The 57,671-nt window shown below is 72.0% G+C and carries 48 protein-coding genes and 3 tRNA genes (2 of these 51 only partly in view); 37 read left to right on the forward strand and 14 right to left on the reverse strand.

The window, feature by feature from the left end:
- From AC0VX6_RS04420 to cimA, 7 genes are all read left to right on the forward strand, one after another.
- Positions 1-1,192, forward strand: the 3' portion of a protein-coding gene (locus AC0VX6_RS04420; protein ID WP_274976313.1) for an acetolactate synthase large subunit. 569 nt of this gene lie to the left of the window's left edge; the window shows 1,192 of its 1,761 coding nt (coding positions 570-1,761); the start codon falls outside the window, past its left edge; the stop codon is at positions 1,190-1,192.
- A 20-nt stretch (positions 1,193-1,212) separates the two neighbouring features.
- Positions 1,213-1,737: an acetolactate synthase small subunit gene (gene ilvN / locus AC0VX6_RS04425; protein ID WP_013151229.1), complete on the forward strand. Its 525-nt coding sequence runs from the start codon at positions 1,213-1,215 to the stop codon at positions 1,735-1,737.
- A 258-nt stretch (positions 1,738-1,995) separates the two neighbouring features.
- On the forward strand, positions 1,996-2,991 hold the full coding sequence (gene ilvC / locus AC0VX6_RS04430) for a ketol-acid reductoisomerase (protein WP_274976314.1): 996 nt from the start codon (positions 1,996-1,998) through the stop codon (positions 2,989-2,991).
- Between the two features lie 403 nt (positions 2,992-3,394).
- The gene (serA, locus tag AC0VX6_RS04435) at positions 3,395-4,984 is read left to right on the forward strand and encodes a phosphoglycerate dehydrogenase (RefSeq protein ID WP_475467432.1); all 1,590 of its coding nucleotides are present in this window, start codon (positions 3,395-3,397) and stop codon (positions 4,982-4,984) included.
- A gap of 776 nt (positions 4,985-5,760) precedes the next feature.
- Entirely contained in the window at positions 5,761-6,825 is a 1,065-nt protein-coding gene (locus AC0VX6_RS04440) for a 3-isopropylmalate dehydrogenase (RefSeq protein ID WP_150252805.1), read from the forward strand.
- 250 nt (positions 6,826-7,075) lie between these two features.
- Positions 7,076-8,191, forward strand: coding sequence for a branched-chain amino acid aminotransferase (locus AC0VX6_RS04445; RefSeq protein WP_274976316.1), 1,116 nt, complete (start codon positions 7,076-7,078; stop codon positions 8,189-8,191).
- Positions 8,192-8,595: 404 nt separating this feature from the next.
- The gene (cimA, locus tag AC0VX6_RS04450; protein ID WP_274976317.1) at positions 8,596-10,206 is read left to right on the forward strand and encodes a citramalate synthase; all 1,611 of its coding nucleotides are present in this window, start codon (positions 8,596-8,598) and stop codon (positions 10,204-10,206) included.
- Positions 10,207-10,416: 210 nt separating this feature from the next.
- Here the strand turns inward: cimA and AC0VX6_RS04455 are convergent, their stop codons facing one another.
- On the reverse strand, positions 10,417-11,238 hold the full coding sequence (locus tag AC0VX6_RS04455) for a DUF3152 domain-containing protein (RefSeq protein ID WP_274978050.1): 822 nt from the start codon (positions 11,236-11,238) through the stop codon (positions 10,417-10,419).
- 335 nt (positions 11,239-11,573) lie between these two features.
- Here AC0VX6_RS04455 and AC0VX6_RS04460 point away from each other — a divergent pair, with 335 nt between their 5' ends.
- The 8 genes from AC0VX6_RS04460 (at position 11,574) to AC0VX6_RS04495 (ending at position 17,178) form a co-directional block, all read left to right on the forward strand.
- Positions 11,574-12,374: a fumarylacetoacetate hydrolase family protein gene (locus tag AC0VX6_RS04460; protein ID WP_274976318.1), complete on the forward strand. Its 801-nt coding sequence runs from the start codon at positions 11,574-11,576 to the stop codon at positions 12,372-12,374.
- 88 nt (positions 12,375-12,462) lie between these two features.
- Complete coding sequence (locus tag AC0VX6_RS04465) at positions 12,463-13,488, forward strand: GDSL-type esterase/lipase family protein (protein WP_475467433.1); 1,026 nt, start codon at positions 12,463-12,465, stop codon at positions 13,486-13,488.
- Between the two features lie 127 nt (positions 13,489-13,615).
- On the forward strand, positions 13,616-15,061 hold the full coding sequence (gltX, locus tag AC0VX6_RS04470) for a glutamate--tRNA ligase (protein ID WP_475467434.1): 1,446 nt from the start codon (positions 13,616-13,618) through the stop codon (positions 15,059-15,061).
- A gap of 135 nt (positions 15,062-15,196) precedes the next feature.
- Positions 15,197-15,268 (forward strand) — tRNA-Gln (locus AC0VX6_RS04475).
- Between the two features lie 51 nt (positions 15,269-15,319).
- A tRNA-Glu gene (locus AC0VX6_RS04480) sits at positions 15,320-15,392 on the forward strand.
- Positions 15,393-15,501: 109 nt separating this feature from the next.
- A tRNA-Glu gene (locus AC0VX6_RS04485) sits at positions 15,502-15,577 on the forward strand.
- A gap of 229 nt (positions 15,578-15,806) precedes the next feature.
- Positions 15,807-16,070 carry a hypothetical protein gene (locus AC0VX6_RS04490; protein ID WP_212641426.1) on the forward strand — a complete coding sequence of 88 codons (264 nt, stop codon included), beginning with the start codon at positions 15,807-15,809 and terminating at the stop codon, positions 16,068-16,070.
- A 190-nt stretch (positions 16,071-16,260) separates the two neighbouring features.
- Positions 16,261-17,178 carry a helix-turn-helix transcriptional regulator gene (locus tag AC0VX6_RS04495; protein ID WP_475467435.1) on the forward strand — a complete coding sequence of 306 codons (918 nt, stop codon included), beginning with the start codon at positions 16,261-16,263 and terminating at the stop codon, positions 17,176-17,178.
- A gap of 147 nt (positions 17,179-17,325) precedes the next feature.
- On the opposite strand, the gene AC0VX6_RS04500 is transcribed toward AC0VX6_RS04495, so the two are convergent.
- Positions 17,326-18,012 carry an IclR family transcriptional regulator gene (locus AC0VX6_RS04500; protein WP_019608647.1) on the reverse strand — a complete coding sequence of 229 codons (687 nt, stop codon included), beginning with the start codon at positions 18,010-18,012 and terminating at the stop codon, positions 17,326-17,328.
- 153 nt (positions 18,013-18,165) lie between these two features.
- On the opposite strand from AC0VX6_RS04500, the gene leuC reads away from it, so the two are divergent.
- The 3 genes from leuC to AC0VX6_RS04515 all read left to right on the forward strand — a co-directional run bounded on the left by leuC (position 18,166) and on the right by AC0VX6_RS04515 (position 20,825).
- Positions 18,166-19,572, forward strand: a complete 1,407-nt coding sequence (gene leuC / locus AC0VX6_RS04505; RefSeq protein WP_475467436.1) for a 3-isopropylmalate dehydratase large subunit — start codon at positions 18,166-18,168, stop codon at positions 19,570-19,572.
- 25 nt (positions 19,573-19,597) lie between these two features.
- A complete protein-coding gene (gene leuD, locus AC0VX6_RS04510) occupies positions 19,598-20,194 on the forward strand; it encodes a 3-isopropylmalate dehydratase small subunit (protein ID WP_475467437.1) in 597 nt (198 codons plus the stop codon).
- Between the two features lie 349 nt (positions 20,195-20,543).
- Positions 20,544-20,825 (forward strand): HU family DNA-binding protein, encoded by a 282-nt coding sequence (locus AC0VX6_RS04515; protein ID WP_013151244.1) that lies wholly within the window; start codon positions 20,544-20,546, stop codon positions 20,823-20,825.
- Positions 20,826-21,087: 262 nt separating this feature from the next.
- Here AC0VX6_RS04515 and cofC read toward each other — a convergent pair whose 3' ends face one another.
- On the reverse strand, positions 21,088-21,780 hold the full coding sequence (gene cofC, locus AC0VX6_RS04520) for a 2-phospho-L-lactate guanylyltransferase (RefSeq protein WP_475467438.1): 693 nt from the start codon (positions 21,778-21,780) through the stop codon (positions 21,088-21,090).
- A gap of 168 nt (positions 21,781-21,948) precedes the next feature.
- On the opposite strand from cofC, the gene AC0VX6_RS04525 reads away from it, so the two are divergent.
- From AC0VX6_RS04525 to AC0VX6_RS04545, 5 genes are all read left to right on the forward strand, one after another.
- Positions 21,949-22,794 (forward strand): lysophospholipid acyltransferase family protein, encoded by an 846-nt coding sequence (locus AC0VX6_RS04525; RefSeq protein WP_274976326.1) that lies wholly within the window; start codon positions 21,949-21,951, stop codon positions 22,792-22,794.
- 8 nt (positions 22,795-22,802) lie between these two features.
- Positions 22,803-23,858: an NAD(P)H-dependent glycerol-3-phosphate dehydrogenase gene (locus AC0VX6_RS04530; protein WP_274976327.1), complete on the forward strand. Its 1,056-nt coding sequence runs from the start codon at positions 22,803-22,805 to the stop codon at positions 23,856-23,858.
- An 11-nt stretch (positions 23,859-23,869) separates the two neighbouring features.
- Complete coding sequence (locus AC0VX6_RS04535) at positions 23,870-25,099, forward strand: trans-sulfuration enzyme family protein (protein ID WP_475467439.1); 1,230 nt, start codon at positions 23,870-23,872, stop codon at positions 25,097-25,099.
- A 59-nt stretch (positions 25,100-25,158) separates the two neighbouring features.
- The gene (locus AC0VX6_RS04540; RefSeq protein ID WP_274976329.1) at positions 25,159-26,283 is read left to right on the forward strand and encodes a D-alanine--D-alanine ligase family protein; all 1,125 of its coding nucleotides are present in this window, start codon (positions 25,159-25,161) and stop codon (positions 26,281-26,283) included.
- 173 nt (positions 26,284-26,456) lie between these two features.
- A complete protein-coding gene (locus AC0VX6_RS04545) occupies positions 26,457-27,002 on the forward strand; it encodes a Uma2 family endonuclease (protein WP_274976330.1) in 546 nt (181 codons plus the stop codon).
- A gap of 233 nt (positions 27,003-27,235) precedes the next feature.
- Here the strand turns inward: AC0VX6_RS04545 and AC0VX6_RS04550 are convergent, their stop codons facing one another.
- The 7 genes from AC0VX6_RS04550 to AC0VX6_RS04580 all read right to left on the reverse strand — a co-directional run bounded on the left by AC0VX6_RS04550 (position 27,236) and on the right by AC0VX6_RS04580 (position 36,797).
- Positions 27,236-28,102 (reverse strand): EI24 domain-containing protein, encoded by an 867-nt coding sequence (locus AC0VX6_RS04550; protein WP_475467440.1) that lies wholly within the window; start codon positions 28,100-28,102, stop codon positions 27,236-27,238.
- 52 nt (positions 28,103-28,154) lie between these two features.
- Positions 28,155-28,679 (reverse strand): hypothetical protein, encoded by a 525-nt coding sequence (locus tag AC0VX6_RS04555; protein ID WP_475467441.1) that lies wholly within the window; start codon positions 28,677-28,679, stop codon positions 28,155-28,157.
- A 669-nt stretch (positions 28,680-29,348) separates the two neighbouring features.
- Entirely contained in the window at positions 29,349-31,115 is a 1,767-nt protein-coding gene (cydC, locus tag AC0VX6_RS04560; protein ID WP_475467442.1) for a thiol reductant ABC exporter subunit CydC, read from the reverse strand.
- A complete protein-coding gene (cydD, locus tag AC0VX6_RS04565; protein WP_274976334.1) occupies positions 31,112-32,899 on the reverse strand; it encodes a thiol reductant ABC exporter subunit CydD in 1,788 nt (595 codons plus the stop codon). Before cydD ends, cydC begins: the two co-directional genes overlap by 4 nt.
- Before the next feature lie 243 nt (positions 32,900-33,142).
- A complete protein-coding gene (gene cydB / locus AC0VX6_RS04570; protein ID WP_475467443.1) occupies positions 33,143-34,195 on the reverse strand; it encodes a cytochrome d ubiquinol oxidase subunit II in 1,053 nt (350 codons plus the stop codon).
- A 12-nt stretch (positions 34,196-34,207) separates the two neighbouring features.
- Positions 34,208-35,653 carry a cytochrome ubiquinol oxidase subunit I gene (locus AC0VX6_RS04575; protein ID WP_248773617.1) on the reverse strand — a complete coding sequence of 482 codons (1,446 nt, stop codon included), beginning with the start codon at positions 35,651-35,653 and terminating at the stop codon, positions 34,208-34,210.
- A 412-nt stretch (positions 35,654-36,065) separates the two neighbouring features.
- A complete protein-coding gene (locus AC0VX6_RS04580) occupies positions 36,066-36,797 on the reverse strand; it encodes a DUF305 domain-containing protein (protein ID WP_274976336.1) in 732 nt (243 codons plus the stop codon).
- Positions 36,798-36,886: 89 nt separating this feature from the next.
- On the opposite strand from AC0VX6_RS04580, the gene AC0VX6_RS04585 reads away from it, so the two are divergent.
- Positions 36,887-37,693 (forward strand): DUF3105 domain-containing protein, encoded by an 807-nt coding sequence (locus AC0VX6_RS04585; protein WP_248773619.1) that lies wholly within the window; start codon positions 36,887-36,889, stop codon positions 37,691-37,693.
- A gap of 284 nt (positions 37,694-37,977) precedes the next feature.
- On the opposite strand, the gene AC0VX6_RS04590 is transcribed toward AC0VX6_RS04585, so the two are convergent.
- Together AC0VX6_RS04590 and AC0VX6_RS04595 are read right to left on the reverse strand one after the other, a co-directional pair.
- Positions 37,978-38,445 (reverse strand): DUF3515 domain-containing protein, encoded by a 468-nt coding sequence (locus AC0VX6_RS04590; RefSeq protein WP_274976338.1) that lies wholly within the window; start codon positions 38,443-38,445, stop codon positions 37,978-37,980.
- Between the two features lie 30 nt (positions 38,446-38,475).
- Positions 38,476-38,709 (reverse strand): Lrp/AsnC family transcriptional regulator, encoded by a 234-nt coding sequence (locus AC0VX6_RS04595; protein ID WP_097636772.1) that lies wholly within the window; start codon positions 38,707-38,709, stop codon positions 38,476-38,478.
- 130 nt (positions 38,710-38,839) lie between these two features.
- On the opposite strand from AC0VX6_RS04595, the gene AC0VX6_RS04600 reads away from it, so the two are divergent.
- Complete coding sequence (locus AC0VX6_RS04600) at positions 38,840-39,832, forward strand: thiamine-phosphate kinase (RefSeq protein ID WP_444962561.1); 993 nt, start codon at positions 38,840-38,842, stop codon at positions 39,830-39,832.
- A gap of 253 nt (positions 39,833-40,085) precedes the next feature.
- Positions 40,086-40,751, forward strand: coding sequence for a cellulose binding domain-containing protein (locus AC0VX6_RS04605; protein ID WP_416025638.1), 666 nt, complete (start codon positions 40,086-40,088; stop codon positions 40,749-40,751).
- 139 nt (positions 40,752-40,890) lie between these two features.
- Here the strand turns inward: AC0VX6_RS04605 and rpmB are convergent, their stop codons facing one another.
- Complete coding sequence (rpmB, locus tag AC0VX6_RS04610; RefSeq protein WP_013151263.1) at positions 40,891-41,076, reverse strand: 50S ribosomal protein L28; 186 nt, start codon at positions 41,074-41,076, stop codon at positions 40,891-40,893.
- A 562-nt stretch (positions 41,077-41,638) separates the two neighbouring features.
- Between rpmB and recG the strand changes: the two genes are divergently transcribed.
- From recG to smc, 10 genes are all read left to right on the forward strand, one after another.
- On the forward strand, positions 41,639-43,846 hold the full coding sequence (gene recG / locus AC0VX6_RS04615; RefSeq protein ID WP_475467444.1) for an ATP-dependent DNA helicase RecG: 2,208 nt from the start codon (positions 41,639-41,641) through the stop codon (positions 43,844-43,846).
- A gap of 222 nt (positions 43,847-44,068) precedes the next feature.
- Complete coding sequence (gene rsmD, locus AC0VX6_RS04620) at positions 44,069-44,650, forward strand: 16S rRNA (guanine(966)-N(2))-methyltransferase RsmD (RefSeq protein ID WP_274976342.1); 582 nt, start codon at positions 44,069-44,071, stop codon at positions 44,648-44,650.
- A 298-nt stretch (positions 44,651-44,948) separates the two neighbouring features.
- A complete protein-coding gene (gene coaD / locus AC0VX6_RS04625) occupies positions 44,949-45,443 on the forward strand; it encodes a pantetheine-phosphate adenylyltransferase (protein ID WP_475467445.1) in 495 nt (164 codons plus the stop codon).
- A 203-nt stretch (positions 45,444-45,646) separates the two neighbouring features.
- Positions 45,647-46,228: a YceD family protein gene (locus tag AC0VX6_RS04630; RefSeq protein WP_274976344.1), complete on the forward strand. Its 582-nt coding sequence runs from the start codon at positions 45,647-45,649 to the stop codon at positions 46,226-46,228.
- A gap of 137 nt (positions 46,229-46,365) precedes the next feature.
- Entirely contained in the window at positions 46,366-46,542 is a 177-nt protein-coding gene (gene rpmF / locus AC0VX6_RS04635; protein WP_013151268.1) for a 50S ribosomal protein L32, read from the forward strand.
- A gap of 545 nt (positions 46,543-47,087) precedes the next feature.
- Positions 47,088-47,846: a ribonuclease III gene (gene rnc, locus AC0VX6_RS04640; protein ID WP_274976345.1), complete on the forward strand. Its 759-nt coding sequence runs from the start codon at positions 47,088-47,090 to the stop codon at positions 47,844-47,846.
- 7 nt (positions 47,847-47,853) lie between these two features.
- Positions 47,854-48,708 carry a bifunctional DNA-formamidopyrimidine glycosylase/DNA-(apurinic or apyrimidinic site) lyase gene (gene mutM, locus AC0VX6_RS04645; RefSeq protein WP_274976346.1) on the forward strand — a complete coding sequence of 285 codons (855 nt, stop codon included), beginning with the start codon at positions 47,854-47,856 and terminating at the stop codon, positions 48,706-48,708.
- 59 nt (positions 48,709-48,767) lie between these two features.
- On the forward strand, positions 48,768-49,055 hold the full coding sequence (locus AC0VX6_RS04650) for an acylphosphatase (RefSeq protein WP_013151271.1): 288 nt from the start codon (positions 48,768-48,770) through the stop codon (positions 49,053-49,055).
- Between the two features lie 356 nt (positions 49,056-49,411).
- The gene (locus tag AC0VX6_RS04655) at positions 49,412-49,603 is read left to right on the forward strand and encodes a hypothetical protein (RefSeq protein ID WP_019608670.1); all 192 of its coding nucleotides are present in this window, start codon (positions 49,412-49,414) and stop codon (positions 49,601-49,603) included.
- A 368-nt stretch (positions 49,604-49,971) separates the two neighbouring features.
- Positions 49,972-53,517: a chromosome segregation protein SMC gene (gene smc / locus AC0VX6_RS04660; protein ID WP_475467446.1), complete on the forward strand. Its 3,546-nt coding sequence runs from the start codon at positions 49,972-49,974 to the stop codon at positions 53,515-53,517.
- Between the two features lie 168 nt (positions 53,518-53,685).
- On the opposite strand, the gene AC0VX6_RS04665 is transcribed toward smc, so the two are convergent.
- Positions 53,686-56,340, reverse strand: coding sequence for a S8 family serine peptidase (locus tag AC0VX6_RS04665; protein WP_475467447.1), 2,655 nt, complete (start codon positions 56,338-56,340; stop codon positions 53,686-53,688).
- A gap of 639 nt (positions 56,341-56,979) precedes the next feature.
- Between AC0VX6_RS04665 and AC0VX6_RS04670 the strand changes: the two genes are divergently transcribed.
- Positions 56,980-57,671: the 5' portion of an ABC transporter substrate-binding protein gene (locus tag AC0VX6_RS04670; RefSeq protein WP_475467449.1), read on the forward strand. 310 nt of this gene lie beyond the right edge of the window; 692 of the gene's 1,002 nt are visible here — the first part of the coding sequence; the start codon lies at positions 56,980-56,982; its stop codon lies off the right edge, out of view.

A 57,671-nucleotide genomic window follows, 5' to 3' on the forward strand; every position in this document is an offset into this window, starting at 1 on the left:
GCACGGCAAGCAGGTCCGCGAGGCAGCCCGCATGATCGCCGAGGCCCGGCGCCCGGTGTTCTACGTCGGCGGCGGCGTCCTGCGCGCCGGCGCCGCCGCCGAGCTGCGCGTCCTGGCCGAGCTCACCGGCGCCCCCGTCGTCTCCACCCTGATGGCCCGCGGCGTCTTCCCCGACAGCCACCCGCAGTCGGTGGGCATGCCCGGCATGCACGGCGACGTCGCCGCCGTCGGCGCCCTCCAGAAGGCCGACCTCATCGTCGCCCTGGGCGCGCGCTTCGACGACCGCGTCACCGGACGCCTGGACAGCTTCGCCCCCGACGCCAAGATCGTCCACGCCGACATCGACCCGGCCGAGATCTCCAAGAACCGCCACGCCGACGTGCCCATCGTCGGCGACTGCCGCGAGGTCCTCGCCGACCTGGTCGTGGCCGTGCGCGCCGACCAGGAGAAGGGCCGCCAGGGCGACTACGCGGCCTGGTGGCAGCAGCTCAACCGCCTGCGCAACACCTACCCCAAGGGTTACGAGGCGCCCGAGGACGGCAGCCTGTCCCCGCAGGCCGTCATCGAACGCCTGGGCAAGATCGTCGGCCCGGAGGCCACCTACGTCGCGGGCGTGGGCCAGCACCAGATGTGGGCCGCCCAGTTCATCGACTACGAGCGCCCCGGCTCCTTCGTCAACTCCGGCGGCCTGGGCACCATGGGCTTCTCCGTCCCCGCCGCGCTCGGCGCCAAGGTCGGCGACCCCGACCGGACCGTGTGGTCGGTCGACGGCGACGGCTGCTTCCAGATGACCAACCAGGAACTGGCCACCTGCGCGATCGAGGGCATCCCGGTCAAGGTCGCCGTGGTCAACAACGGCAACCTGGGCATGGTCCGCCAGTGGCAGACCCTGTTCTACGAGGGCCGCTACTCCAACACCGACCTCCAGACCGCCCCGCGCGACGAGAAGGTCCGCATCCCCGACTTCGTCCGCCTCGCGGAGGCGTACGGTTGTGTCGGCCTGCGCTGCGAGCGAGCCGAGGACATCGACGCCACCATCGAGAAGGCCATGGCGATCGACGACGCCCCCGTCGTCGTGGACTTCACCGTCAACCACGACGCCATGGTCTGGCCGATGGTCGGCCCCGGCGTCAGCAACGACAACATCCAGTACGCGCGCGACATGGCGCCGAACTGGGAACACGAGGACTAAGAGGAACAGGCGGAACCACCATGAGCAGTCACACGCTTTCCGTTCTGGTGGAGGACACCCCGGGTATCCTCGCCCGCGCCTCCGCCCTCTTCTCCCGTCGAGGCTTCAACATCGACTCGCTCAGTGTGAGCAACACCGAGTACCCAGGACTGTCCCGGATGACAATCGTGGTCAACTGCGACCTCCACCCCTTGGAGCAGGTGACCAAACAGCTCAACAAGCTGGTCAACGTCGTCAAGATCGTGGAGATGGACACCACCGCGTCGGTCCGGCGCGAGCTTCTGCTCGTCAAGGTCAAGGCCGACGCGTCCAGCCGCACCCACGTGCTACAGACGGCCGAGCTGTTCCGCGCGCACGTCGTGGACGTCAGCCCGGACGTCGTCGTCATCGAGGCCACCGGCGACCCCGAGAAGCTCGATGCCCTGGTCAGGAACCTGGAGCCGTTCGGTATCCGGGAACTCGTCAAATCAGGGCTGGTCGCCCTGGGACGCGGACCCCGGTCGATCACCGACCGATCCCTCCGCACGGTCGAGCGCAGCGCGTAGCGGTGTTTTACGACTCGCTCCGCTCGCTGGTCCGGGCGCCTGGAGAACGGGGACCTTCGGCGTCTACGGCGTGTCGGCCCGTGGCCACCCGTCACCCGCCACCGCCCTCAACGGACGCCTGCGGCGCGGTTTTCCCGCGAAAACACGCCTCCGGCGCCTCCCGAACCCCGTAGGCGCCCGAACCCCGACCCCGGGGCCCGTGCACGGACGGACCCCACCGCGTCCCCCACGAAACTGAGAAACAAGGAGCAACCCCAAGTGGCAGCACAGATGTACTACGACGACGCCGCGGACCTCTCGCTCATCCAGGGCAGGAAGGTCGCCGTGATCGGCTACGGCAGCCAGGGCCACGCGCACGCGCTGTCGCTGCGCGACTCGGGCGTGGACGTGCGGATCGGCCTCGCCGAGGGGTCCAAGAGCCGGGCCAAGGCCGAGGAGGAGGGCCTGCGCGTCCTCACCCCCGCGGAGGCCACCCGCGAGGCCGACGTCATCATGATCCTGGTCCCCGACCACATCCACCGGGACCTGTACGCGGCCGAGATCGCGCCGAACCTGGAGGCGGGCAACGCCCTCTTCTTCGGCCACGGCTTCAGCATCCGCTACGGCCTCATCACCCCGCCCGAGGGTGTGGACGTGGCCATGGTCGCCCCCAAGGGCCCGGGCCACCTGGTCCGCCGCCAGTACGAGGCCGGGCGCGGCGTGCCCTGCCTGGTCGCGGTCGAGAAGGACGCCAGCGGGCAGGCCTGGGACCTGGCTCTGTCCTGGGCCAAGGGCATCGGCGGCACCAGGGCCGGCGTCATCAAGACCACGTTCACCGAGGAGACCGAGACCGACCTGTTCGGTGAGCAGGCCGTGCTCTGCGGCGGCACCGAGGAACTGGTCAAGGCCGGTTTCGCCACCCTGGTCGAGGCGGGCTACCAGCCGGAGATCGCCTACTTCGAGTGCCTGCACGAGCTCAAGCTCATCGTGGACCTCATGTACGAGGGCGGCATCTCCAAGATGAACTGGTCGGTCTCGGACAACGCCGAGTACGGCGGCTACACCCGCGGCCCGCGCCTGATCACCGAGCAGACCCGCCAGGAGATGCGCAAGATCCTCGGCGAGATCCAGGACGGTTCCTACGCCAAGGAGCTCATGGAGGAGTTCGACGCCGGGCAGCCGACCTTCACCAAGCGCCGCGAGGCCGAGCAGAACGAGCAGATCGAGAAGGTGGGCGCGGAGCTGCGCCCGCTGATGAGCTGGCTCAAGGCCTAGTTCCTTGGGGCCGCCGCTCCGCTTCGGCCCGCCCGCCATCGCCCGCGGGGGCGCTACGCGGCGTGGCGGGCTACCGCCCTCAACGGACGCGAAGCGCAGTACTTTCGCTGTTCGGGCGCCCTTCGATGCGGGAATCGGGTTGAAGGAGCACAGTGGTGTCTTCGGTGAGACGGCTCGTTCCCCGCAGTCTCACCTCCGCCACCTCCGGAACCCCGTGGGCGCCCGAACAACCCCTGAGCTGAGGCCCGTTCGAAGGACGTGCCACGGGGACGGGCGGCCCTTGGCCACCCGTCCCCGTCGGGCTTCCCTACCCCGCCGGTAGACTTTCGACCAGCCGTCACCCCGATCCGGGCAGCGCCCACCACCTGCGCGGTCGGGCCGCACCACCCGAAAAGGAACCGTTGTGCCCAAACCCGCCGTACTCGTAGCGGAAAAGCTCTCGCCCGCCGGAATCGCGCTGCTCGAGGAGGACTTCGAGGTACGCCACGTCGACGGCGCCGACCGGTCCCAGCTCCTGCCCGCCCTCGCCGACGTCGACGCCCTCATCGTGCGCAGCGCGACGCAGGTGGACGCCGAGGCGATCGCCGCCGCCTCCCGCCTGCAGGTGGTGGCCCGGGCCGGTGTCGGTCTGGACAACGTGGACGTGGAGGCCGCCACCAAGGCCGGCGTCCTGGTGGTCAACGCTCCCACCTCCAACATCATCAGCGCCGCCGAGCAGGCCATCAACCTGCTGCTGGCCAGCGCGCGCAACACCGCCCCGGCGCACAACGCCCTGGTCAACGGCGAGTGGAAGCGCTCCAAGTACACCGGCGTCGAGCTCTACGAGAAGACCGTCGGCATCGTCGGCCTCGGCCGCATCGGCGCCCTGGTCGCGCAGCGCCTGTCGGCCTTCGGCACCCAGGTCATCGCCTACGACCCCTTCGTGCAGCCCGCCCGCGCGGCCCAGATCGGCGTGGAGATGACCACGCTCGACGAGCTGCTGGAGCGCTCGGACTTCATCACCATCCACCTGCCCAAGAACAAGGACACGGTGGGTCTGATCGGTGACGAGGCCCTGAGCAAGGTCAAGCCCACCGTGCGCGTCATCAACGCCGCGCGCGGCGGCATCCTGGACGAGGACGCGCTCTACCGGGCCCTGAAGGACGGCCGCGTGGCGGGCGCGGGCATCGACGTGTTCGCCAAGGAGCCGTGCACCGACAGCCCCCTCTTCGAGTTCGAGAGCGTGGTCGTGGCCCCCCACCTGGGTGCCAGCACGGCCGAGGCCCAGGAGAAGGCGGGCACCCAGGTCGCCCGCTCGGTCAAGCTGGCCCTCTCCGGCGAGTTCGTCCCCGACGCCGTGAACGTGCAGGGCACCGGCGTGGCCGAGGACGTCAAGCCGGGCCTGCCGCTGACCGAGAAGCTCGGCCGCGTGTTCACCTCCCTCGCGGGCACCATCGCCAGCCGCATCGACGTCGAGGTGCGCGGCGAGATCGCCTCGCACGACGTCAAGGTGCTGGAGCTGGCCGCCCTCAAGGGCGTGTTCGCCGACGTGGTCGAGGACACCGTGACCTTCGTCAACGCCCCGCTGCTCGCCAAGGAGCGCGGCGTCGAGGTCAACCTCGTCACCAGCGACGACAACACCGACTGGCGCAACCTCATCACGGTCCGCGGCGTGCTCGCCGACGGCACCCGCGTGTCTGTCTCGGGCACCCTGACCGGTCCCCGCCAGGTCGAGAAGCTGGTGGAGATCAACAACTACACCATGGAGATCGGCCTGGCCGAGCACATGGTGTTCCTGTCCTACGAGGACCGCCCCGGCGTGGTCGGCACGGTCGGCGCCCTGCTGGGCGACGCCGGTGTCAACATCGCGGGCATGCAGGTCATCCGGGACCAGGAGGGCGGCAAGGCGCTGATCGCGCTCACCGTGGACTCCGCGGTGCCCGACGACACCCTCGCCTCGATCTCCGCCGAGATCGACGCCGAGGTCAGCCGTCAGGTCGACCTGGAGGACTAGGAGGGCCCGGGGGTTCCTCCCTGGTGGTCGCGGCGGGGGCCGCACCGCGTTCGGCGCCCACGGGCGCCGCGCACGGTGCGGCCCCTCGTGCTGTCCGGGGACCGCGCGGCGCGGTGAGTCGTGCGCCCTTCGCGGCTTTTATTCATGTCTGTGTGGTTGTGGTGCGGAACCGAGGCCCGAAGCGGCCGGGTCCTGACCAGCGGAGACATCTCGGCGTCTCGTATGGTGAGAAGCCCTGGCCATATAGTTGGACATCCGATATTCTGAGGTCCTAGGAGTCAGCGGCACCGGTTCCACAGCCGGAGGCCGCCGCCCGGCGCCGCGAGCGCCCCCACCGGGGCCCGTGCGGGCGTTCCACGGCGGTCGATCCCGCCCGGAGGGCTCCTCGTCCCCGTGGACACCGTCGCCCACGTTCCGCGCTCCGCCGCCGTTCGGCGCGATCCGCCCCGAACCCCGGTCCCGTAGTGCACCTCGTCGCAGAGCATTCCCTGGCCGCGCCGTTCCCGGCTCCGGTCACGCAACGCATCCGGAGGATCGCATGTACGACATGATCGAGTACCCGTCCGCGCCCGACTCCCAGGACGAGATCAACCGCGCCCTGCAGGACGCCCTCAACCGGCGGGCCTGAGGCCCGGCCTCGGAGGCGGCCGCGCGAACCCCCGGCCGGAGGCGTCCGCACTCCGCCGGGGCGGTAGGGTTGTCTCATTCAGTGTTCATCCTGGTCTCACCATATGAGAAGCGGCCGGTGGGGCCGTGTCGAAGCAGAGGCAGTCCGTATGGCAGCGCGCACCGTGAAACTGGCGGTCATTCCCGGCGACGGGATCGGTCCCGAGGTCATCGCCGAAGGGCTCAAGGTGCTGGAGGTCGCGGCCTCCCAGCACGACCTCGCCGTGGAGACCACCGAGTACGAGCTGGGCGCCAGGCTCTGGCACCGCACCGGTGAGACCCTGCCCGACTCGGTCGAGGCCGAGCTGGCCGGGCACGAGGCCATCTACCTCGGCGCCGTCGGCGACCCGTCGGTCCCCAGCGGCGTCCTGGAGCGCGGTCTGCTCCTGCGCCTGCGCTTCGACTTCGACCACTACGTCAACCTGCGCCCCGTCCGCCTCTACCCGGGGGTGGACAGCCCGCTCGCGGGCGTGGGCCCCGAGGACATCGACATGCTGGTGGTCCGCGAGGGTACCGAGGGCCCCTACGCGGGCGCCGGGGGCGTCCTGCGCAAGGGCACCCCGCACGAGATCGCCACCCAGGACAGCGTCAACACCCGCTTCGGGGTGGAGCGCGTCGTGCGCTACGCCTTCGACAAGGCCGCCTCCCGCCCCCGCCGCAAGCTCACCCTGGTCCACAAGGACAACGTCCTGACCTTCGCCGGTGAGCTGTGGCAGCGCGTGGTCCGGGAGGTCGGCGCCGAGTACCCGCAGGTCGCCGTGGACTACTGTCACGTCGACGCCGCGTCGATGTTCTTCGTCAACCAGCCCGCCCGCTTCGACGTGGTGGTCACCGACAACCTCTTCGGCGACATCATCACCGACATCGGCGCCGCCATCACCGGTGGCATCGGGCTGGCCGCCAGCGGCAACATCAACCCGGACAACACCTTCCCCAGCATGTTCGAGCCCGTCCACGGCTCCGCGCCCGACATCGCGGGTCAGGGCAAGGCCGACCCCACCGCCACGGTGCTCTCGGCCGCGACCATGCTGGAGCACCTCGGAGTGCCCGAGGCGGCCCGCCGGATCGAGGCCGCGGTCGCCACGGACCTCAAGACCCGCGCCCAGAACGGCGCGGTCCGCTCCACCTCCCAGATCGGCGACGACCTCGCCGCGCGAGTAGCCGAGCAGGGCTGACGCACACGCCGGAAGCCCTGCCCTCCCTCCCTGCGGCGCGGCTGACGGCACGATCCACCTCCACCGTCGACGGGCGCGCCCGGGTTCCCGAGCGCGCCCTTCGCCGTGCCCGCGCGCGGCTCCGCTCCCCGAGCGGTGCCGCCCTCGCGTGCGTCACTCCTGCTCTGGCACCGGGTGCGCTCTTCAGACAGACTAGATTCCAGGCCGGCGATGCTGCCGGCCTGATGCACCCGAGAGGACCACCGACAACATGAACAACGACACCACCACAAGCGGGTTGACGTTCGACATCCAGCTCTCCGACAGGCGGAAGACCCCGCAGGAACGAGAGGCACTGCTGGAGAGTCCCGGGTTCGGCCAGGTGTTCACCGACCACATGGTGAGCATCCACTACACCGAGGGGAAGGGGTGGCACGACGCGAAGCTGGAGCCGTACGGTCCGCTGAGTCTGGACCCGGCCACCGCCGCCCTCCACTACGCCCAGGAGATCTTCGAGGGACTCAAGGCCTACCGGCACCCCGACGGCTCGCTCGCCTCCTTCCGCCCCGAGTCCAACGCGGCCCGCTTCAACCGCAGCGCGGCGCGCATGGCGATGCCCGAGCTCCCCGAGGAGCTCTTCCTCAAGTCGATCGGACTCCTCCTGGAGCACGACGGCGACTGGGTGCCGACCAGGGAGGGCTTCAGCCTGTACCTGCGCCCGTTCATGGTCGCCACGGACGTCGGCCTGGGCGTCAACCACCCGTCCCGCTCCTACGTCTACCTGCTGATCGCCTCGCCGGTCGGCTCCTACTTCTCGGGCGGCGTCCAGCCGGTGACGGTGTGGCTGTCCAGGGACTACACGCGCGCCGCTCCGGGCGGCACGGGCGCGGCCAAGTTCGCGGGAAACTACGCGGCGAGCTTCCTCGCCCAGGCGCAGGCGGTGGAGCAGGGCTGCGACCAGGTGGTCTGGCTCGACGCCCGCGAGCACCGCTGGGTCGAGGAGATGGGCGGCATGAACCTGTGGTTCGTGTTCGGCTCCGGTGAGAACGCGCGGCTGCGCACGCCCCCGCTGACCGGGACCCTGCTGCCGGGCATCACCCGCGAGTCGCTGCTGACCCTGGCCCCCGACCTCGGCATCCCGGCCGAGGAGGCGCCCATCTCCACCGACGAGTGGCGCGAGGCGGCCGAGTCCGGCGAGCTCACCGAGGTGTTCGCCTGCGGCACCGCGGCCGTCATCACCCCCGTCGGCCGGGTCAAGGGCGACGACGGCGAGTTCACCGTCGGCGACGGCACCCCGGGCCCGGTCACCATGCGCCTGCGCGAGGAGCTGGTGGGCATCCAGACGGGTCTGCGCGCCGACGAGCACGGCTGGATCACCCGGTTCTGACGCGTCCCCGGCGGGCCGCCCTCTCCCCGGGCGGCCCGCCCCGGCCCTCCTCCCGGTGACGTCGGTCACCGTGCCGCGTCGGCCCGCTCGTCCCGGGACGGCGTGCTCCCGGGTGGTCCGCGCGGGTCGACGGTGCTCGGGGGAGCCTTCGGCGGGGTGTCGGGTATGTCCGGTGTGAGAAACCGACGTCTCGCATGGTGGGACAATCTGCCGGTGAGCACCGAGAACTCCGCCACCGTGTGGCACACTGACCTCATGCCGTCTCAGGTGCTCATTATCGTGAGGCGCGCTGGCTGACCATCGGACGCCGCCAGCGCGCTGACCTCTCGTGTCCACGAGGGGTCTTTTTTGTTGGCGGGGCCCGGTCGGCCACACCACAGCATCCACCTTCGGGAGTTCCACCCATGAGGGACGACAGTTTCCACGTCTTCGACACCACGCTGCGCGACGGGGCCCAGCGCGAGGGGATCAACCTGCGGGTCTCCGACAAGCTGGCCATCGCGAAGCTGCTGGACGACTTCGGGGTGGCGTTCATCGAGGGGGGGTGGCCGGGGGCCAACCCCAAGGACACCGAGTTCTTCCAGCGGGCTTCACGAGAGCTGACGCTGGAGCACGCGCAACTCACCGCGTTCGGCGCGACCCGCCGTGCCGGTGTGCGGGCCGCCGACGACCCACAGGTGGCCGCCCTGCGCGACAGCGGCGCACCGGTCGTCACCCTTGTCGCCAAGAGTGACGACCGGCACGTCGAGCGCGCGCTGCGCACGACCCTCGACGAGAACCTCGCGATGATCGCCGACACGGTGTCCCACCTGCGCGAACACGGCCAACGCGTGTTCGTGGACTGCGAGCACTTCTTCGACGGATACCTCCACAACCCCGACCACGCGCTCGACGTGGTCCGCGCCGCCGCCGGAGCCGGAGCCGACGTCGTCGTCCTGTGCGACACCAACGGCGGCATGCTCCCCACCGACGTCACCCGCATCGTCACCGAGGTCCGCGAGGCCACCGGCGCGCGCCTGGGCATCCACGCCCAGGACGACACCGGCTGCGCCGTCGCCAACACCCTCGCCGCCGTGGACGCGGGCGCCACCCACGTACAGTGCACCGCCAACGGCTACGGCGAGCGGGTCGGCAACGCCAACCTCTTCTCCGTGGTCGGCGCGCTCACGCTCAAGCGCGGCCAGGAGGTCCTGCCCGAGGGTTGCCTGGCCGAGATGACCCGCGTGGCCACCGCCATCGCCGAGATCGTCAACCTCACCCCCGACACGCACCAGCCCTACGTGGGGGTGTCGGCCTTCGCCCACAAGGCGGGGCTGCACGCCTCCGCGATCAAGGTCGACCCCGACCTGTACCAGCACACGGACCCCGCACTGGTCGGCAACACCATGCGCATGCTCGTCTCCGACATGGCCGGGCGCGCCTCCATCGAACTCAAGGCCAAGGAGCTGGGCCTGGACCTGTCCGGAGACCGCGCCCTGTCGGGGCGGGCGGTGGAGCGGGTCAAGGGCCTGGAGCTGTCGGGCTACAGCTTCGAGGCCGCCGACGCCTCCCTGGACCTGCTGCTGCGCGAGGAACTGGGGCAGCCGGTCCGCTACTTCGACACCGAGTCCTGGCGCGTCATCACCGAACGCCGTCCCCGGGCCGGCTCCAGCCCCCTGTCCAGCGACTACGAGAGCCTCACCGAGGCCACCGTCAAGCTGCGGGTCAAGGGCGAACGCGTGATCGCCACCGCGGAGGGCAACGGCCCCGTCAACGCTTTGGACCGGGCGCTGCGCAGCGCCATGGAGAGCGTGTACACCGCGCTGGCCGGGCTGGAGCTGACCGACTACAAGGTCCGCATCCTGGAGGGCAGCTCCGGCACCAACGCCATCACCCGCATCCTCGTCACCTTCAGCGACGGGGCGGGGGAGTGGACCACGGTGGGCGTGGGGCCCAACGTCGTCGACGCGTCCTGGGTCGCCCTCGAACAGGCCGTCACCTACGGGCTCCTCCGCCAGGGCTACCCGCAGGACTGACCGGCGGTACCCGGGAACCGGAGCCCCTCCGGAAGCCGGGGAGCGGACGAGGGGGGCGGGGCGATGATCGCCCCGCCCCCTCGCGTCGGCCGCGGCCGCCCTTCACAACGGCCCGGCCGTCGCTTTTCGTTTCCGAATAGATACAAAGAGTCACTGAGCGGGTGCGCGCGGTCGGCCCGAAAAAGCACGGACGGCCTCCGGACGGGCCCCTCAGTCCTCGGAGCCGTTGTCGGGGTGGACCCAGCCGTTGGGCTCGCACCCCTGCAGGCCCAGGGTCTGCTGCTGCATCACCGGGGCGGGCTCCCCCTCGCCGGGGCAGTCCACGTGGCCGTGGCCCAGGGTGTGGCCCACCTCGTGGTTGATCAGGTAGATCCGGTAGGTCTCCAGGTCGTCCTCGAAGTGGGGGACGCCCGACACCCAGCGGTTCTGGTTGATGATCGCCCGGTTCCCGTTCGCGCAGGACACGTACCCGTCGGTGTTCAGCGGGGCGCACAGCCGGTCCACGGTGTCCGGGGCGGCCAGGAGCACGCGGACGTCGGCGTCGTCGCCGTCCACCCGCTGCATCGCGCGCTCGCCGTCGTCGCCCCAGCTGCGCGGGTCGCCCAGGATCTCCTCCACGGCGGCCGCGAAGTCCTCGGAGTCCCCGGGCAGCCCCTTCTCGACCTCCACGGCGAAGGTGGTCACCGGGCCGTCGCCCATGACGTCGCTCCCGCCCTCCAGCACGGAGAACTCGCCTTCGGCGCTCTCGACCTCCTCCTCCACGGAGCGGAGCAGCAGCGGGGTCTGCTCCTCCTCGGTCCGCTCGGCGGGATCGGCGGAGGGCTCCGTTTCGGGCGCGGCGGCCCCGCCCGCCGAGTCCCGGCCCTCCGCGGACGTGCTCCGGTCGCCGCCCTCCTCGGGAACCCCGTCGCCGACCGGTCCGGACGCGGAGGTCTCGGCGGGGTCGCCGAGGTCGGGCCCGTATCCGGGCACGCTCACCATGAGCACGGTGGAGGCACCGGAGACCAGGCACAGACCCAGCGCCAGACCCATCGGGTACCGGCGGCGCTTGCGGTGCCGGGCGCGGGGGCGACCCCCGGGCGAAGCGGACGTGGGCACGGGAACCAGCCTCTCGACGGCGGACGACGGACCCAGCATGCCAGAGTCCGGCCCAAGGAAAGGCCAAGGCAGTGTCCGGGAAGAGCAGGTACGAGAGGCGTGAGCGGCCTGCGGTCCTTCGCGGCTTCCGTGTGCTTCTGTGCCGTCCGCGGCGCGGTCCGGATGTGTCCTTCGACTCCCCTCGGACGGGTCCCGTCCGCTCCCGTCCGCCCGCCGCGCCGATACCCTTCAACCGCAAGCGAGACAACAGGGCTGCTGGGAGGCATCAGGTGCGCATCGCGCGGTTCGCGTCCGGTGACGAGGTCGGATTCGGCCTGGTAGAGAAGGATTCCGAAACCGGGGAGGAGTTCGTCGCCCGGCTGAGCGGCCACCCCCTCATCGGCGACATCCAGCTGACCGGCGAGCGGGCCAAGCTCTCCGACGTCCGGCTGCTGTCACCGGTGCTGCCGACCAAGGTGGTCTGCATCGGCAAGAACTACGCGGACCACGTCGCGGAGATGAAGGACGTCACGGGGGAGTCCACCGACGAGCCCGTCGTCTTCCTCAAGCCCTCCACCGCCGTGACCGGGCCCCGCGACCCGATCTTCCGCCCCGCCGTCTCCGAGCGGGTGGACTACGAGGGCGAACTGGCCATCGTCATCTCCCGCCCCTGCCGCGAGGTGCCGCGCGAGCGCGCCAAGGACGTCATCTTCGGCTACACCGTCGCCAACGACGTCACCGCCCGCGACCTCCAGAAGAAGGACAAGCAGTGGACGCGGGCCAAGGGCTTCGACTCCTTCTGCCCCATCGGTCCCTGGATCACCACCGGGATGAGCGTCGAGGAGGCGCAGGACCTGGCCGTCACCACCACCGTGGACGGCCGGACCCGCCAGGACGGGCGCACGTCGCAGTTCATCCACGACATCCCGGACATCATCGCCTACGTCACCTCCTTCATGACGCTGCTCCCCGGTGACGTGGTCCTCACCGGAACCCCCGCCGGGGTGGGTCCGGTCGAGGTCGGCCAGGAGGTCTCGGTCACGGTGGAGCGGCTGGGCACCATCACCAACCGCGTGGTGGCCCGCGACTGATGACCCGGCTCCGCGCGCCGGTCCCGCGCGGCCCAAGGGGTCGGCGGCGTCCGCGCCGCCGACCCGCGCACGAGTGGAAGGCAGTCCGTTGACCGTCCCCCGACGCCGCCGCACCGGTGCCCCCGTCCTCGCCGGCGCGCTCGCCCTCGTGCTCCTGGCCGCGGGGATCGCCTACTGGGCGGTCGCGCGCACCGACGGCGGCGGGGGCGGCACCGGCACACCGACAGGGGGACCCGTGAGCGAACCGCACCGCATCATGCTGGCGGGAGACTCGATGACCCAGGGCGCCAACGGCGACCGGACCTGGCGCTACCACCTGTGGAACCACCTCTCCCCGCACGTGGAGGAGCTGGACTTCGTCGGCCCCTACAGCGACCCCGCGAGCCGCGACATGATCCTGCCGGTCCCCACCACCGAGGACGAGGCGACGCCGAGTCCGGACGGCGACCCGGCCGAGGACTACCAGGAGGACGGCGACGGCGGGCCGGTCCCCGGGGCGGTCCCCTCCGCCCCCGGCGAGCAGCTCCCCGGGGACGGCACCGTCTGGCCCGGCGCGGACGGCGACCCGGACACCGCCGAGTACCGGGACCCCGACTTCGACCAGGACCACAACGCCCTGTGGGGCCGCACCCTGCGCGACGCCTCCTCCTCCATCCGGGAGGACGTCCGCGTCCACCGCCCAGACGTGCTGTGCGTCATGCTCGGCGTGAACGACCTGCTGTGGCCGGTCACGATGGAGGAGATGGAGTACCGGCTGCGCGGCTACGTCGAGGCGGCGCGCGAGGCCAACCCGCACCTGCGCGTCGTGCTCGCCGAGACCCCGCCCATCGCCCTGGCCGAGTCCGACGAGGGCTTCGCCCTGCGCGTGTACGCCTACAACGTCCTGATCCGCGAGGTCGCCGCCGACATGTCCACGGAGCGCTCGCCGGTGATCAGCCTGGACGTGGCGGGCGGCGAGGACTGGGACGCGGCCGCCGACACCTACGACGGCACCCACCCCAACGCGCGCGGGGAGGTCAAGATCGCCGCGGCCTTCGCCGACGCCCTCGCGGAGGGCTACGGGATCGGCCGCCCCTACCCGCGCCCGCTGCCCACCGCCTCCGCGGGGGAGTGAGGCGGGGGCGCCGCCCACAGTCCCGCCCCGGCCGCGGCCCGGCCCCGGTCGGGGAAGCGGCCCCGTGCGCGCGGCGGGGACCAGCGGGTTTCCCCGGGCCCCCGTCCGGCGCGGATACCCTGGGCGCGTGACTGAGACTTCGATTCGTACCCGCTTCGCCCCGTCCCCCACGGGCATGTTCCACGTCGGCGGCGCGCGCTCCGCGCTGTTCAACTGGGCGCTGGCACAGCAGCGGCCCGAGGGCCGCATGGTGCTGCGCGTCGAGGACACCGACGCCGCCCGCAACCGCCCGGAGTGGACCGAGGGCATCATCCGCGCGCTGGCCTGGCTCGGCATCGGCGAGGACGACCCGCACTTCGAGGGCCCCTACTTCCAGTCGGAGTACGCGGACAAGCACCGCGAGACCGCGCAGGAGCTGTACAAGAACGGCCGCGCCTACTACTGCGACTGCACCCGCGAGGAGGTGCAGGAGCGGCGCGACAACCCCAACCTGGGCTACGACGGCTTCTGCCGCGACCGGAACCTGGCGCCCGGCCCGGGCCGGGCCCTGCGCTTCCGCGTGCCCGAGGGCGGCCCCACCGTCGTGGACGACCGGATCCGCGGCCGGGTGGAGTTCGAGCACTCCGCCATCGAGGACTTCGTGATCGCCCGCGCCGACGGCTCGCCGCTGTTCGTGCTGGCCAACGTCGTCGACGACGTCGAGATGCGCATCACCCACGTCGTCCGCGGCGAGGAGCACCTGTCCAACACCCCCAAGCAGCAGCTCCTGTGGGAGGCGCTGGGGCTGACCCCGCCGGTGTGGGCGCACCTTCCGGTCATCGTCAACGAGCAGCGCAAGAAGCTCTCCAAGCGCCGCGACAAGGTCGCCCTGGAGTCCTACCAGGAGGAGGGCTACCTGCCGGAGGCGATGGTCAACTACCTCATGCTGCTGGGCTGGGCGCCGGGCGACGACCGCGAGATCATGCCCTGGTCGCAGATGCAGCCGCTGTTCCGGGTGGAGGACGTCAACAGCTCCAGCGCCTTCTTCGACGAGAAGAAGCTGCGCGCCTTCAACGGCGAGTACATCCGCGAACTCTCCGCCGAGGAGTTCGCCGAGCGCTGTCAGCCGTGGCTGACCGGCGACGCGGCCCCGTGGGACCCGGCCGACTACGACCCGGCGGTCTTCGCCGCCGTCGCCCCGCTCGCGCAGAGCCGCGTGGCGGTGCTCAGCGAGATCGTGCCGAACGTGGACTTCCTCTTCCTGCGCGAGCCCGTGGAGGACGAGAAGAGCTGGGCCAAGGCCATGAAGCCGGGCGTGGGGCGGGAGATGCTCCAGGCCGCCCTGGCCCGCTTCGCCGACCCGGAGCTGCCGTGGGCCGCCGAGGACCTCAAGGCCGCCACCGAGGAGGTCGGCGCCTCGCTGGGCCTGAAGCTGGGCAAGGCGCAGGCCCCCGTGCGCGTCGCGGTCACCGGCCGCACCGTCGGCCTGCCGCTGTTCGAGTCGCTGGAACTGCTCGGCCGCGAGCGCGTCCAGGAGCGGCTGTCCGCGGCCCTGGCGAAGCTGGAAGCGCAGCAGGACCCCGCCGGGTCCTGAGGCGGACGGGGGTGGTCGGGGCCACAGCCCGGCCGCCCCGATTCCGGTTCGCGACCACTCCGAATGTCCGCTAGAGTTGTCCACGTCGCCGAGGGGGACGGGAAAGCGGAAGCGGACCGGGTCCTCCCAGAGCACTGGGGTATGGTGTAATCGGCAGCACGACTGATTCTGGTTCAGTTAGTCTAGGTTCGAGTCCTGGTACCCCAGCGCAGTTCAGCGTTGAGTCGCTGATCGCGCGGGTCGCAGACCCGAAAGCGCGCCCCCGTCGTCTAGTGGCCTAGGACGCCGCCCTCTCAAGGCGGTAACGGCGGTTCGAATCCGCTCGGGGGTACACAGAGGGAGAAGCTCTCACCACGTGGGGGCTTTCTTTCTGACCGATGCACGCCATCGGTGTCCGGTTGGGGCGGGTATCGTAGTAGAGGTCCGCCCGGACCAGTCCGGCCCCCGTCGTCTAGTGGCCTAGGACGCCGCCCTCTCAAGGCGGTAACGGCGGTTCGAATCCGCTCGGGGGTACCAGCAGGTGAGGCTCCATCCACCAGGATGGGGCCTTTCGTGTTCTCCGGCCCGCGAGCCCTCCGGAGCCGCGCGAGCCCGTCCCGGGCCGCGGAAGGCGGGTCCGCGGCGCCGCGGCGCCCCTGGGATACTGGGCGGGCGCGGTTCCCCGGCCCCAACCCCTGTCGGAGCGTATGAAGAGCCACCCTCTCCCCCCAGCCGTCCGGACCGGACCGGCGCCCCCGGGCGCACCGTGACCGGCCGTGAGCTCGGTCCGGGCGACCACCAGGACAAGGAGCTGCGCGAGGTCCTCAAGGACCTGTGCGAACAGGGGTGGGTGCTGAGGCAGGAGGGACACTGGGGGCGTCTGTACTGCGACTGCGGCTGCACCCGCATCCAGGTCCCCGGGACGCCGCGCAACTCCGGTCGGGCCGCGCGCCGCATCCGGCAGGAGGCGCGGCGCTGCCCGATGCCCCCGGACGACCCCCGGCGGGGCGCGGGCGGACCCCGCGAGTGAGGCCCGTCCGTCCGGTCGCGGGCTGTCCGGGAGAACCCCGGCCGTGGTGGGGTCCGGCCGTTCCGGGTATCCTCCTGTTGACGTTTGCCAACGGATGGGCGGCGCCCGGCGGGTTCGGGGAGCCGCGGCCGTTGACCGCGGCCGGTAGCCCGGCGCACACCGGAGGACGCTCCGGAGGAAGGCGAGGCCGATGGCCGAGTACGAGTTCGTCTTCGTCGTGGACGGGTTCGACCTGGACGACCACGACACCGTCCAGGCCCTCAGTGAGAGCTTCGACGCCCTCGTCTCCTCCTGGCACGGATCGCTCCGCCTGTCCGTGGCCGCGCTCGGCCCGGACGCGGTCGCGGCGGCCAGGTCGCTGGTGGAGCGCGTCCACGTGACCGTGCCCGGCGTGCGGATCGCCCGCCTCGACCGGGAGCTGGTCGGGATCTCCGACATCGCCGAGATCACCGGCCGGAGCAGGCAGAACGTCGACCAGTGGGTCCGCGGGCAGCGCCACGACGGCGTCCCCTTCCCCGCGCCCGAGGCGGCCGTGGGCCGCTCCCTGGTGTGGCTATGGTCCGAGGTCAACGCGTGGCTGCGCGGGATCGGCCTGGACGACGGTCAGCTGCGGCCCACGCGGACCGAGATGTCCGAGATCGACTGGCTGCTCCAGACCTCGCGCAAGGTCGAGCTCGCCCTGGTCCGCCACGCCAACAGCCCCGACGCGCGCCGGGTGGCCAAGCTGCTGGCCGCGCACGCCCGCACCACGCGCGAGTTCATCCACTACCTGGTGAAGAACCCGCGGGTGCGCGACGCCCGCGGCCGCTACACGGTGCTGGTCTGCTCGCCCCGGGACGAGGCGGTGGACGTCTTCCGCAGGCTGGAGGCGTTCGAGCACCCGGTCGTGCTCGCCACGGTGACCAACCGCATCCACGCCCTGGTCATGGTCGACGGGGAGGGCGAGCGCGGTGACGCGACCGAGCTGGTGCCCGGGATGACCGTGCGCGACTGGCTGGGGATGATCGCCCTGTCGCCCGAGAGCGAGTTCACCGTGGCGTCGGAGGGCGCGTCCACCAAGACCGCGCCCATCACCGCGCGGTCGCCGATGGACCTCGTCGGCGCCTGAGCACGGGACCGGTCCCCGGCGGCGGGCCGCAGCGGAGGGGTCCCGCGCCCGCCCCCGTTTCCGGGCGGAGGACCGTCACCGGGCGCTCCACCCCGGTGCCGCCGGCGGACCGTCCTCCCGGACGGCCCGGCAGGCGGTGCCGCCCGGCTAGTGCGCGCCCTCGTAGCTGTGCAGGGACTCGCTGATCTTCTCCGCCGCCGACAGGACCGCCTGGGAGTGGATGCGGCCGGGGGAGCGGGTCAGACGCTCTATCGGGCCCGACACCGACACTGCGGCGATCACGCGCCCGCCGGGGCCCGACACCGGCGCGGACACCGACGCCACGCCCTGTTCGCGCTCGGCCACGCTCTGGGCCCAGCGGCGGCGGCGCACCTGGGCCAGGCTGGCCGCCGTGAACCGCGCCCCCAGCAGGGAACGGCGGATCCGGTCGGAGTCCTCCCAGGCCAGCAGCACCTGGGCGGCCGAGCCGGCGTTCATGGGCAACTCGCTGCCGACCGGGACCGTGTCGCGCAGTCCGCTGCTGCGCTCGGAGGCGGCCACGCACACCCGCAGGTCGCCCTGGCGGCGGTAGAGCTGCGCGCTCTCCCCGGTCAGGTCGCGCAGCTGCACCAGGACGGGGGAGGCCACGGCCAGCAGCCGGTCCTCGCCGGTCGCTATCGACAGCTCACCCAGGCGCGGGCCCAGCACGAAGCGCCCCTGGCTGTCGCGGGTGACCATGCGGTGGCGCTCCAGCGCCACCGCCAGCCGGTGGGCCGTCGGCCGGGCCAGACCGGTGATCTGTACCAACTGGGCCAGGGACGCCGGTCCCGACTCCAGGGCGTCGAGGACGGACATGGTCTTGTCCAGGACACCGACGCCGCTGGATGAGCTAGAGTTGTCCATGGCTTGATATTGCCGTCTCGAAATATGGAATGCAAGTCAGGCCGCAGTCCGCGCAGGGCTCCACACGAGACGCGCCCGAGACGATTACGAGAGAGGCGATCGCCCATGGCACGCACGATGGCCGAGAAGGTCTGGGAGGAGCACGTCGTCCGGCGTGCCGACGGCGAGCCGGACCTGCTCTACATCGACCTCCACCTCGTCCACGAGGTGACCAGCCCGCAGGCCTTCGAGGGTCTGCGCCTGGCGGGCCGGTCCGTGCGCCGCCCGGACCTGACCATCGCCACCGAGGACCACAACGTCCCCACCCAGGACCTGCTGGCCCCCATCGCCGACCCGGTCTCCCGCAAGCAGGTCGAGACGCTGCGCAAGAACTGCTCCGACTTCGGCGTGCGGCTGCACCCGATGGGCGACATCGAGCAGGGCGTGGTGCACGTGGTCGGCCCCCAGTTGGGCCTGACCCAGCCGGGCATGACCATCGTCTGCGGCGACAGCCACACCAGCACCCACGGCGCGTTCGGCGCCCTGGCGTTCGGCATCGGCACCAGCCAGGTCGAGCACGTCCTGGCCACCCAGACCCTGCCGATGGCCCCCTTCAAGACGATGGCCGTCACCGTGAACGGCACGCTGCGTCCGGGGGTGTCCGCCAAGGACGTCATCCTCGCGGTCATCGCCAAGATCGGCACCGGCGGCGGCCAGGGCTACGTCATCGAGTACCGGGGCGAGGCCATCGAGGCCCTGTCCATGGAAGCCCGCATGACCGTGTGCAACATGTCCATCGAGGCGGGCGCCCGCGCCGGGATGATCGCCCCGGACCAGACCACGTTCGACTACATCCGCGGCCGGGCGCACGCGCCGCGGGACGAGGACTTCGACGCCGCGGTCGAGCACTGGAAGAGCCTGCGCACCGACGAGGGCGCGGTCTTCGACGCCGAGGTCGTGCTGGACGCCGACGAGCTCAGCCCGTTCGTCACCTGGGGCACCAACCCCGGCCAGGGCGTGCCGCTGGACGCCTCCGTGCCGGACCCCGCCTCGTTCGGGGACCCCTCCGCCCGCGCCGCCGCCGAGAAGGCCCTGGCCTACATGGACCTCGCGGCCGGAACGCCGATGCGCGAGGTGAGGGTGGACACCGTCTTCCTGGGCTCGTGCACCAACGGCCGCATCGAGGACCTGCGCTCCGCCGCCGAGATCATCCGCGGCCGCAGGGTGGCCGAGGGCGTGCGCATGCTCGTCGTCCCCGGCTCCATGCGGGTCAAGGAGCAGGCCAACGAGGAGGGCCTGGGCAGGGTCTTCGAGGAGGCCGGCGCCGAGTGGCGCGAGGCGGGCTGCTCGATGTGCCTGGGCATGAACCCCGACCAGCTCAAGCCCGGCGAGCGCAGCGCCTCCACCTCCAACCGCAACTTCGAGGGCCGCCAGGGCCGCGGCGGACGCACCCACCTGGTGTCGCCGCAGGTCGCCGCCGCCACCGCGGTGCGCGGCACCCTGTCCTCGCCCGCCGACCTGGCCGCCCTCTAGCGCGCCCCGTTAGGAGAGACCTCTCATGGAGAAGTTCGACGTCCACACCGGTCGGGCCGTGCCGCTGCGCGCGAGCAACGTCGACACCGACCAGATCATCCCGGCCGTCTACCTCAAGCGGGTCAGCCGGACCGGCTTCGAGGACGGCCTGTTCGCCGAGTGGCGCAAGTCCGACCCCGACTTCGTCCTCAACCGCCCCGAGTACCGGGGCGCGTCCGTGCTGGTGGCCGGTCCGGACTTCGGCACGGGCTCCTCGCGCGAGCACGCCGTGTGGGCGCTCCAGGACTACGGCTTCAAGACGGTGCTGTCCTCGCGCTTCGCCGACATCTTCCGCGGCAACTCGCTCAAGGGCGGCCTGCTGACGGTCCTGCTGGCCCAGCAGGTCATCGACCGCGTCTGGGCGGCCGTCGAGGCCGACCCCGCCACCGAGGTGACCGTGGACCTGGTCGAGCGCGAGGTGCGGGTTCCGGCTGCGGACGTGCGGGAGTCCTTCGAGCTGGACGACTACACCCGCTGGCGGCTCCTGGAGGGCCTGGACGACATCGCGCTGACCCTGCGCCACACGGACGGGATCGGGGAGTTCGAGGGCACCCGCAAGCCCTGGCTGCCGGTGACCCTCTAGACACTGATCGGCTTCTGGGCCGGGGATCCGCGGCCTGTGTGACGCAGGACACCCCCGGTCCAGAAATATTTTACCTTTACACGCTGTGAGCGCTTGCTTACGGGTCTTCCGTCCTTAAGCTCAGCGTGGCTCGTGCCCGGAATCCGGTTATACGTAGGCATTTGAGGCTCGCAGAAGGGGTCAAAAGGGACTGGAGTCGGGGACGGCTCCGGTCTGGACCGGAGCCCCCCGGAAGCTGCCGCGCAGGTGGGGATGGCCCCGACACGCCCTGCCCGTAGGCGTTTGTATTTGTGTAAGGGCCTCTGCTTCCCCTAATTTCGTGCGAGCAAGGGGGAACCGGAGGAACCTTATGAACAAGCGTGACCTGATCGACGCGATCTCCGATCGGCTCGGAGACAAGAAGACCGCGACCGAAGCGGTCAACGCTGTGCTTGACACCATTCAGGCCACCGTGGCGTCGGGCGACAAGGTCGCCATCACCGGCTTCGGCGTTTTCGAGAAGTCCGAGCGCGCGGCCCGCACGGCCCGCAACCCCGCCACCGGCGCCACCATCAACGTCCCCGCGAGCTTCGTGCCGAAGTTCCGCGCTGGCGCTGACTTCAAGGCTCTGGTCAACGGCGACAAGAAGTAACCCGCCACCGCACGGCGACGGGTCCGTCCGCCCGGGTCCCCTTCGAGGGGGCCCGGGCGGAACGCGTTCGCGGGCTCGTGAGGCTCATGGGACGCGGGGGAACCAGGAGGGTGCGCCGAGATCTCATGGGGCTCATGTGGCTCAGGAGGGGCACCAGGAGGGTGCTTGAGGGCCTTGTGGGGCTCATGGGGCGCACGCGCGGCGCACGGGCCCCTGCCAGCGCACGAGGGGCGGGAAGGCCGCACCGGGGCCTCAGGAGGGCTCAGGGCGCGCTCTGCGGGCACAGGCCGCCGCCCACGAGCTCCCACAGCCCGCGCGTCCTGGGGCCCACGCCCAGCGCCACCGCGGCGCGCAGGTCCTCGAACGTGTCCACGTCGCGCCGCACCGACGCCACGTCCGGCACCACCAGCTCCCTGGCGCCCCCGGCCAGGTGGCGGGCCCGCGAGGGCCCCTCGAAGGCCGGGGTGAACGGGTGCCCGGGCGCGGCGGTGAACAGCGTCGTGCCCACGCCGGGAGTGTCCGGCAGGAAGGAGCGGCCGTGCCGGGCCGCCGCGGCCAGGACCCGCTCCAACTCCCCGGGGCGCAGCGCGGGCAGGTCGGCGGACAGGGCGCACACCCCGAGCCCGGGCAGGCGCCGCCGCGCGACCGCGGCCCCGTGCTCCAGCGCCGGGTTCAGCCCCGTGCCGGGCTCGCCGCCCACCACCACCGCGCCCGACCGGGCCAGTTCGGCGCCCGCGCGCGCGTCCTCGGTCACCACGAACACCGCCGCCACCCCGGGGCAGGCCCGCGCCGCGGCCACCGTGTCGCAGGCGATGGCCAGCGCCAGGTCCTCGCGGCGCCCCTTCGCGGCCGGGGCCAGCCGCGTCTTGGCTCGGCCGAGCCGCTTCACCGGGACGACCAGGGACCAGCGCGCTCCGGGGCACGGCGCCCCGCCCTGTTCTCCACAGCCGGTCACGGTCCCTCCGGAACGTCGGTACGGCACGACAGTGACGAGGGTAGGCGTTCGGGGAGGAGGCGTCGGCTGCGCCGCCCGCGACGGGCCGCGTCCGCCGAACACGCCCTACACTGAATCGGTTGTGCTGTGCGGCCTCGACGGGCCCGGAGTGATGGAGTGAGGAGTCCCGTGGCCAAGCAACGAGAATCCCGGTGGGTGAAAGCGGTCGTCTCCCGGATCGTCCGGTTCGTCCTGTGGTTCGTGACCAAGCCGGACTGGAAGGGCACCGAGCACGTCCCGGACAGGGGCGGCGCGATCATCGCCCTCAACCACCTGTCCCTGGCGGACCCGCTCACGGTCGCCCACTTCCTCTACATCGGTGCCCGGCGCTGGCCGACCTTCACCATGAAGGAGGGCGTCATGCGCATCCCCGTGGTGAGCGCGGTGGCCAGGAGCACCGGCCAGATCCCGGTCAAGCGCGGCAGCACCGACGCCGTCAAGGCGCTCCACGAGGCCGAGCTGGCGCTCACCCGGGACGAGGCCTCGGTGATCTTCTACCCCGAGGGCACCTGCACCCGGGACCCGGACCTGTGGCCGATGGCCGCCAAGACCGGCGTGGCGCGCCTGGCCCTCACCACGGGCGTGCCCGTGGTCCCGGTGGCGCACTGGGGTGAACAGCACATCATGCCCTACGGCACCAAGAAGGTCAGGCTGTTCCCGCGCAAGCGCGTGGAGTTCCTGGCCGGACCGCCCGTGGACCTGTCCCGGTTCCGGGACCAGCCGCTGACCGGAACGGTCCTGCGGGAGGCCACCGAGGCGATCATGGCCGACATCACCGCCCTCCAGGCGCGGATCCGCGGCGAGGAGCCGCCCGCGGTCCCCTACGACCCCAGGAGGGCGCGGGCCGCGGCCGCCGGGAGCGGGGAGCGGCCCTCCGTGGACGGCGGCACGCCCGCCGCGGCGGACAGCACGGCGCCGGCCGACGACCAGGCCGGGGCGAAGAGCGACAACGGCGGGAACAGCGCGGGGGCATGAGGGAGCCGATGGGTACCGACGACGTGAGGATCGCCGTTCTCGGCGCGGGGTCGTGGGGCACCGTGTTCGCGAACATCATCGCGGACGCGGCCGACCTGGCCAGGCAACGCCATCCGGACGGCCCCGCCGCCGAGGTCGTCCTGTGGGGGCGGCGCTCCTCGGTGGTCGACGCGATCAACGAGACCTCGCAGAACCCCGACTACTTCCCCGGGATCGACCTCAACCCGCGCCTGCGCGCCACCGCCGACGCCCCCAAGGCGCTGGCGGAGGCCGACGTGGTGGTGCTGGCGGTGCCGTCGCAGACGCTGCGGGCCAACCTCGTGGACTGGCGCCCCCACCTGCGCGAGGACGCGGTGGTCGTCAGCCTCATGAAGGGTGTGGAACTGGGCACCCGCATGCGGGTGAGCCAGATCATCGCCGAGGTCCTGGAGTACTCCGAGGAGCGCATCGCGGTCGTGTCGGGCCCCAACCTGGCCCGCGAGATCGCCGAGCGCCAGCCCGCCACCGCAGTGGTCGCCTGCCCGCACGAGCCGACGGCCGTGCGGCTCCAGAGCCTGTTCAAGTCGGCCTACTTCCGCCCCTACACCAGCACCGACCTGGTCGGGGTGGAGATCGGCGGCGCGATGAAGAACGTGATCGGCCTGGCCGTCGGCGTGGCCGAGGGCATGGGCTTCGGGGACAACACCAAGGCGTCCCTCATCACCCGCGGCCTGGCCGAGACCACGCGCCTGGCCGTGGCCCTGGGCGCGGACGAGCACACCCTGTCCGGCCTGGCCGGAATGGGCGACCTGGTCGCGACATGCTCGTCGCCGCTTTCGCGAAACCGGACCTTCGGTGAGAAACTGGGCGCTGGCAAAACCCTCGAACAGGTCGTCGCGGAGACCAAGCAGACGGCCGAGGGGGTCAAGTCCTCCGAATCCGTCCTGGAACTCGGATGGGCCCACGGGGTCGACATGCCGATCACCGAGGCCGTCGTCAAGATGATGCACCACGACCTGGGCCCGGCCGAGGCGCTGGCCGCCTTCATGGCGCGCAGCGCCAAGCCCGAGCGCTACGGGGTCTGAGAGCGAGCACGATGTCACACACACCAGGGTCCGCGGCGGGAGCCGGGACCGAGGGCGAGTACACGCGGGCGGTCTCCCTCCCGCAGGCGCCGGTTCCCGCCGAGCGCCCGATGCGCATGCCCGTCCACCGGGCCACCACCTACGCGTTCGACACCTCCCAGGAGTACGCGGACGTGCTGGCGGGCACCCGACAGGGCTACTCCTACGCGCGCATCGACAGCCCCACCGTGGACGCGTTCGCCGACGCCGTCGCGGCCCTGGAGGGCGCCGGGGTGCCGGGCCCGGTGCGCGGACAGGCCTTCTCCTCGGGCATGGGCGCGCTCAGCACGGTGTTCATGGCGCTGACCGAGGCCGGGTCCCACGTGGTGGCCTCGCAGTCCATCTACGGCAACACCCACTCGCTGCTGGACCGGCTGCTGCGCCGGTTCGGCGTGCGCACCGACTTCGTGGACATCACCGACCCCGACGCCGTGCGCGCCGCCGTGGGACCCGACACCCGGATGGTGTTCACCGAGACGCTGTCCAACCCCACCATGACCGTCTCCGACCTGCCCGAGCTGGCACGGATCTCCCACGAGGCCGGCGCCGTCCTGGTGGTGGACTCCACCTTCGCCTCCCCGGCCGTGTGCCGTCCCCTGGAGCACGGCGCCGACGTGGTCGTGCACTCGGCCACCAAGTACATCGGAGGCCACAGCGACACCACCGGCGGCGTGGTCGTGGCCTCCCCCGACCTGATCGCGCGCATCCGCTCCGCGCGCGTGGACCTGGGCCCCTGCCTGGCCCCCGACGAGGCCTACCTGCTGCACCGCGGGCTGGAGACGCTGCCGCTGCGGGTGCAGCGCCAGTGCGAGAGCGCGGCGGCCCTCGCCGCGGCACTGGAGGGCCACCCCCTGGTGGAGCGGGTCGACCACCCCTCGCTTGCCTCCCACCCCCAGTCGGCGCTCGCCGACAAGCTGTTCGACCGGGGCCGCTACGGCGCGGTCGTGACCGTGCACCCGCGCGGCGGACGCGAGGCCGGGATGGCCTTCGCCGACCGGCTGCGCGTGGCCACCATCGCCGCCTCGCTGGGCGGCACGCACACGCTCGCCGGACACGTCGCCTCCACGTCGCACCGCAGCATGAGCGAGCCGGAACTGGCCGCCGCGGGCATCTCACCGGGCGCGGTACGGTTCTCCGTCGGCCTGGAGGACCCCCGTGACCTCGTCGAGGACGCCCTGGCGGCCCTCGGCGGGGACAGCTGACACACCGCGGGGTTCCACCCGCTCCGGTTCCAACCAACGGCGAGATAGGGTCAGGCAGCATGTCGTCCGAACAGCGCAAGATTCGGGTGGCCGTCGTCTTCGGCGGGCGTAGCTCCGAACACGAGATCTCCTGCGTCACCGCGGGCAGCGTGCTGTCCGTCGTCGACCACGACCGCTACGAGATCGTGCCGGTCGGTATCACCCGCACGGGCAACTGGGTGCTGACCTCGGGCGACCCCGAGAGCCTGCGCATCGACGCGGGCAGCAGCGCGCTGCCGTCGGTGTCCGAGGACGGCGTCGACCTCGCGCTGCCCTTCGACTCGGCGGGCCAGCTGATGGTCGTGGACCCGGTCAAGGGCCCCGAGCGCCTGGCCGGGGTGGACGTGGTGCTGCCGCTGCTGCACGGCCCCTTCGGCGAGGACGGCACCATCCAGGGGCTGTTCGAGATGATGGGCGTGCGCTACGCCGGGGCCGGGGTGTTCTCCAGCTCCGCCTCCATGGACAAGGTCTTCATGAAGGCCATGCTGCGCGGCAACGGCATCCCCACCAGCGACTTCGTGGCCATCACCGACCGCCAGTGGCGCACCGAGCGCAAGAGGGTGCTGGACGACGTGGCCGAGCTTGGCGCCACCGTGTTCGTCAAGCCCGCCCGCGCGGGCAGCAGCGTGGGCATCAGCAAGGTGGAGGACTCCTCCGACGCCGACGCGGTGGCCGCCGCGGTCGAGGCCGCCCGCGAGCACGACCCCAAGGTGCTGGTGGAGGCCCAGGTCGTGGGCCGCGAGGTGGAATGCGGAGTGCTGGAGTCCGAGGACGGCGGCACGCCCGACGTGTCCGTCCCGGCCGAGGTGCACGTCGCCGACGGCTTCGACTTCTACGACTTCGAGGCCAAGTACCTGTCCACGAGCAGCCTGACCATTCCGGCCGAGCTCCCGGAGGAGGCCACGGCGCGCCTGCGCGCGCTGGCCGCCGAGGTGTTCGAGGCGATGGGGTGCGAGGGCCTGGCCCGCGTGGACTTCTTCTACACCGAGGACGGCGACATCCTCGTCAACGAGCTCAACACCATGCCCGGCTTCACCCCGGCGTCGGCCTTCCCGCAGATGTGGGCCGCCACCGGTGTGGACTACGCGGCCCTGGTGGAGCGGATGATCTCCACGGCGCTGCGCCGCGCCCCCGGCCTGCGGTAGAGGGGCCCTCCGCGCGGGCGGTCCGGGCGTTCGCCCGCCCCCGTGCTTTCTGGGGTTTCTCTCCGAAAACGCGTACGCTGGTTTGGTGATCTCGCTACGCTCGGGAGCGTTCCGGATACCCCAGGGGGTCCCCTATGACGTGTGCTGTTCAAGAGCTGACGGATGAGCCGGTGATGGATCTCCCGACACTGGCAGACAGCCTCGAACTCCCGGAAGGTTTCCGCGCGGAGATCATCAGCGGGAGCATCATCGTGTCGCCAACGCCGACCTACTGGCATGCCGAGATCGTGGCTGTCCTTCACGAGCTTCTCTTGGAGAAGGGACTTCACGAGCTCAGAGCGTTGCAGACGGTGACGGTGCTCATTCCAGGGATGGAGGAGCGCTACGTACCTGACCTCGTTGTCTTCTCCAAAGAGGCGCTGAAGCAGGGAGACAGGAAGTCCTGGAAGCGTTCGCCCGAGGGAGCGGAGCTGGCGGTGGAGGTCGTCTCGCCGAGCAGCACGTTCCATGATTGGCGGACGAAGGCGGTCGGATACGCGCGAGCGGGCGTGCCCCTCTACCTGGTGGTCGATCCGACCAAGGAGAAGGTCGCCCTGTACTCGGCCCCGGAGGACGGGCAGTACCAGCAGGAGACCAAGGTGACCGGCGAGGGCACGGTACGTCTCCCCGAGCCGTTTGACATGGAGATCCGGGCCTCCCAGCTCTTCGAGCTGAACTGACTCTGCCGGGGTTTTCCACAGGCGGGCGACCGGACGGTTGCCCGCCTTCGGCGTTCCCGAGGACACTGGTACACGGGGGGTGGCCCCCGGGTACACGAGCCCACGGAGGTCCCTCCGCGAGCGTACGCCCACCGCGACCGAGCCGCCATCCCCTCCGTCACCCTGTGGACGACCTCCGCTCCTGCTGGACGTCGATCGCCGCCGCGCACGCGCCGGGCGGAGTTCGTCCCCGGTCAGCCCTGTCCGTGTCCGCCGGGGAAGGGCCCGCCAGGAGGCGGTCCGCCGGGAACCGGGCCGTCCGGAGCGCCCGGCCCCGGCAGGGGTCCGGCGGGGTCCGGCCGGGTCTGCGCGGCGGGCACCAGCTCGCGGGTGAGGAGCACCGCGCCCGCGGTGGCGGCGGGGAAGACCACGATCGCCAGGAACGGGATCGCCAACAGGAAGTACGTCGGCACCGCGTAACCCAGCACCCGCGCCCGCCGTGTGCCCATGTACCGGCGCCGCTCGCGGATGGTCGTCAGCCGCCGCCGGTCGAACGCGCTCGCCAGCAGCTCGACCGCCAGCAGCCACCCGCCCAGCACGGCGGCCAGCACCGGACCGACCACCTGTCCCACCAGCGGGATGAAACCGATCGCGAACACGAGCACCGTCACCAGCAGGGACACCGCCACGACCGCCAGCGACTGCCGGACGGCCCGCCACATCGACGCCATCAGCGGCTCGTCGAGCTCGCCGGGGTCGTTGCCCAGCTCCTTCTCGACGAGTTCGGTGACCTTGTCGTAGATCGGCCCGCCCAGGGTCAGCGTGACCGTGGTGAACGCGACCACCATCAGCAGGAGCGATCCGGCCAGGACCGCCACGGACACGGCGCCGCGCAGCAGTCCCTGCCACAGGGGGTCCCAGCCGTCGGCGAAGGGCGTCGCCCAGTCGGCCAGGTCGGTCAGGTTCACCACCAGGAGCACGAACAGCGCCAGGAACACCAGTGACGTGATCAGCGCGGGAAGGGCGCCGAGCAGGAACAGGCGCGGTTTACGCAACAGCAGGGTGAAGCCGCGCAGGAGGGCGCCGACGCCACCGAGGAACTCACGAACAGGATTGGCCACGGGGGAACCCTAGAGGAGACCGCTCCCGCTGTCAGATCCGGGGCCGAGGCTCTCAGGACGAGTCATGGACGAGGACTCCGTTGGCGAAGAGGTTGCGTGTACCCGTGGTGATCGCGTAGCGGCTTGACGTGTGCCAAGCGGACTTCTTGTTCTGGGCATCACTTTCGATGTGTTCCACCAGTTGGGACACAAGCTGTCGCCTGAACTGCCTCTCACCGGCCGGGGGGAGCCAGCCGTCATGGCCGCGATAGCGTTTTGGGAGCTTCCGTTGCATCACAGGAGGGATGTAAGGAGCGACGAGCAGGAACAATCGCTCTGCGGCGACACTGTTGAGACGGATCGTGAGATACCCCCGGCCGTCTCGCATGAGCGTCCCTGTGATGCCGAGTCTGCGTAGCCCTATCAGGAGTACACGGCAGTCGTCCTCGTCGAAACCACACGTGGAAAGCGACGCCCGATCCTCTTGACCTTCTGTGTGGCAGAGCGACCCGTCATCCATGTACCAGAACGCCAGAGCGAGTGGATCAAGGTACTCGGCAACCCAGGAGGGGATCCTTTTATTTCCCTTTTCTGTCATTTATCCGAAACGTCCCGTTACGCTCGGGTGGAAGGTTGAACGGGCGGTGACGATGGTTGATCCATAGCCGCTGATGGACTTTCGGATGCTGGTGCTGGCGAGGTCTCCAAGAGCTCGCAGAGTCCACCGGACGTACTCTTCGTCGGCTTGCCGATGGCCCCACACGACGGACGCGCTCCCGGACCTGGCCTTCTGGAGGTGTCCGTCGCCCAGGAGTTTCCCCAGCAGTACGGAGCGCTGACAGGGGGTCAGGTCGAGTTCGCTGCGGAGGAGTGTGATTCGCTGACCTGGTGAGTACTCTCCAACCGGTGTGTAGGTGTCTGGTCCTGGTGGCCAGACGCGGTAGTCGGGACTGGAGATGAGGCAGAAGAAGGAGCTTCCGCGTCCTGCGCGTAGTCGTCGTCCCGAAAGTTTTGTCCAGGAGACTCCCGGGCCTTGGCGGCGCACTTCGAACACCCGAGTTGAAACGACACGTGTACCGTGGTCGGTCCCAGGTACCTCGTCGCCGACCTGGACTTGGATGAGGCGCTTTCGTGTGCCGTCTGCCATGGATATTCGTTTTTCGCTGTACAGACCGCTGTACTTCTCGTCCATGACTCTCCTGGGGCTGTGGGCTCCTTGAAGAGAAGTTAGCGAATATGTGTTCGACGCGGGGCGGTTTCAAGGAATTCAGGAAGCGCTGACGTCGCGGTACCAGCCCTCCCGCCGGGACAGCTCCTCGTGCGTGCCCTGCTGGATCACCCGGCCGTCGCGCACCACGTAGATCCGGTCCACGCGGTCCAGACCCGTCATGTCGTGCGTGACCAGCAGGGTGGAGTACCCCTCGGCCGCGGCCAGCAGGTCCTCCACCACCGCGTCGCGCGTGTCCGGGTCCAGGTGGGCGGTCGGTTCGTCCAGCACCAGCACCCGGGGCGCCGCCAGCAGGGCGCGGGCCAGCGCCAGCCGCTGCACCATCCCGCCGCTCAGGCCCAGGCCGTGCGTGCCCACCACCGTGTCCAGACCCCGGGGCGTCGCCGCCACCTCGTCGGCCAGCCGCGCGCGCCGCAGCGCCTCCCACAGTTCGTCGTCCTCCGCGCCGGGCCGGGCCAGCCGCAGGTTCTCCCGCAGCGTCGAGGCGAACACGTGCGGGTCCTGGGGCACCCCCGACACCACCCCGCGCACCTCGTCGGCCGGGTAGGACGTGACGTCCTCCCCGCCGATCTCCACCAGGCCGCCGTCCGGGTCGCGGAACCGCAGCAGCACCGACGCCAGCGTGCTCTTGCCCGCGCCGCTGGGGCCGATCACCGCCACCGTCCACCCGGCGGGGATCTCCAGGTCCACCCCGTCCAGCGCCCACGGTTCCCCGGGGCCGTAGCGCACCCGCAGGTCCCGTACCCGCACCGTGGCGTCCCCGTCCGGGTCCAGGCCGGTGCGGGTGGGCGCGGCCACCGCGGGCGGGGTGTCCAGGACCCCGAACAGCCTGGCGCCGCTCGCCCGGATCGCCCCCAGCCTGGCCGCCACGGCGGGCAGCGGCGCCACGATCTCGAACGCCGCCAGCGTCACCAGCACCAGCACCGCCAGCGACACCGCGTCCAGTGTCCCGCCCGCCACTGCGGCCGCACCCAGGAACAGCGCACCCCACACGGTCAGCCCGGTGATCAGCGCGCTCGCCCCGGCGCCCAGCCCCAGGATCGCGGAGTCCCTGCGCGCCAGCCGGGTCAGCTCCTCGTCGGCCGCGTACACCCGGGCCACCTGCTGGTCCATGGCGCCGTAGGCGACCAGGTCGGGGGCCCCGTGCAGGGTGTCCACCAGGGTCGTCGACAGCTCCCCGCGCGCTCTGGCCTGGCGCCTGCCCGGTTCCCGGCCCAGCGCGGCCGCGGCCAGCGGCACCGCCAGCCCCGCCAGCAGCAGGCCCGCCGCCAGCAGCAGCCCTCCCGGGACGTAGAGCGCGGTCAGGACCAGTACCGTGGCGCCGCCCGTCACCAACGAGACCAGCGGCGGCGCCAGGCCGCGCACCAGCAGGTCCAGGGTGGCCTCGGTGTCGTTGACCAGACGGGACACCAGGTCGCCGGACCGGAAGCGGCCGAACGGCTCGGTCCTGGCGAGCCGCTCGTACACCCGCACCCTGACCTCGGCCAGCGTGCGGAACGCGGCGTCGTGGGTGACCAGCCGCTCCAGGTAGCGGGCCACCCCGCGGCCCACGCCCAGCGCGCGGGTGGCGACCACGGCCACGCCCAGAGCGGTGATGGGCGGGTGGTCGGCGGCGGTGGCCAGCATCCACGCGGCCACGCCCAACAGGGCCACGGCCGCGCCGGTCGCGGCGGCGCCCAGCAGCACGCCGATCGCGAAGCGGCCCCCGCGGGGCCGGGCCAGGGCCGTCATCCGCAGCAGCGGGTCGCGGCGGCGTTCGCGCTCGGGCACCCGGAGCGTTTCGGGGGCGGTGGTGCCGGCGCTCATCGCGACACGCTCCCTTCCTGGGTCGGCAGCGGCAGCGACGCGGTCCGCAGGGTGTCCCCGAGGACGCCGCGCGCCCAGCCGGTGTCATGGGCGACGATGACGGCGGTCCGGCCCTCCAGGAGCCGGGCGACTGCCGTGCGCACCGCCGCGGCGCTCTCCGGGTCCAGGTGGGCGGTGGGCTCGTCCAGCAGGACGAGCGGGGCGTTCCGGCACAGCGCCCGCGCCAGCGCGATCCGCTGCCTCTGCCCGGCCGACAGACGGGCGCCGCGCTCGCCGAGCCGGGTGTCGTAGCCGTCGGGGAGGGCGCGGACGAACGCGTCGGCCTCGGCCAGCCGGGCCGCCTCGCGGACCCGGTCCATGGAGGCGCCCGGCGCGCCCAGGCGGATGTTGTCGGCCACGGACACGTCGAACAGGTAGGGGTTCTGGGGTACCCAGGCGGTGCCGAGGCGCCAGTCGTCGGCGTCGATCCCGTCCAGGGGCTCCCACCGCCCGCCGGGCGCGCGCACGCTGACGCGCCCGCGGGTGGGCTCGTTCAGCCGCAGCAGCAGTGACAGCAGGGTGGACTTGCCCGCCCCGCTGGGGCCGGTGAGCAGCAGGTGCTCCCCGGCCGCCACCTCCAGGTCCAGTCCGGACAGGGCGGGCACGTCCCGTCCGGGGTAGAGCAGTTCCACGTCCTCGAAGCGGATGTCGCCCCCGGCGGCGGGCGCGGGTCGGCCGGTCGCCGGGGGAGGGGTGACGGAGCCGCCGGACCCCGTCGCCGGGGCCTTCGCGGCGCCGCCGGAGGCGGCGGCCCCGGTCCGCGCCGCTTCGCGTCCGCGCTCCAGCTCGGTGAACACCTGCTCGGCGGCGGACACGCCCTCCATGCTCGCGTGGAACCGGGCGCCCACCTCCCGCAGCGGAAGGTAGGCCTCCGGCGCCAGGATCAGCACCAGCAGCGCCGTCTGGTAGTCCATGTGGCCGCCCAGCAGGCGCAGGCCCACCTCCACCGCGACCAGCGCCACCGCCAGGGTGGACAGCAGCTCCAGCGCGAACGCCGACAGGAAGGCGATCCGCAGCGTTCCCATCGTCGCCCGCCGGTGGTCCTCGCCCACCCGGCGCAGGATCTCGGCCTGGGCCTTGGCCCGGCGGAACACGGCCAGGGTCGGCAGCCCCTCCACCACGTCCAGGAAGTGTCCGCCCAGTCGGCTCAGCAGCTTCCACTGCCGGTCGGTGCGCTGCTGGGTGTGCATGCCGATCAGGGCCATGAACACCGGGATCAGCGGCACCGTCACCAGGATGACGATCCCCGAGATCCAGTCGGCCCAGAACACCACCGCCAGCACGGCGAGCGGCACGATCGCGGCCAGGACCAGCTGGGGCAGGTAGCGGGCGAAGTAGTCGTCGAGCGCGTCCAGGCCCCGGGTGGCCAGGGTGACCAGCTCGCCCGCCTTGGGCGAGCCCTGCTCGCCGCCCGGTTCCGCGGCCCACACCCTGCCCGACCCGGTCACGTGCGCCACCAGGCGGCGGCGCAGCTGCGACTTGGTGCGCGCCGCGCTGTGCAGCGCGGAGGTCTCGGCCACGTAGGACAGCAGGGCCCGGACCACGGCGACGGCCGCGACCGCGCCGACCACCCAGCCCAGGGTGTCCAGCCCCTCGCCCCGCCAGGCGCCGGTGACGGCGCGGGCCAGCAGCCATGCCTGGACCAGGATCAGGCCGGTGATGAGCACTCCGCTGGCCACGGAGACGGCCAGGTGCGCGCGTACCGCGCTTGCGGTGCGCACCAGGCGCGGGTCAAGGGGTTTCATGGGCGCGGGACCTCACGACGTCGTTCGGGTCGGGTGCACGGCTGGCCCGGAGTGGCTGGGCCTTCACGGTGGCCTGGGTCCTCACGGTGGCACGGTGCCGCCCCGGTCGGCCGGAGCGGGCGCGACGGCCCCAGTATCCACCCGGTGCGCCTCGCGTACCGGTCGGCCCCGCGGGCCCTCCCCCGCGGGCGGGGCGGCCGGAAGCCTCCCGGGCGGGTGGGCCCGGGAGGCTGCGCGGCGCGGTCAGGCGGCGGGTTCGGGATTCCTGTCCCCGTGGTCGGTGCGGGTGACGGTCGCCCCCGTCACGGTCTCGCCGGTCACCCTCCTGCGGAACACCCAGTAGCTCCACCCCTGGTAGAGGAGTACGAGCGGCAGGAACACCACCGCCACCCACGACATCACGGTCAGCGTGTACTCGGCGGAGGAGGCGTTCGCGACGGTCAGGCTGAACGCGGGATCGGTGGTGGAGGGCAGCACGTTCGGGAACAGCGCGGTGAACAGGGCGGCGAACGCGGTCAGGATGGTCACCGCCGTGCAGGCGAACGACCACCCCTCGCGGCGCCGCCAGGCCGCCGCGACCCCGCCGGCCAGGGCGGCGGCGGAGAGGGCGACGAGCGGCAGGGTCGCGGTCCCGTCGCCGTGGGCGAGCTGGGTCCAGGCCAGGAAGAGCGAGACCAGCGGGACCGCGGCGCACGCGGACCACAGGGCGGCCCGGCGCGCGCGGGTCCGCACCGGCCCGTCGGTCTTCAAAGTCAGGAAGATCGCCCCGTGCAGGGTGAACAGCGACAGCGTGGTCAGCCCGCCGAGCAGGGCGTAGGGGTTGAGCAGGTCGGCCAGCGAGGAGGTGACCACCTGGTCGGAGCCCATGGCCACGCCCCGGACGACGTTGGCGAAGACCACGCCCCACAGGAAGGCGGGTGCGGTGCTGCCCGCGAAGATCGCCCGGTCCCACCAGGCGCGCCACACGGAGCTGTCGCGCTTGCCCCGGTACTCGAACGCCACACCGCGCAGGATCAGCGCGACGAGGATGAGGAACACCGGTGCGTAGAAACCGCTGAGCAGGGAGGCGTACCAGGCGGGGAAGGCGGCGAAGGTCGCGCCGACCGCGGTGATCAGCCACACCTCGTTGGCGTCCCAGACCGGCCCGATCGCGTTGATGGCGACCCTGCGGTCGACGGAGTCGCGCCTGCCCATGAAGGGCATGAGCGTGCCCACCCCGAAGTCGAACCCCTCCAGGACGAAGTACCCGATCCACAGGACCGAGATGGCGATGAACCAGATGACGGCCAGTTCCATGGTCCTTGGCTCCTAGTAGCTGAAGTGCGGGATCTTGGACTCGTCCTCGTCGTCCTCCAGGTCGGGGACGAGGTGGGAGGGTCCGGCCTTGACGTACTTCAGGAGCAGGCCGACCTCGACGACGAAGAGCACCCCGTACACCGCGGTGAACCCGGCCAGGCTCGCCGCGACGGCCCCCAGGCTCACCCCGGGGGAGACGCTGGCCGCGGTGAGCAGCTCGCCGTGCACGGTCCAGGGCTGGCGGCCCATCTCGGTGAGCACCCAGCCGAAGATGTTGGCGGCCAGCGCCGCGGGCAGCGCGAGCATGGCCGCGTAGTAGAACCACTTGCTGGTCGGCGTGCGCTCCCTGCCCCAGGTGAGTAGGAGGCCGAGCGCGGCCACCGCCACCCCGAACATGCCCAGGCCCATCATCAGGCGGAAGGACCAGTACACGACGAACACGTTGGGGGTGTAGTCCCCGGGGCCGTAGTACTCGTCGTAGGCCTCCTCCAGGTTGTTCATCCCGTGCACCTCGCCGTCGAACTGACCGGTGGCGAGGAAGCTGAGCACGTTGGGGATGGTGATGTCGATGGGGTTGTAGCGCTCCTCGGTGTCGCCGACGGCCAGGGCGGAGAAGGCCGCGCCCTCCTCGGTCTCCCACAGGGCCTCGGCGGCGGCGAGCTTCATCGGCTCGTACTCGGCGGCGAGCTTGGCCTGGTGGTCGCCGGAGAAGACCACCAGGGCGCCGGCGACCAGGGTGAAGACCAGGCCGACCTTGAGTGTGCCGCGGAACAGGGCGAAGTCCTTCCGGGGCGGGACCACCCCGGGGGTGCCGGTGTCGTTGTGGTGGCTGTTGCGCCAGAGCTTGTAGGCGCTGACCGCCACGACGAACAGCCCGGCGGTGATGAAGGCGGCCGAGACGGTGTGCAGGTAGGTGGACCAGGCCTGGTCGTTGCTGAGCACGGCCCAGATGTCGGTGAGCTCGGCGCGCCCGTTCTCCTCGTTGACCGTGTAGCCCACGGGGTGCCGCATCCAGGCGTTGGCGGCGAGGATGAAGTACGCCGAGAGGTTGGTGCCGATGGCGACCGCCCAGATGCAGGCCAGGTGGACGCCCCGGGGCAGCCGGTGCCAGCCGAAGATCCACAGCCCGATGAAGGTGGACTCCAGGAAGAAGGCGAGCAGGGCCTCCATGGCGAGCGGGGCGCCGAAGACGTCGCCGACGAAGCGGGAGTACTCGCTCCAGTTCATGCCGAACTGGAACTCCTGCACGATGCCGGTGACCACGCCCATGGCGAAGTTGATGAGGAAGAGCTTGCCGAAGAACTGGGTGGCCTGTAGGTACTCGTGCCTGCCGGTGCGGTACCAGAGGGTCTGGAGCACGGCCACGATGAACGACAGACCGATGGTCAGGGGTACGAACAGGAAGTGGTAGATCGTGGTGACACCGAACTGCCACCTCGCGAGTTCAAGGGCTTCCATACCCGCCTCTCCAAGTACCGACCGCCGGTAGTACTACAAATCGTAGTTCTACATCGTGTCGTAGATCCAGCGGGTCCCGTCGAAAACGGTGTTCCGTGCGTCTCCCCGGTGGGTGTGCGGGCTCTCCGGGGCGCGTCGGGGAAGGCCGCCGACGGGCCTCCACCGCTGTCACCTGCGGGGAAGCCGCCGGGGAGGGAGGGGAACGGCCGCGCGGGGAGCCGCCGTGTGCGTTCGGACACACGCGCTCCGGGGTGCCCGGCGCTCCGGTCGCGGACACACGAGGGTCAGGGCGCGAACGGTCCCGGGCGGGGACGGTCCGGAGCACGCGGCCCCCGGTGTGAAAGGGCGCCGGACACGGCGACGGCGGCCCACCCGCGGGTGGGCCGCCGTCGCCGTGTGCGCGAACGCGGGGTCAGTCGCCGGAGGCGCCGTCCTGGCGCTGGTCGATCATGCCCTCCATCAGGTCGATCTCCTTGAGCTGGGAGTCGGCCATTCCCTGGGCGAAGTTGGTGACCAGGTCCTCCTGTCCCAGCTCCACCTCCGCCTCGGCCATCTCGACGCCGCCCTGGTGGTGGGCGATCATCAGCTCCAGGAAGAGGAGTTCGGCCTCCTCGCCCGTGGCCTCCTCCAGGGAGACCATCTCCTCCGAGGAGGCCAGTCCCGGCATCGTGTCGGGGACCTCGCCGCCCTCGCCGCCGTGGTCGTGGCCCTCCATCCATGCCATCGGCTCCTGCACGCCGCGCGCGTTGAGGTCCCAGGCCATCAGCCACCCCTGCATGATCCCGATCTGGGCCTGCTGGGTGCGGGCGATGTCGGTGGCCACCGTGCGCAGCTCGGGGTCCTCGGTCCTCTCCAGGATGAGCATCGACATGTCCACGGCCTGGGCGTGGTGCGCGCTCATGTCGCGCAGGAACCCGGCGTCGGCGCCGGTGTCCAGCGGGTAGGACGGGCGTCCCAGCAGGTAGCCCCCGCCCAGGGCCAGTACGACGAGGATCACAGCGGTCCACGTCGGTACCGAGCGCCAGGAGACCCGTGACGGGGTCTCCTCGTCCGCCGCCCCGTCCTCCCACGGGGGTCCGTCGTCGTCCGGGACATCGCCGACGTGGTCGGCGGTCCCGGCCGCGGGACCGTTTTTCTGTTCCATAGGAACCATCCTGGTCGAATCGCCCAACTCTGGTGCCAAAGTAGAGGATAGGTAAGTCCCTAATGTCACCATCCATCCCAGGAGACCCAGTGGCCAAGAAGAAGACGGCGGAGGAGCGTCGCCGCCGCGCCGCCGAGCTGAAGGCGCAACGCCTCAAAGAGGAACGCCGCCGCAAAATCCTTACCACCACCGGTATCACGACCGCTGTGGTCCTGGTCGTGGGTCTGATCGGTTTCCTCGTCTTCATGGAGTTCCGCAGCCGCACGATCTCGGGGGTGGAGGAGTACGAGGTCGGCTCCTACGTCCACGTGGACACCGGACAGCGCGTCAACTACGAGCAGAACCCGCCCGTGGGCGGCGACCACTGGAACGCCTGGCAGAACTGCGGCGTCTACACCGAGCCGGTGACCCACGAGTTCGCGGTGCACTCCCTGGAGCACGGCGCGGTGTGGATCAACTACCGGCCCGACCTGCCCGAGGACCAGGTCCAGGCGCTGACCGACATGTACAGCTCCGGCGACTACCTGGTGATCAGCCCCTACGCGGGTGAGCTGGACGCGCCGATCGTCGCCTCCAGCTGGGGGCGTCAGATCACCGCCGAGAGCGCCGACGACGAGAACCTCCAGCGCTTCGTGCGGCTCTACGAGCGCGGCACCGACGTTCCCGAGCCGGGCGCCGCCTGCTCCGGTGGTGTGGCCGAGAACGCCGAGGAGGTCGACGCCATGCTCGGCAGCGGCGCCGGCGTGGACGCCGAGACCATGGAGGGCCCCGAGGGCGGAGACGCCGGAGCCGAGGAGGGCACTGAGGAGGGCGCCGGGGACGAGGCGTCCGACGCCCCCTCCGAGGCCGCCGAGGACGAGCCGTCCGCGGAGGAGTCGGCCGGGGCGGAGAACTGACGGGACCTTCCACCGTCACCGTGACCCCGTGATGACCGGCGTGGGGCCGTCAGCGTCCGCTGGCGGCCCCACGCGCGCGTCGTACACAGGCCGCAAGAGCCTCTGGTGGGCGCGAGCCGCGCGGGCTTAGCGTGGTAAAGGGGGAGGCCGCGCCTCCGCCCGCTTCGGCGTGCCCGCCCGCCGAACCCCGGCACAGGGACGGCACCCGGGCGCCGGAGTGCCCCCTCAGCGCGGACACGGTCCTCGCCAGCGCGGGTGTGGTCCCCGTCAGCGCGGGCGCCGTGTCACAGCTCCCCTTCGGCAAGCGCGGGGACGTGTTCGACGATCAGGTCGCTGACCGTGGACAGCGCGGCGGCGGGGGCGCCGTGGGCGGCCGGGACCGACAGCTCCACGTAGGCCTCGTGGCCGATCGCCGTGTACATGGTGGGGGCGTCCTCCGGCTGCGGCAGCCACGGAACACCGTTGACCTCCTGAAGGTAGGAGGTGCTGGTCAGCGTCACCGGGCGCTCCACCCCGCACCGCAGTCCGATGGGCGGGTCGCCCCAGGCGGCCGTGAGCTCCGAGTCGGGCCGAACCTGTGCCCGCTCCGCTCCCAGCAGGGTGTCGGGGAGCGCTGCGACGAGGTCGGCGCAGACCCCGGCGGTCGCCGCGTCCGGCTCGGGCGGCTGCATCCGCACGGTCTGCGCGCCGCATCCCGTCGCCACCAGGGCCAGGGCCGCGACCACACCGGCGTACGCGAACCGACTCAGCACAGCAGACCCCGCTCCGGACGACGTGATGCGTCAGATGTTGACGATGGGACAGGTGAGAGTCCGGGCGATGCCGTCCAACCGCTGGATCCGGGCCACCACGAGGGTGCCCAGCGAATCGATGTCTTCGGCACCGGCCTGGACGATGACATCGTAGGGCCCGGTCACGTCGTGGGCCTTCTCGACCCCCTCGATGCCCCGGATGCGCCCCGCCACCTCGGCTGCCTGACCGACCTCGGTCTGGATCAGGATGTATGCCTGCACCATGAGTACTCCTTCGTGTCGCCGGTCGGAGCGGCGAGCGGTTCACGGCCGAGCCAGGGTGCGGCCGATGACGGACGGATGACAAGCGTGGGTCCGGACCACCGCGCCGGAGCGTCACCGTACCCTGATCCCTGTGCGGAACACCATTGGGGGTCTTGGTGAGTTCGCTCTGATCGCACGCGTGACGAGCCAATTCCCCACCACGGACGATGTAATCCTCGGACCAGGGGACGACGCGGCCGTCGTCGCGTCCCCCGACGGCCGGACGGTCGCGACCACCGACCTGCTGGTCGAGGGCCGCCACTTCCGGCGCGAGTGGTCCACCGCCCGTGACGTGGGGCACCGGGCCGTCGCGCAGAACTTCGCCGACGTCGCCGCCATGGGCGCCCGCCCCACCGGCCTGCTCATCGGCTTCGCCGCGCCCGCCGACCTCCCGGTGTCCTGGGCGGAGGAGTTCACCGCCGGGGTCCGCGACGAGTGCGCGGTCGCGGGCGGCGCCGTCGTGGGCGGGGACATGGTCGGCTCGGACACCCTCACCATCGCGGTCACCGCGCTCGGCGACCTCCAGGGGCGGGCGCCGGTCCGCCGCGACGGCGCCCGCCCCGGTGACGTGGTCGCCTACACCGGCCACCTGGGGTTGTCGGCCGCGGGGCTCGCCCTGCTGGAGAAGGGGATCGACGGCCCGGCCGAGTGCCTGTCCGAGCACCGCAGGCCCAGCCCGCCCTACGCCCTCGGGGCGGAGGCGGCCCGGCTCGGTGCCACGGCCATGCTCGACGTCAGCGACGGTCTCGCCCAAGACCTCGGACACGTCTGCCGGGCCAGCGGGGTGCGCATCGACCTGGAGGGGGAGGCGCTGCGCCCCGAGCCCGCGCTCGTCGAGGCGGTCCGCGTCCTGGGAGCCGGAGCCGACACGGCCGAGCGGGCCGCGCGCGACCTGATGGTCGCAGGGGGAGAGGACCACGCCCTCGCCGCCGTGTTCCCGCCGCACACCGTTCTGCCCGCCCACTGGACCAGAGTGGGAACCGTTGCGCGAACAACAGGTGAAACCGCGGCGGAAAACACAATTCCGGTCACTGTCGACGGGCGGGTTCCACCTCGCGGAGGATGGGATCATTTCCGGCGCTGAGGCGCCCGATGGGATTTGTCCTGTTTAACTCTCACGCTAGGCTTTGCCAACGCGGCCTTTCCGGGCGCGGTGCCCGCTCCGTGGGACGCCGCGGCCCCAGGAGGCCCCCGGAGCGACCGGCGGGCGGAGCAGGAAGCCACGGCTTCGCCGGTGTCCCCGCGCCGGACGGGGCGGGCACGGCGGAGGGCGACGAGGGAGGGACCGGGAACCGGAGCTCTCGGTGGAGGGCGCTGGCAACGTCGAGGGGCGGTTTATGGGGCGGCATGGCTGGCGGAACGGCAACCGCCGGGGTGTGCACCGCAGCGAGCCGGAGGACGTCGGCGTGCTGCGGCGTCTCGGCGGCCTCATCGAGAGCACGGTCCCCAAACGCGTCGAACCCCCGCGGCTGCTCAACGTGCTCGTCGTCTCCGGCGTGATCCTCGGCCTGCTCCTGTTCGGGTACAGCACCACCCAGATCTACCTCCAGTTCGGCGGCACCCCCGGCGCGACCGAGGCCCCCGGAACCCAGGACGGGGTCCAGCCCACGCACGACGCCTCGCCCGGGACCGACACCGAGGAGCCCGCTGCCGAGGGCGGGGGGACGCAGGGGCCGCAGACCCAGGCGGGTTCGGAGCCGACCACGGTCGTCTACCGCGTCACGGACTCCACGGCGGCCGGTTTCAGCGGCCACGTCACCGTCACCAACACCTCTCGGTCCAGCCTGGACGGCTGGGAGCTGGCCCTGGCCTTCGACTCCGCCGAGGTCACGCACGTCAACGGCGCGGACTGGGCGAGGATCGAGGACGGCATCCTGGCCCGCCGGCCCGCCGACCAGGGCAGCCTGGAGCCCGGCGACTCGGTGGCGCTCACCTTCGAGGCGACCGGCGTGCCGCAGAGCCCGATCCGCTGCTCCCTCAACGGGCACGTCTGCGAACTGTGAACGGGGAATCGGGTCGTCTCCGGGTCCGCCGGGGTCCGCCGGGGCGGGTACCGGCCGCCGAAAGGCTCCCGACAAAGGGCGAAGGCCTCCGACCGAGAGGGTCAGAGGCCTTCATGGAAGGTCCGGAGGGCTGGGAACCCTAGCGGGTCACCTTGCCGGCCTTGATGCACGAGGTGCAGGCGTTCACGCGCTTGGGCGTGCCGCCCACACGGGTGCGGACGGTCTGGATGTTGGGGTTCCAGCGGCGGCGGGTGCGACGGTGCGAGTGGGAAACACTGTTACCGAACCCTGGTCCCTTGCCGCAGACGTCGCAGACAGAAGCCACGGTAACTCCATTCAAGCGCTCGGGATCGCGCACGTCGCCGCACGCGAAGGTTCATCCGACCGGGAGAGGTCGGGCGGACTGGTCGGCGGTGACGCCAACCGTGGAAGGTTACACGAAGGACATGGCCAGGCGCGCGGCGCGGGCCGACGACCGGTGTCCGTACGCGTGATGGCGGGCCGCACCGTGGTCGAGAACGACCCGGGCGAGCGCCGGGAGCATCGAATACGCCACGCGGGCATGGCGGGAACGCGATGAACTTCCACGAGTATATCCCGGTTGGGAGGGGCGGGAACCGCGGGCGGGGAACCGCCGCCGGAATCCGGGGCGCCCGACCTCCCGGGAGGTGCCCGCACAGCGTTGGGGCGCCCGCCGGAACCGGGGCGCCCGCCCTCCCGTGGGACGCCCTCCAGGACCGATGATCCCGCTGTAACCCGGGGTCCCCCGGGCCGGAGGCACGGGCCGCCCCGCGCCCGAGGGCCGACCGCGGCGGCGGGAAGGCGCGCGGACGTCGCACCGGAGGACTACCGTGGCGGTGACCGGCGATCCGAGACGGGAAGCACACGTGAGCACCTGGGACGAACCGCTGAGCAGGGGGCCCCTCAGGGGCAAGACGGCCAAGGCCCTCGCCGAGAAGCTCGACCTGCACACCCTCGGCGACCTGCTGCGCTACTACCCGCGCCGGTACGACCGGCGCGGCGACCTGACCGACCTCGCGGCACTGCGCGAGGGCGAGGAGGTCACCGTGCAGGCCCGCGTCCTGGACGCCAAGCGGCGCACGGTGCCCGCGCGGCAGGGGCGGCGCCGCATGGACATGATGGAGGCCACCGTCACCGACGGCACCGGGCGCCTGCACCTGACCTTCTTCAACCGGGGCTCCTACCACCAGGGCGCCCTCGTGCCCGGGCGCCTGGCGATGTTCTCCGGCCGGGTCTCCACCTTCAAGGGCCGCCGCCAGCTCGACCACCCCCAGTACGAACTCCTCGACGAGGACGGCCACGAGGGCGAACGGGCCCGGGCCTACGCCGAGGAACTCATCCCCGTCTACCCGGCGGTCAAGGGCCTGGACTCCACCACCATCGCCCGCACCGTCGACATCGTCCTCGCCGACGTGGACAGCCTGCCCGACCCGCTGCCCCCCGAACTGCGCGAACGGCGCGGACTCCTCGGCGTCGCCGACGCCCTGCGCCGCGTCCACCGGCCCGCGGAGTGGTCCGACGTCGGCGCCGCCCGCCGCCGGTTGAAGTGGGACGAGGCCTTCGTCCTGCAACTCGCGCTCGCCCAGCGGCGCCACCGCGCGGAGGACCTGCCCGCCAAGCCCCGGCCCGGCGCGGTCGACGGACTCCTGGACTCCTTCGACGCCCAACTGCCGTTCACCCTCACCGAGGGCCAGCGGGAGGTGGGCGAACGCCTCGCCGAGCGGCTCGACGCCGCCCACCCCATGCACTGCCTGCTCCAGGGAGACGTCGGCGCGGGCAAGACCCTGGTGGCGCTGCGGGCCATGCTCCGGGTCGTGGACTCCGGCGGCCAGGCCGTCATGCTCGCGCCCACCGAGGTCCTGGCCCAGCAGCACCACCGGTCCATCAGCGCCATGCTCGGCGCGCTCGGCCGCGCAGGGCAGATCGACGGCGCGGAGAACGCCACCCGGGTGGCCCTGCTCACCGGCTCCATGAACGCCGCCTCCCGCCGGGAGGCCCTGCTCGACGCGGCGTCCGGCGCCGCGGGGATCGTCGTGGGCACCCACGCCCTGCTCCAGGAGCACGTGTCCTTCGCCGACCTGGGGCTGGTGGTGGTCGACGAGCAGCACCGGTTCGGCGTGGAGCAGCGCGACGCCCTGCGGGAGAAGGCCGTGGACGGGCGCCCCCACGTGCTGGTCATGACGGCCACGCCCATCCCGCGCACCGTCGCGATGACCGTCTACGGCGACCTCGACGTGGTCGCCCTCACCCAGTTGCCCACCGGCCGCGCGCCCGTGTCCACGCACGTGGTGCCCGCGAGCGAGAAGCCGCACTTCCTGGCCAGGGCCTGGGAGCGCATCCGGGAGGAGGCGGGCGGCGGGCACCAGGCCTTCGTGGTCTGCCCGCGGATCGGCGACGACGCCAAGGAGGAGGCGGAGGAGGAGGTCGGCGCGGGCGACGGCGAGGAGGCCGCGGGCGCCAGGCCGCCCCTGGCCGTGCTCGACGTGGCGGCGCGGCTGCGGGAGGGGCCGCTCTCCGAACTGCGCGTGGAGGTCCTGCACGGCCGGATGGCGCCCGACGACAAGGACGCGGTGATGCGCCGGTTCTCGGCCGGGGACACCGACGCCGTCGTCTCCACCACCGTCATCGAGGTGGGCGTGGACGTGCCCAACGCCACAGTGATGGTCATCATGGACGCGGACCGCTTCGGCGTCTCGCAACTGCACCAGCTGCGCGGCCGGGTCGGCCGGGGCCGGTTGCCGGGGCTGTGCCTGCTGGTCACCGACGCCGAGGAGGGCTCCCCGGCGCGTGAGCGGCTGGCCGCGGTGGCCGCGACCACCGACGGCTTCGAACTCTCCCGGGTGGACCTGGAGATGCGCCGCGAGGGCGACGTGCTTGGCGACTCGCAGTCCGGCGCCCGGTCCAGCCTGCGCATGCTCACCCTGCTCAAGGACGAGGAGCTCATCGGCGCCGCGCGCGAGGAGGCGACGGCCTACGTGGCGGCCGATCCCGCGCTGACCGGGCACCCGCCGCTGGCCCGGGCGCTGGAGACGCTGCTGCCCGAGGAGCGGGCGGAGTACCTGGACAAGGCCTGAACGACCGGGGCGCCCCGCCCGGCCGCGCTCAGGAGCGGAGGGCGGGCTCCCGGTGGCGCGCCCGGTCGTCCACGGGCCGCGGCGTCGTCCACAGGCCGTGGTTGGACCTGGTGCCGCCCGCGCGCCGGGGCCTAACGTGGAAAGCGGGGGGTCCCCGGGCCGCCAGTCTCGTGCTGCCCGCGTATCGGGGCGCCCGCGCACCCCGGCCGCTACCGTGGGGGCATGACCCGCATCATCGCCGGTACGGCCGGTGGACGGCGCATCTCCGTCCCCGAGGGCCGTAACACCCGCCCCACCAGCGACCGGGCCCGCGAGGCGCTGTTCTCCTCCGTCCAGTCCGACCTCGGCTCCCTCGACGGCGTCCGGGTGATGGACCTGTACGCGGGCTCGGGGGCCATCGGTCTGGAGGCGCTGTCCCGGGGCGCCGCGCACGCGCTGCTGGTGGAGGCCGACCGCCGGGCGGCCCAGGTGCTGCGGGGCAACATCCAGACGCTCGGGCTCCCCGGGGCGCGACTGGTCGCCGACCGCGTGGAGCGGGTGGTCGGCGCGGACAACACCGGCGACCCCTACGACCTCGTCGTCGCCGACCCGCCCTACGCCGTCACCGACGCCGAGGTCGCCGGGGTGCTGGCCGACCTGGTCGGCCGCGGCTGGCTGGCCGAGGACGCCGTGGTCGTCGTCGAACGCTCCAAGCGCGGTGCCGAACCCTCCTGGCCCGAGGGCCTGGAGCGCGACCGCAGCCGGGGGTACGGGGAGGCGGTCCTCTGGTACGCCCACCCGTCGCCCGCCACCACCCTCACCTGACGCCTGCGGCGCGGTACTTCCGTGCCCGTCGCCCACCCCGCGCGCCTCGTCCCCGGCCCCGGCGCGCCTCCCCGGCGACGGCGGGGAACGGGGTTAGAACACGGCCAGGAGGAGGCCGCCGGTTCGGGAGGGGAGGCCCGCTTCGGACGTCATGGCAGGCGGTGCGCGCAAAGAACGCACACGTCCCGACCACGGACGGAGACGTCCGCTAAACGGGTGTTGCCCGAATCCGCGCGGGGGCCAAGCCCTACCATCGCGGTACCCGAACGTCGTTCGTTGCTGAAAGGGGCGATCCACCGTGCGCCGTGTCGTCTGCCCGGGTTCCTTCGACCCGGTGACCTACGGTCATATCGACATCATCGGCCGGGCGGCCAAACAGTACGACGAGGTCGTCGCCGCCGTGCTCAACAACGTCAACAAGCGCGGCCTGTTCACGGTCCCGGAGAAGCTCGGCATGCTCCGGGAGGGCACCGCCGAGTTCGACAACGTCCGGGTCAGCGAGTTCGACGGCCTCCTCGTCGACTTCTGCCGGGAGAACGGCATCGAGACCATCGTCCGCAGCCTGCGCTCGGTCAGCGACTTCGACTACGAGCTCCAGATCGCCCAGATGAACTACCAGCTCTCCGGCGTGGAGACGGTGTTCATGACGGCGAACCCGCAGTACTCCTTCCTGTCCTCCAGCCTCGTGCGCGAGATCGCCCAGCACCGCGGGGACGTCTCCAGCCTGGTCACCCCCTACGTCCAGGAGCGCCTGCGCGAGAAGTACGCGCAGAGGAGGTCCGAGGGCCTCTGAACCGGGCCCCGGGGGTTCGGCCCCGCCGCCCGTCCCGCCACCGGGCCGGGGCTGATTTGGGCGGCAGGGTACATGCTGGGTAGAATCTCGGTTTGACCATGGGTACCGTCGGTTCTCGACGTGCCCCGACACCGGCCGCGCCCGTCGCACGCGACGTCTCCCGCACGTGCCGGTGCTGCTCCCGCAATCCTCGTGAAAGCCCGATGACCCTGTCTCGCCTAGATCCTCGTGACCCGTTCGTGGTCGACACCCGCCAGCTGGGCCGCCAGCCGGGGTCGATGCGGACCGTCAACCGCATCGTCACCGTCCCCGAGGCGTTCGCCACGGCGATGGCGGCCGTGCCCGAGGGCAGCGAGGTCGAGCTGGACCTGCGCCTGGAGGCGGTGATGGAGGGAGTCCTCGTCACCGGCACCGTCCGCGGCCAGCTCACCGCGGAGTGCTCGCGCTGCCTGGACCCGATCTCGGACGGCGTCGAGGCCGGATTCCAGGAGCTGTACCGCTACTCCGCCGACGACGACGCGGTGGCGGGAACGGACGAGGACGCGGACGACGAGGATGAGGACTACTATCTGGAGGGCGATCTCCTCGACCTCGGACCCGTGGTCCGAGACGCCGTCGTGCTCGCGCTCCCGCTCACACCGTTGTGCGGTCCGGACTGCCCCGGCCTGTGCTCCGAGTGCGGTGCCAAACTCGCCGAGGCCGGGCCCGACCACGGCCACGGCGACAACATCGATCCGCGCTGGGAGGCGCTCCGCGACATCGCGGACGACCCCGGCGAACGATGAGCTCGTGCACCGATCGCGGACGGCCGCCCCCGGGCGAGCCCCCGCCGACCGGGGCACACCTTCCCCGCCACAGTGCGCGGGGTGACCGAGAGAAGCGACCTCCCGCGACCGCGCGGGGGTGACCCAGGAGGATTGAAGTGGCCGTCCCGAAGCGGAAGATGTCGCGGAGCAACACCCGGACCCGCCGTTCCCAGTGGAAGGCGTCGCGCCCCGTGCTGGTCAACTGCCCGCGCTGCCGCGACCCCAAGCAGCCCCACATCGCGTGCCCGACCTGCGGCACCTACAACAACCGCCAGGTCACCAACCCGGCCTAGGCGCGCCGTGGATCACATCGTTGGTCCTGCGCACCGCAGCCGAACGCGTCCGGCGGATGACGGGTCCCGGGTCCTCGCACCCGGTTCCCCAGCCATCTCGGGGCGGATCCCGCACAGGGGTCCGCCCCGAAGTGCTGTCACCGGTCGACGGGCGGAGCGTCCGTGCCCGCGCACGTGCTGAGTCACGTGCCCGTGCCCGTGCCTCCCCGCGTGCGCGGCGGGTGCCCGCGCCGGTGCGGGCGGTGTCCGCGCGGATTCGGCCCCCTGCCCTCGTACTCCTTGAGCGCCGCCGTACGCGGGTTTGTAGAGTGATCCCAAGGAACAAAGCGTGATACACGACGAGCACCGGCGCGCGGGAGCGTGCGCGCGCCGCACGGCGGTCCGGGCTCTCCCGGGTTCCCGAGTTCGTGGTGGTTGCCGGGGGAGCGGAGCCTCCCGCGACGGTCACCTCGTTTTCGAGCACCCTGACGGAGCCGCGGGGGCCGCACCCGACTCCAGCCGTCCGCGCGCCGCAGCCCGGCGCGTACGAACAGGGAAGTGAACGAGTGGCCAACCAACTCCCCGTCTCCGAAGCCAAGGCGTTCCACCAGGCCATCGGGGTCGAAGTCGATCCGAAGATCCTGCTCAGGGCGCTGACCCACCGCTCCTACGCCTACGAGAAGGGCGGCCTGCCCACCAACGAGCGCCTGGAGTTCCTCGGGGACTCCGTGCTCGGCCTGGTGGTCACCGACACCCTCTTCCGCAAGCACCCCGACCTGCCCGAGGGGCAGCTGGCCAAGCTGCGCGCCGCCGTGGTCAACATGCGCGCCCTCGCCGACGTCGCCCGGGGGCTGGGCGTCGGCGCCTACATCCGGCTCGGCCGCGGTGAGGAGGGGACCGGGGGCCGCGACAAGTCCTCCATCCTCGCCGACACCCTGGAGGCCGTCATCGGCGCCGTCTACCTGGACCGCGGCCTGGACGTGGCCTCGGAGTTCGTGCACCGCCTCTTCGACCCGCTCATCGCCACCGCCTCCGGGCTGGGCGCGGGCCTGGACTGGAAGACCTCCCTCCAGGAGCTGACCGCGGCCGAGATGCTGGGCGTCCCCGAGTACCACGTGGACGAGAGCGGGCCCGACCACCAGAAGACCTTCCGCGCGACGGTCCGCGTCGCGGGGGAGAGCTACGGTCTGGGCGAGGGGCGCAGCAAGAAGGAGGCCGAGCAGCAGGCCGCCGAGTCCGCGTGGAAGGCCATCAAGGCCCGCTCCGAGGCCGCCGCCGACACGGCGGGCGCGGCCGGTGCCGTCCCCGGCGACGGGCAGGGGTGAGGCGGCCGTGCCCGAACTCCCCGAGGTCGAGGTCGTCCGGCGAGGCCTGGCCGAACACGCCCTGGGCCGCACCGTCGGCGCCGTCGAGGTCCTGCACCCCCGCGCGGTGCGCCGCTACCTGCCCGGTCCCGCCGACTTCGCCGCCCGCCTGTCGGGCCGCGTGCCCACCGCCGCGCGGCGCCGCGGCAAGTACCTGTGGCTCGTCCTGGACAGCGGCGAGATGCTCCTCACCCACCTGGGCATGAGCGGGCAGATGCTGGTCCAGCCCGAGGGCAAGCCCGACGAGAGGCACCTGCGGGTGCGCCTGCCCCTGTCGGACGGCACCGAGCTGCGCTTCGTCGACCAGCGCACCTTCGGCCACCTGATGGTGGACGTGCCCGGGGCGCGCGAGGACGTGCCCTCGTCGGTGGACCACATCGCCCTGGATCCGCTGGACCCCGACTTCGTCGCCGAGGACTTCGTGCGGGCGCTGCGGGCCCGGCGCACCGAGGTCAAGCGGGCCCTGCTGGACCAGTCGCTGATCAGCGGGGTGGGCAACATCTACGCCGACGAGGCGCTGTGGCGGTCCCGGCTGCACTGGGCGCGCTCCACGCGGGGGCTGTCCGACGCCGAGGCGGTGGAGCTGCTGGGTCACGTGGGACAGGTGATGAACGAGGCACTGGAGGTGGGCGGCACCACCTTCGACGGCCTCTACGTCAACGTCAACGGTGAGAGCGGCTACTTCGAGCGCGGGCTCAACGCCTACGGCCGCCGCGACCGCCCGTGCGGGCGGTGCGGCTCCCTGATCGTGCGCGAGGCGTTCATGAACCGCTCCTCCTACAGCTGTCCGACCTGCCAGAGGGCGCCCGGCGGCCGGAAATAAGGCCCCTTTGGCGTGTCGGCAAGCAAAGTATGTCTGCCAGGTAAGTAAGGAGTCGGTCCGTGGGGGACGAGGTCGAGGCCGTCCGGGTGACCGCGTGGGTGCGCGGGCACGTGCAGGGCGTGGGTTTCCGCTGGTGGACGCGGTCCAAGGCCCTGGAACTGGGCCTGGTCGGGGCGGCGACGAACCTCCGGGACGGCCGCGTCGAGGTGGTCGCGGAGGGCCCCAGGGACGCGTGCGAGCGGCTTCTTGGCCATCTCCGGGGCGGTGCAACACCCGGTCGTGTGGACTCCGTGGTCGAACGTTGGTCCTCGTCTGGGGGGACGTTCACCGGATTCGACGAACGGTGAGTATGCTTGTGGGGTAACGCGATTCGAGCACACCGCGCGACCGCGGCGGTCCCCAGGGGCTCGCGGCAGGGTCTCGCGGGGTGTGAGGCGACCATCGTGCGGCCGGTCCGCGCGTTCGGGCCGGACCCGGGGTAGCCGTGTTCGGATCGTGCGCTGCCACCTGCCCGGGATACCTGTCCGGGGCGTGGCCGTTACGGACTGTCGTAATCCAATCTTGACCAGCGGCGCGCACAGTGAGACTCTGGAAGACACATCGCGCAGATCTTCCACCCGGGCCGGACCACCATCGGTCGGCTTTCCACGGGACATCACGTGCGCGGATCATCACTGGTCACTCAGTGTGGAGGACCCACATCATGGCGAAGGCTCTGTTTGGCCACGTCGGCGTCTCCGACCCTCGGATGGTCTCGGAGGTGCGGCGGCTCCAGAACCGGGTACGCGACCTCGAGGACGAGATCAGCCGTCTCCAGGCACAGAACGACCAGCTCAGCATGGCCGTCACCGATGCCGCCTCCGGCGCGACCGACCGCGAGCCGGCGCTCGCCTGACCTGACGCCGTCGACGTTTCGGGCGCAGCCAGAGCTGCTCTTTCCGATGTGGTCGACCCACTGACGGGGACGCCGAACACACGAGTCAGGCGTCCCTGGCCGGGACCGTCGACGGACCGGGTCCGCTGTCCTCAGTCCGCTTCGCCGCAGACTTTCCTTTCCCTTGCGGCTCTTTTTACCGTTGTACCCGGCGGACCCTTCCGCAACCCTCCGTGTCCGCCGGACATCCCCCTCCTTTCCGCCCGGGCGCGGGTTCCGAGGCCGGGCGCTCGGGGACACCAGCCAGAACCCCGCCCTCCGGACACCGCTTCGTGGCACCCTTAGGTGGTCGCGCTGTGTATCAACGGTGACCGTCGTGGGAGGTGTGGGTGTACCTGAAGAATCTGACGCTGCGCGGCTTCAAGTCGTTCGCGTCGGCCACCACCTTGCGTTTCGAGCCCGGCATCACCTGTGTGGTCGGTCCCAACGGCTCGGGCAAGTCCAACGTGGTGGACGCCCTGTCCTGGGTGATGGGGGAGCAGGGGGCCAAGTCCCTGCGCGGCGGCAAGATGGAGGACGTCATTTTCGCGGGCACCTCCACCCGCCAGGCGCTGGGCCGCGCCGAGGTCAGCCTCACCATCGACAACACCGACGGCGCGCTGCCCATCGACTACACCGAGGTCACCATCCGGCGGACCATGTTCCGCAACGGCGGCTCGGAGTACGCCATCAACGGCGACACCTGCCGCCTCCTGGACATCCAGGACCTGCTCAGCGACTCCGGCATCGGCCGTGAGATGCACGTCATCGTCGGCCAGGGGCAGCTGGACACCGTCCTGCACGCCGGTCCCGAGGAGCGCCGCGCCCTCATCGAGGAGGCCGCGGGCATCCTCAAGCACCGCAAGCGCAAAGAGAAGGCGATCCGCAAGCTCAACGCGATGCAGGGCAACCTGGACCGGGTCACCGACCTCACCGCGGAGCTGCGCCGCCAGCTCAAGCCCCTGGGCCGCCAGGCGGAGCTGGCCCGCAGGGCCGCCGTCATCCAGGCCGACCTGCGCGACGCCCGCCTGCGCCTGCTCGCCGACGACATCGTCACGCTCACCGGTCAGCTGGCCAAGGAGGAGGCGGACGAGAAGGAGGTCCTCGCCCGCCGCGGTGCCGCCGAGGCCGCCCTCGCCCAGACCCAGGAGCGCGAGACCGAGCTGGAGGCGCAGGCAGCCGAGGCCGCGCCCGCCCTGGCCCGCGCCTTGGAGACCTACCACGCGCTGTCGCGCCTGACCGAGCGCCTGGACGCCGTGCGCGGCCTGGCCAACGAGCGCCACCGCAACCTGGCCTCCGTCTCCGACGAGCCCGTCCACCGCCGTGACCCCGAGGAACTGGAGATGGAGGCCGAGGAGGCCGCCGCCCAGGAGGAGGAGCTGCTCACCCGGCTGGAGGAGGCCCGCGAGGCCCTGGAGGCCACCGTCACCGAGCGCTCCGCCGCCGAGGACGCCCTGCACCGCGAGGAGAAGCGGCTGGAGGCCGCCAACCGCGCCTCCGCCGAGCGCAGGGAGGGCCTCGTGCGGCTGTCCGCGCGGGTGGAGAGCCTGCGCGGCCGACTCGCCTCGAACGGGGACGAGATCACCCGGCTGGAGGAGTCCGCCCGTCAGGCCGCCGAACGCGCGGAGCGTGCCCAGACCGAGTACGAGATGGCCGCCGAGGAGGCCGCCGGTCTCGACGAGGGCGACGCCGAACTCGACGCCGCCCAGGAGGAGGCGGCCCGCCGCCTGTCCGAGGCCGACGCCGGGATCAACCGGCTGCGCGACGCCGAGCGCACCGCCGAGGGGGAGCGGGCCGCGCTCGCCGCCCGTAAGGAGGCCCTGGAGCTGGGGCTGGCGCACAAGGACGGCGCCGGCACCCTACTGGGCGCCGACCTGCCGGGGATGCTCGGCAGCCTCGCGGCCCTCGTCCAGGTCGAGTCCGGCCAGGAGACCGCCGTGGCCGCGGCCTTCGGCACGGCCGCCGGAGCGGTCGCGGTCAGCGACCCCGACACCGCCGTGGCCGCGCTCGACCTGCTCCGGTCCGAGGACGCGGGCCGCGCCGGGATCGTCATCGCCCGGGCCGTCCCCTCGGTGCCCCGGGGGGAGTGGCCCGCGCTGCCCTCCGGGGTCCGCTACGCCCTCGACGCCGTGGTGGCCCCCGAACACCTGGCCGGAGCGGTCACCGCCCTGCTGGACCGCACCGCGCTGGCGGCCGACGCCGGCGCCGCCCGCGACCTGGTCCGCAAGGTCCCCGGCGTGCGCGCCGTCACCCCCGAGGGGGACGTGTTCTCCGCCGCGCTGGTGCACGGCGGTTCGGCCGCCGCGCCGAGCCTGCTGGAGGTCCAGGCGGCCGTGGACGAGGCGGCCGGGAGGCTGGAGACGGCCACCGAGGCCGCCGGGCGGATAGCCGCCGAACTGGAGGAGCGCAGGCGCGAGCGCGCCGACCTGGCCGCCGAGGTCGAGGAGCTGACCGCGCGCCGCCGCCAGGGCGACCGCAGGCGCAACGAGTCCGCGCAGCGGCTGGGCAAGCTGGGCGGGCAGGCCCGTTCCGCCGAGGCCGAGTCCGAGCGGTACGCGGCCGCCGCCGCCAAGGCCGCCGCCGCGCGCGGCGAGGAGGCCGCCAAGCTGGAGCGGCTGGAGGAGGAGCTGGCCGAGGCCGAGGAGGTGGCCGCCTCCATCGAGGAGGACGCGCCGGACCCCGAGACCCGTGACGAGCTCGCCGCCCAGGCCTCGCGGGCCCGCGCCACGGAGATGGAGCGCCGCCTGTCGGTGCGCACCGCCGAGGAGCGCGCCCGCTCGATCGAGGGCCGCGCCGAGCAGCTGCGCGCCCAGGCCTTCGAGGAGCGCCGCGCCATGGAGCGCGCCGCCGAGCGCCGTCGCACCCGCGCCGCGCAGGCCACCATCGCCGAGGCCGCCGCCGAGGGCGCCCGCCTGGCCCTGGAGCGGATCGCGGTGTCCCTGGCCGCGGCCGAGGCCGAGCGCACCGCCGCCGAGGCGGACAAGGAGGCGCGCGACGCCGAGCTGCGGACCGTGCGCGCCCGCGTCCGCGAGCTGTCCGTCGACCTGGAGAAGCTGACCAGCTCGGCGCACAGCGGCGAGGTGGCCCGGGCCGAGCGCCGCCTGCGCCTGGAGCAGCTGGAGGTCAGGGCGAGCGAGGAGATGGGCGTGGACGTGCCCACCCTCGTCGCCGAGTACGGGCCGAACGTGCCCGTGCCCCCTCCGGGCGACGCCGAGGAGGACGCGGTCCCGCTGCCGTACGTGCGCGAGGTGCAGGCCAAGCGGGCCAAGGCCGCCGAGCGCCAGCTCAACCAGCTGGGCAAGATCAACCCGCTCGCGCTGGAGGAGTTCGCGGCGCTGGAGGAGCGGCACGCCTTCCTCAACGCCCAGCTGGAGGACCTCAAGAAGACCCGCCGGGACCTGATGGACATCGTCCAAGAGGTCGACGCCCGGGTGCAGGAGGTGTTCTCCTCCGCCTACCTGGACGTGGAGCGGGAGTTCGCGGCGATCTTCGGGCGGCTCTTCCCCGGGGGCGAGGGACGGCTGCTGCTCACCTCGCCCGAGGACATGCTGACCACCGGCGTGGAGGTGGAGGCCCGTCCGCCCGGCAAGAAGGTCAAGCGCCTGTCGCTGCTCTCCGGCGGCGAGCGCTCCCTGACCGCGGTGGCCTTCCTGGCCGCGATCTTCAAGGCCCGGCCGTCCCCGTTCTACGTGATGGACGAGGTCGAGGCGGCCCTGGACGACACCAACCTCCAGCGCCTGCTGGTGATCTTCGAGGAGCTGCGGGCCGCCTCGCAGCTGATCGTGATCACCCACCAGAAGCGCACCATGGAGGCGGCCGACGCGCTGTACGGCGTGACGATGCAGGGTGACGGCATCTCCCAGGTGATCAGCCAGAAGCTGGAGCGCCCCGCCTGACGCACGGCCGGGGCCACCCTCCCGGAGGGGAGAGCGGCCCCGTGCCCTCTTCGGGCCTCCGCTTCGCTTCGGCCCCAGCCGATGGGGGTCGGTCCGGGCGCCCGCGGGGTTCCCGCATCGAAGGGCGCCCGAACACGGACCGAAGCGGAGCGGAGGTCCTCGGGAGTACTACTCTCCGCGGTCGATGGTGATGACCGGGGAGGTCCAGGTCTCCCAGTGGTCGGGGTTGTCCGGGTCGCCGAGCGCCTTGAGCGCGCGGGCCTCCAGACGGTACCGGCCGTCCCGGACCGGGGTGATCCGGTCGTGGCGGTCCAGGACCGTGCCGTCCCACGCGTAGCTGAAGAACGACGTCCCGGTCGCGCTGCGGTTCACGTGGTCCACCGACACCCCGACGTTGCGGTCCGGGTGTACGGGGCGCCCGGTGCGCTCGTCGACGACGGTCATCTCCAGCAGCGTGACGTGGTGGTCGAAGTGCGCGATGACGTACGGGACGTCGGGCAGCCCGTCGACCCACTCCAGGGTGTAGGCGGCGCCGTCGGGCTGGTTCTCGAACGTGCCGCCGCCCTCGCCCACGCACTCCAGGCCGGAGAACGCGCCGCACTCGGTGATCTTGGTCAGCCACGGCAGTTCGAGCACGTTGCCGCTGCCGTCGGTGATCGGGGTCATCGCCTCGATCTGCTGGTAGTCGCCGTTGTAGGCGGCGTAGGGGACGCGGTAGGTCTCGCCGCCGGTCTCGGCCACGGAGACGTAGCCGCCGTAGATCATCTGCGCGAAGTCCTGGGCGGGCGGGGCGAAGGTCACCTGCACCTCGGCCGTTCCGCCCGGGGCGACGGTCACCTCGTCCCGGTCGAAGGCCACCTGGGCGGAGGCGTCGTTGTAACCGGGGGTGAAGGTGTTGCCGTGGGTGCCCAGGGCGCTCTCGTGGTCCAGGGTGTAGGTGGCCTCCTCGTCACCGTCGTTGGCGATGGTGATCGTCTCGGTCACCTCGCCCTCGGTGGCGCCCAGGGACAGCTTGCCCGGGGTCACGGCGGTGGTGGCCAGCACGGCGCCGGGCACGTCCATCATGCCCGCGCCCTGACGGTGGACGTTGTCGGTGTAGCCCGCGTCGGGGTCGCCCCACCAGGCCTTGGGGTCGGCGCTGTTCTGGAGGACGTCGCGCACCTCGTGCGCGCCGAGGTCGGGGCGGGCCTCCAGCAGCAGCGCGACGCCGCCCGCCACGTGCGGCGAGGACATCGAGGTGCCGCTGATGGTGGCGTAGCCGCCCTTGGCCATGGGGTAGGTGGAGTTGATCAGGCCGCCGGGCGCGCCGATGTCCGGCTTCAGGGCCAGGTCGGGGGACAGGCCGAAGGAGCTGAAGGAGCTGATCAGCCCGCCGGTCGGGTTGGGGATGGTGGTGCTCTCACCGGTCCAGGACAGGGTGACGGGCTCGTCGCCCTCCAGGAGTTCCAGCAGGTGGGCACCGGAGGTGTCGGAGATCCCGATGGAGAACGCGCCCTGGTCGACGATGCCGCTGCCCGCGAACATGCCGGGGACGTTGTTGTACATCACCACGCCGGTGGCGCCCGCGGCCAGGGCCGCGTCGTACTTCTCGGCGAAGGTGCACGCGCCGCGCACCATCAGGGCTGTTCTGCCCTCGGGGTCGGCCTCCAGTTCGTCGCCCAGGGACAGGCAGCCCCGTCCGACGTGGACGAGTTCGTCGGTCTCGCCCGAGGTGGGCGGCGGGGACGCCTCGCCCATCTCCATGTAGGCCAGGGTCTCGCCGCTGGGGTTGGCGGTCGCCGACGCGGACCGGATGTGGGTGTTGTCGTAGGAGGCGACGCCGATCACGTCCTCGCCCAGGCCGGGGGCACCCGCGGAGTACAGGCCGGTGTCGCCCTCGTTGCCGATGGAGGCGACCACGACCATGCCCTCGTCGACGAGGTTGTCGGAGGCGACCGCGGTGGGGTACTGCGGCCAGGAGTGCGCCGAGCCGATGCTCATGTTGAGCACGTCCATGTCGTCGGCCAGGGCCCGCTCCATGGCGGCGATCATGATGTCGGAGGTGGTGGAGCCCCCGCAGCCGAACACCTTGTAGGCGCCGAAGTCCACGCCGGGCGCCACACCGGTGACCTCGCCCCGGGCGCCGACGATCCCGGCCACGTGGGTGCCGTGGCCGTGGCAGTCCTGGGGGTCGTCGTCGGGGGCGGGCACGGTGGTGGGGTCGCCCGCGTTGAAGTCGTCGCCGACGAAGTCGTACCCGGTGACCACCCGGTCGTTCGGGAAGCCGCCGCCGCCCAGGTCGGGATGGGTGTAGTCGACTCCGGTGTCCATGACGGCCACGCGCAGTCCCTCGCCGGTGAGGCCGAGTTCGTTCTGGGCGATGTCGGCCCCGGTCATCGGCAGCGCGGTGTCCAGGTCGGGGACGTCGGCGTCGCCCTCGGGGACCTCGTAGGTGACGACGGGGTAGATGGCGCTGACACCGGGGATCTCCCGTGCCGTGCCCACCTGTGCGTCGTCCATCTCCACGGAGAAGCCGTTCCAGAGGTCGCCGAACGAGTGCCGTTCGGTGTACTCCAGGCCCGTCTCCTCGGCCTCGGCGCGGAACGCCTCGTGCTCGTTCTCGACCTGTGCCGAGGAGGTGCCGGCGGTGGTCGGGGGGCTCTCCAGTTCGATGAACCACAGGCCGTCCGCCTGGTGGGTCAGTTCGCCGTTCTCGGCGGAGGGGGCGGGGTGCAGGGGGGCGAGCTCGGAGGCGTCGTCGGCGCTGGCCGGTGCGGCCGCGACCAGGCCCGCGACGAGTGTCAACCCGGCGAGCGACGCCAGGCGCGTGCGGTGGGGTACCACCTTTTCAACACATCCCTTCTCGGTGCGCGCCTCAGGACACCGGGGGAGCGGGGGTACCCCACTGGGTACGACTGTGGTGCTCAGGGGGATACGCCGCTTAATGTCCGTCATCGGTTAATCGGCGCGCATAGCAACGAGATCATTGCCGTGCGCCATGAAAGTGTCAATGCTCACCAAGGCTCAATCTGGACACACAGGGGCCTGAACCACCCCTCTGCTTTGCAGACATAATCAAAACGGTCATTCTTCTCTTTTTTCGCGAAAGCAATAAAAGATGCGAAAGGGGATGGCTCGTCCCCGCGCGGCGACCTCCCGGCCTCCCCGCCGCGAAGGAGCGCGGCCCCGCCGGAGAAAGCGCAGGCCAGGGTAGCCGCCGGGGTGCCCGCGGGGGGCGCGGCGGGCCGAGTACGCTGGAGGTTCCGGGCCGCCCACGGGCGGCCCGACCGGTGTCGACGGAGCGAAGTCCGGTGGCGCGGCCACAACCGGCCGTCCAACCCGGCGCTGTCCCGCAACTGTGAGGCCCCCTCGGGGGACGAGCCAGGTCGCCTCCCCGACACCGACGTCCCCGTCCTCGTGGGAAGGACAGGCCGCCTCCGTCGGGACCGCGCAGCTCCTTCCCCCCGCCCGACAAGGAGCACCGTGCGGACCGCACGCCACCTTTCCCCCGTCCTTCTCGGCGCCGTGCTCGCCCTGACCGCCTGCGGTGCACAGGACGGCGGCGAGCCCGGGGCCGAGCCCGCCACCGGGGCCGCCTCCGCCCCCTGCGGGCCCCCGGAGCCCGACCCCGAGCGCCTGCCCGTGGGCGACGGCACCTTCCCCGTCACCGTCACCGACGCCACCGGCGAGGTCACCGTCGAGGAGGCCCCCGAGCGGATCGTCTCCCTGTCGGCCAGCCACACCGAGATGCTCTTCGCCATCGGCGCGGGCGACCGGGTCGAGGCCGCCGACGAGTACTCCGACTACCCGGAGGAGGCCCCCACCACCTCGCTGAGCGGCTTCGAGCCCAGCGTGGAGGCCATCACCGAGTACGACCCCGACCTGGTCCTGCTCGCCCGCAGCGCCGAGGCGACCGCCGACCAGCTGGAGGACGTCGGCGTCCCGTCGCTGGTACTGGACGCAGCCCAGGACCTGGAGGACACCTACGCCCAGATCCGCATGCTCGGCGACGTCACCGGCCACACCGAGGAGGCCGACGCCGAGGCCACCCGGGTCGAGGACGAGTTCAACGCGATCGTCGAGGGCGTGTGCGAGGAGACCGGCGACGCCGGCCTGTCCTTCTACCAGGAGCTCGACGAGACCTCCTACTCCGCCACCTCCGACACCTTCGTCGG

It is taken from the genome of Nocardiopsis sp. iso_25 (assembly GCF_056173305.1).

Coding starts and splice junctions, on each gene's coding strand:
- ilvN (WP_013151229.1), top strand. CDS start 1,213: ATGAGCAGTCACACGCTTTCCGTTCTGGTGGAGGACACCCCGGGTATC.
- AC0VX6_RS04440 (WP_150252805.1), top strand. CDS start 5,761: ATGGCAGCGCGCACCGTGAAACTGGCGGTCATTCCCGGCGACGGGATC.
- AC0VX6_RS04445 (WP_274976316.1), top strand. CDS start 7,076: ATGAACAACGACACCACCACAAGCGGGTTGACGTTCGACATCCAGCTC.
- cimA (WP_274976317.1), top strand. CDS start 8,596: ATGAGGGACGACAGTTTCCACGTCTTCGACACCACGCTGCGCGACGGG.
- AC0VX6_RS04455 (WP_274978050.1), bottom strand. CDS start 11,238: ATGGGTCTGGCGCTGGGTCTGTGCCTGGTCTCCGGTGCCTCCACCGTG.
- AC0VX6_RS04495 (WP_475467435.1), top strand. CDS start 16,261: ATGGCCGAGTACGAGTTCGTCTTCGTCGTGGACGGGTTCGACCTGGAC.
- AC0VX6_RS04500 (WP_019608647.1), bottom strand. CDS start 18,012: ATGTCCGTCCTCGACGCCCTGGAGTCGGGACCGGCGTCCCTGGCCCAG.
- leuC (WP_475467436.1), top strand. CDS start 18,166: ATGGCACGCACGATGGCCGAGAAGGTCTGGGAGGAGCACGTCGTCCGG.
- leuD (WP_475467437.1), top strand. CDS start 19,598: ATGGAGAAGTTCGACGTCCACACCGGTCGGGCCGTGCCGCTGCGCGCG.
- AC0VX6_RS04515 (WP_013151244.1), top strand. CDS start 20,544: ATGAACAAGCGTGACCTGATCGACGCGATCTCCGATCGGCTCGGAGAC.
- AC0VX6_RS04530 (WP_274976327.1), top strand. CDS start 22,803: ATGGGTACCGACGACGTGAGGATCGCCGTTCTCGGCGCGGGGTCGTGG.
- AC0VX6_RS04535 (WP_475467439.1), top strand. CDS start 23,870: ATGTCACACACACCAGGGTCCGCGGCGGGAGCCGGGACCGAGGGCGAG.
- AC0VX6_RS04540 (WP_274976329.1), top strand. CDS start 25,159: ATGTCGTCCGAACAGCGCAAGATTCGGGTGGCCGTCGTCTTCGGCGGG.
- AC0VX6_RS04545 (WP_274976330.1), top strand. CDS start 26,457: ATGGATCTCCCGACACTGGCAGACAGCCTCGAACTCCCGGAAGGTTTC.
- AC0VX6_RS04555 (WP_475467441.1), bottom strand. CDS start 28,679: ATGACAGAAAAGGGAAATAAAAGGATCCCCTCCTGGGTTGCCGAGTAC.
- cydC (WP_475467442.1), bottom strand. CDS start 31,115: ATGAGCGCCGGCACCACCGCCCCCGAAACGCTCCGGGTGCCCGAGCGC.
- cydD (WP_274976334.1), bottom strand. CDS start 32,899: ATGAAACCCCTTGACCCGCGCCTGGTGCGCACCGCAAGCGCGGTACGC.
- cydB (WP_475467443.1), bottom strand. CDS start 34,195: ATGGAACTGGCCGTCATCTGGTTCATCGCCATCTCGGTCCTGTGGATC.
- AC0VX6_RS04575 (WP_248773617.1), bottom strand. CDS start 35,653: ATGGAAGCCCTTGAACTCGCGAGGTGGCAGTTCGGTGTCACCACGATC.
- AC0VX6_RS04580 (WP_274976336.1), bottom strand. CDS start 36,797: ATGGAACAGAAAAACGGTCCCGCGGCCGGGACCGCCGACCACGTCGGC.
- AC0VX6_RS04595 (WP_097636772.1), bottom strand. CDS start 38,709: ATGGTGCAGGCATACATCCTGATCCAGACCGAGGTCGGTCAGGCAGCC.
- AC0VX6_RS04605 (WP_416025638.1), top strand. CDS start 40,086: ATGGGGCGGCATGGCTGGCGGAACGGCAACCGCCGGGGTGTGCACCGC.
- rsmD (WP_274976342.1), top strand. CDS start 44,069: ATGACCCGCATCATCGCCGGTACGGCCGGTGGACGGCGCATCTCCGTC.
- AC0VX6_RS04630 (WP_274976344.1), top strand. CDS start 45,647: ATGACCCTGTCTCGCCTAGATCCTCGTGACCCGTTCGTGGTCGACACC.
- AC0VX6_RS04655 (WP_019608670.1), top strand. CDS start 49,412: ATGGCGAAGGCTCTGTTTGGCCACGTCGGCGTCTCCGACCCTCGGATG.